Source organism: Paenirhodobacter hankyongi (assembly GCF_003664585.1).
In the GTDB taxonomy this organism is placed as follows: domain Bacteria; phylum Pseudomonadota; class Alphaproteobacteria; order Rhodobacterales; family Rhodobacteraceae; genus Rhodobacter; species Rhodobacter hankyongi.
Map to the genome: position 1 here is coordinate 1 of NZ_RCHI01000024.1, position 48264 is coordinate 48264.

Below are 48264 nucleotides of genomic sequence, written 5' to 3' on the forward strand. Positions count from 1 at the left end.
CCGATGATCTGCTCGTCCGTGAAGCTCGTTCGCTTCATTGTCCGTCCTCAAGTTGGGCCGGACTCTAATCGACGGTGGAGGAAAAATCCCGTGACAGGTCACCAGGTTCGGCACCTTGGGCAAGGTGGATCGGGAATTCCTGCTGAGGTCGGACAACGGCATTCGCCATCGGGCTCGAACCGATGGCGCCTCGCTGGCTCATTCTTCACCAGCCGCCACTTCACGGCCCTGGTTCGCAGCTATGGCCTTCGCCAAGAGTTCATCACCCCGCACTGCCCGCAGCAGAACGGCATGGTCGAGCGGGCCACCCGGTCTCGAAGTGAGCGAAGAACGCATCCACGAAACATGGGGCCATTCACCGACTGATGGCGCCGCGCATCGACCTTGCCCCGCAGCCGCCGGCAGGCCCGGTCACGTCCGCGTGACATCGGCGACCTGGTGCGGCCATTGCACGGCGCCCGGTGATCCGCGCCGCCCGCGCCCGCGTAAACCATCACAGGACGGCGAGACGATGCCTCCTGACCCAAGCTTACAGAACACAGAGGAGTTTCCTGATGCTGCGCAAACTGATGCTGACGACCACCGCCACGCTGCTGCTCGCCGGGGCTGCCCTTGCCGGAGAGCAGAAGGCCGACATCGTCGACACCGCGGTTGCCGCGGGCGGGTTCAAGACGCTGGTTGCGGCGGTCGAGGCGGCCGGGCTGGTCGATACGCTCAAGGGCAAGGGCCCGTTCACCGTCTTCGCCCCGACCGATGCCGCCTTCGCCGCGCTGCCCGCGGGCACCGTCGAGACGCTGCTCAAGCCCGAGAACAAGGATCAGCTGGTCGGGATCCTGACCTATCACGTGGTGCCCGGGGCGGTGAAATCCTCCGACCTGAGCGAGGGCATGACCGCCGCCACCGTGCAGGGCGCGCCGGTGACCTTCTCGCTCAAGGACGGGGCGATGATCAACGATGCCAAGATCACCACGGCCGATATCGAGGCCTCGAACGGTGTGATCCACGTGATCGACAAGGTGATCATGCCGCCGGCGAACTGATCGCGGTCCGGACAGACGAAAGGCCCCGGGGGTTTCCCGGGGCCTTTTTGCATGCGCAGGGGCGGGCGGTGACCGCAGCCCCGGGTCCTTGCCGCTCGGTCACGCCCGCGACCGCGCGTGACCGAGCGTGACCTGCACCACGTCGCACCGGCCCGTGGCAAAGGCCGCCGCACAGCCTTCGAGGTAGAATTGCCAGCTGCGCAGGAAGGCATCGCCATAGCCCAGCCGGTTGATCCGCGCGCGCTGATCCAGCATCCGCTGCGCCCAGATCCGGCAGGTGCGGGCATAATCCTGACCGAAGGCATGGGTGTCGCGCACCCGCAGCCCGGCTTGCTCTGCCGCATGCGAGATGCTGGCCGAACAAGGCAGCATGCCGCCGGGGAAGACATGCTGGCGGATGAAATCCGAGCGGCGCCGATAGACCGAGAATTCCGCATCGGGCACGGTGATCGCCTGCAGCACGGCCCGACCGCTCTCGGCCAGCCGCGCCCTGATCGTGGCGAAATAGGTCGGCCAGTAGCGTTCGCCCACCGCCTCGATCATCTCGATCGAGACGAGGTTGTCGAACCGGCCCGTGACCGCACGGTAATCCTGCAACCGGATCTCGGCGCGCCCGTCGAGACGGGCATCGGCATAGCCCTTCTGCGCGGGCGAGAGCGTGAGGCCGGTGACGCGATGGCCACGCTCGCTTGCGGCCTCGGCGAAACCGCCCCAGCCGCAACCGATTTCCAGCAGGCTCTCGCCCGGGGCCAGCTGCGACAGGATGCGGTCGTTCTTGCGCGCCTGCGCCCGTTCCAGATCGTCGCCCTCGACGAAGAGCGCCGAAGAATAGGTCATGCCGGGGTCCAGCCAGAGCTGATAGAACTCGTTGCCCACATCGTAATGGGCGCGGATGTTGCGCGCCGCGCCGCGCAGGCTGTTGGCGCGCACCAGCCGGTCGACCAGCCGCATCCGCCAGGACTGCAGCCGCGTCGGCTCCGACCATTGCGCGAGGCCGGCCTGATTGCGCATCGCGATCGCCAGCGCCCCCTCGAGCGTGTCGCTGTGCCACTCGCCCGAGATCCAGCCCTCGGCCAGCCCGACATCGCCGCGCAGCATCAGTCGCTGCAGCAGGCGCCAGTCGCGGATCCGGATCTCGGCCTCGGGGCCCTGCGCGCCGAAGTTCAGCCGCGCGCCATCGGGAGTGGTGACGGTCAGCCGTCCCTCGCAGATGCCCTCGAGGGCCGAGAGGAAACGGGTCTGGAGCGCGCGGGTCGCGATGGTCATCGGCTGATCTCCTCATGGGGTGGGGGCGGGCAGGGGCGATAGGCGGCCCCCTTCAGTTTCAGGCGCAGCGCGTGCCAGTAGATCTGGGCGATGACCCGCAGCGCCCCCCCGGGCCGGCGCAGCGCACCGCCTAGGATGACACGGGTCGTGAGCGGCACAAGCGGGCCGGTCATCGCGGTCTCGACCCCGGCTTCGCCGTCGATCTGCGAAATCCGGATCGACAGGCTGTCTGGGCGCAGGGCAAAACGAAAGCGGTATTCGCCGGAGATGTCCTGGAACGGCGAGACATGGAAGACCTTGCGCGCGCTCAGCCGGGTGCCGGCGGTGATCGGGGCGCCGTCGGAGGGCACCAGCAGATAGCTGTGGCGCTGCCCGAAGGTGTTGTTGACCTCGGCAATGACCGCGCGCAGGGCATCGCCCTCGATCAGCATCCAGAAGCTGACCGGATTGAACCCGTAGCCCAGAAAGCGCGGCTGCGTCAGCAGCGCCAGCACCCGAGAGGGACCGCGGTCAAGTCCCGCCCGCGCGAATTGCGCCCAGGCCCAGTCCACCCCCTGGCCCGCGCCGCGCACACCGCCATGATCGCGCCGGTGCAGTGCCAGCAGGTTGAAGCGATCCAGCGACAGCCCGCGCGGAGGGCGCGCGGTTTCCGGCGCCAGAAGAACGTGGTCGGTCCGGCTGCGAAAGCTGTGCGTCAAGGCGCCGCGGCGTGCGTGGGTGATCTCGGCGCGCAGCGCCAGCACCTCGCCCCGCAGCAGGTGCGCGGCCAGCGTCATGGCCGCACCCGGAGCCGCGGCAGGCGTCGCGCGATGCGCCAGGCGCTGGCAAAGCCGTCCTCGTGGAACCCGTTGCGCAGCCATGCCCCGGCAAACCAGGTCCTGCGCGTGCCCTGCAGGGCGGCGATCTTCGCCTGTGCGGCAAGGGCTGCGGCATCGAAGACCGGATGATGGAACGCGACCTCGTCATAGATCAGGCGCTCGTCGATCGGCTGTGTCGGGTTCAGGCTGACAAAGAGCGGGTCGTCCTCGGGGATGCTTTGCAGCCGGTTCATCCAGTAGCTGACATCGACGGCGCCGGTCCCGCTGTCGCCGCGGCTGACCCACGAGCTCCAGCATCGGCGACGGCGCGGCATCACCCGCGGATCGGCATGCAACACGGTGCGGTTGGGCTGAAAGCGGATCGCCGACAGTGCCGCCTGTTCGGCGGCATCCGCATCGGCGAGCATGCGCAGAGCCTGATCGGGGTGGGTGGCGAGGATCACGTGATCGAAGTCTTCCGCCGTGCCGCCCTCGGCGCGGATCTGCACGCCGGTGCCGTCGCGGCGGATCGACCGCACCGGTGCGCCCTTGCGCACGCGCACCCCGGCGTGCAGCAGTGCCGCCTCGAGCCGCGCGACATAGGACACCGAGCCGCCCGCGACGGTCCACCACTGGTGATGCTGCCCCTTCGACATCAGCCCGTGGTTGCGCATGAACCGCACCAGAGCCTGCGCCGGAAAATCGGCGATCCCCTGATCCGGCGTCGACCAGATCGCGCCGCAGAAGGGATAGAGATAGGCATCGCGGAATCTCGTGCCGAGGCGCATCCGGGCAACCAGCGCGCCGATCGTCAGATCCGGCGCGGCGGCAACCGCGGCCTCGGCCTCCGCGTTGAAGCGCAAGATGTCGCGGATCATCCCGTAGAAGCGCGGATCGGCCAGGTTGCGGCGCTGCCCGAACACCGCATTGGCCGAGCGCAGCGCGTATTCGATGCGCCCGCCATCAAGCGAGACGCCAAAGCTCATGTCGGAGCGGATCACCGGCACGTCGAGGTCCCGGAACAGCCCGGTGAGATGCGGATAATTGGTGTAGTTGAAGACAATGAAACCGGTGTCGACCGGCTGGTCCCCGCGCCGTCCGGCGATCACCGTGCGCGCGTGCCCTCCCAGCCTCGGTTCGGCCTCGTGAAGGGTCACGTGGTGCTCCCGGGACAGCAGCCAGGCCGCCGCGAGGCCGGAAATGCCACCACCGATGATCGCGATGCGTTGCGGGGCAGCCTGAGTCAGGTCGAATGGCATGGCACATCTTCTTGTTGATCCATCACGGTTACGCTGCCTCGGCGTGTTTGGATCACCGCGCCGGAAATTTTTCCGCGCCGACTGATCCGCGGCGGCCGGTGGCGCGTAGATCGGGCATGGAAACCGTCATTGCACCCGCAAGGTCCAGGCCTCATACCTCGACAATGCCCCTGCCCGGGCAGGGGCGGGAGTGCGCGCGCAACGCACCTATCAGGGGGGAGGCCCCGGTGACCAACGAGCTTTCCGACCTCAGCCGTGACCTGATCGCGGTGCGGGACCATCGCGATCGCGAGGCCTTCGGCCGCCTTTTCGACCACTTCGCGCCGCGCCTGAAGGCGATGATGCTGCGCGGTGGCCTGACCGGCGGCAGTGCGGAAGACCTTGTTCAGGATGTGATGCTGTCGGTCTGGCACAAGGCGGCCCAGTTCGACCCGCACCGTGCCGATGCGGCCGGCTGGATCTACGGCATCGCGCGCAACCGCCGGATCGATCTGGCGCGCCGCAAACCGCTTTCGCAACCCGAGGAAATGCCCGACATGCCCAGCCTCGAGCCGGATGCCGGTCAGGTTCTGGCGCTGCAACAGGAGGCCGGCCACCTCGCGGCGGCCCTGTCCCGCCTCGCCCCGGAACAGGCGGACGCGCTGCGTGCGGCCTATTTCGAAGATCTCCCCCACAGCCGCATCAGCGAGATGACCGGCCTGCCGCTCGGCACCATCAAATCCCGCATCCGCCTCGGTCTCGAACGCCTCAGACACGAGCTGAGGAGCATAGCCCCATGACACATATCGATCACCACATCTCCGACGACCTTATCGATGCCTATCGTGCCGGGCGTCTGCCGCATGCCTTTTCGGTCGTGGTGGCGGCGCATCTTTCGCTCTGCGATGAATGCCGCGCCCGGCACGAGGCGCGCGACATGATTGGCGGCGCGCTGCTGAACCGTGCCGAAGCGGCGACGATCAGCGCCGGGGCGCGCGACCGCATGATGGCCGCGCTCGACACTCCGCCGCCACCGCCCGCGCCGCGCGGCTCGGGCGTGTTCCCGGCCCCGGTGATGGCCGAATTGAAGGGCCGTCCGCCGCGCTGGCGCATGCTGGGCGGCGGCATCCGGCAGCAGATCCTGTCGGCCGATCGCAGCGGATCGCTGCGCCTGCTCTACATTCCGCCGGGCAAGGCGGTGCCCGAGCATGGCCATCGCGGGCTCGAACTGACGCTGGTGTTGCAGGGCAGCTTTGTCGACAGCGAAGGCGCGTTCCGCCGGGGGGACGTCGAGACGGCGCATGATGACATCGACCATCAGCCCGTCGCGGGCCCGGGGGCGCCCTGCATCTGTCTGGCTGCGACCGATGCGCCCTTGCGCTTCCACGCGATGCTGCCGCGACTGCTGCAACCGATGTTCCGGATCTGACCATGACCGCGGTTGCGCAGCGCGTGTGGATCATCGGGGCCAGCGCCGGAATCGGCGCGGCCCTGGCACGGGCCCTCGCGGCGCGCGGCGCAGAGCTTGTGCTGTCGGCCCGCGACGCGGTGGCGCTCGCCGCGCTGGCGGACGATTGCGGCGGCGCCACGATTGCGCCGCTCGATCTCGGCCAGCCGGATCAGCTGGCGGCGCATTGCGACCGGTTGCGCAGCGAGGCGCCCTTCGATGCGATCATCTGCACGGCAGCCCTCTATGATCCGGGCCGCATCGCCGATCTCGACCCGGCACGGGCCGAGGCGATGGTGCGGGTCAACCTGCTGGGCACGCTCGACGTGGCGCGGCTTTGCCCGCCGCTGCTTCGCGAGGGCGGGCAACTTGTGCTCTTCGGTTCGGTCGCGGGCTATCTCGGCCTGCCGGGCGGCCAGCCCTATTCCGCGACCAAGGCGGCGATCAACAATCTTGCGGAAAGCCTGGCCGTCGAGCTGGCGCCGCGGGTCGATGTCCGCCTTGTCTGCCCCGGTTTCGTCGCAACTCGGCTGACCGCCAAGAACCGCTTTCCGATGCCCGCGATCGTCACTCCCGAACAGGCGGCCGAGGCGGTGCTGCGCGGCATGGCGCGGCGCGGCTTCGAGATCCACTTTCCGCGTCGCTTCACCTGGCCGCTCAAGCTGCTCCGCCTGCTGCCCCATGCGGTGTCCCTGCGCCTGATGCGGCGGATCGGCTGAGCCGTGCAGGCTCAGCCAAGCTTGCCGCCGAGCACCGCGACCCCCGCCCAGGCGGCGAAGCCCGTCAGCCCCATTCCCCACAGCCCGTCGATCACCACCTGTTGCACCGACCAGTCGCGCAGGGTGGCGTAATTCGTCATCTCGTAGGTGCCGTAGCACAACAGCCCCAGCACCATGCCTCCGAGCAGCGCCTGCACCGGCGCCCCGGCCTTCAGCGCCGGGATCGAGACGAACCACAACACCCCCGCGACATAGGCCAGATAGAACGCCGCCGCCGCCCCGATCCGCATCGGGTCGGCCAGCAGGTGGCCGACATGGCGTTCGAACACCGGACGGATCAGCAACCGGATGCCGATGATGTCGGTCACGAGGAAAGCGGCGGCGGTGGTCAGATACAACAGCGCATAGTTCGCCATGGGGGAGCTCCGTCTGGTCCGGCAGGGTCAGGCGCGTTCGGCGCGGCGCAGGCTCAGGAATTCACGCCGCAGATCCGAGTTCGTCCGGAACGCGCCGCGCATCACCGAATTGGTCATCACCGACTGGTCGTCCTTCACGCCGCGCCAGTGCATGCAGAAGTGGTCGGCCTCCATCACCACGGCGAGCCCGTCGGGGCGGATGCGGCGCTCCAGCTCGTCGGCCAGCATGACGACGGCCTCTTCCTGGATCTGCGGACGCGACATGATCCAGTCGGTCAGACGCGCATATTTCGACAGCCCGATCAGTTCGGATGAGGCATTCGGCAGCACTCCGATCCAGACCCGGCCGATGATCGGGCAGAGGTGGTGCGAACAGGCGCTGCGCACCGTGATCGGGCCGACGATCATCAGCTCGTTCAGCCGCGAGACATTGGGAAAGGTGGTCAGCTCGGGCGCGGGGCGATAGCGCCCCGCAAAGACCTCGTCGACGAACATCTTCGCGACGCGCTTTGCGGTCTCGGCGGTGTTGTGGTCGGCGGCGGTGTCGATCACCAGTGCGCTCAGCACGCCCTGCATCCGCTCGGCCACCTCGCGGCGCAGCGCCTCGAGCTCGCCCTCGCGCAGGACGGCCGAGATATTGTCGTTGGCGTGAAAGCGCTGCCCGCTTTCGATCAGACGCGCGCGGATGCGCTCGGACACCGGGGCCGCCCCGGCGGCGTCTTGGGGGGTGGGGTCGGTCATGGAACGGTCCAGCATCGTGTCTCTCCATCCGTGGGGCGGGCCTTGCCTCGCCATGGTCTCGCTGTGTCCGGGCCGCAGGCCCCGTCTCGCTCCGCGCCGGTCGTGCGCGGCCAGACCGGCCCCGGCTTGCGGTGCGGGCGGTTCGCGCGCGCCCTGGAACCTCTACGCGCGACGTGCGGGATCGGATCATTCGACAGCCGGCGCAGTGTCGGCCGGCGAGGCAGGCCCGATCGCGGCGTGGTCGGCCCGCGCCGCGATCGGGGCGCGCTCAGGGGGCAATCAGCCTGGCGCCGTCGAGGATCGAGACCACCGGGCGGCCGGTCGCGGCGCGCAGCTGTGCGGCATAGGGAGGCAGGTTGCCGCATTCGAGCACGATCGCGCCGATCTCGGGGGTCCGGGCCACCAGGGCGCGGCCGGCGGCGCAGACCGCCGCGCCGATGCGCGCGGGATCGAGGCTTTCGGCCTGCGCGGATTTCGCCGCAAGGAAGGTCGCGGCAAAGACCGGGTCGGTGTCCATCCCGGCGATCCGCACCTGATCGGGCGTGCAGCCCGCCGCCGCAAGGGCCGCGGGGCCGAGGCTTGCGCGCGAGGCGGTGAGGATGCCGACCGGCCGCCCGCCGGTCAGGCTGCGCACCATCGGCACCAGCGCGAGCCCCGAGAGCAGCACCGGCACCCGCACCGCGCGGGCGATCTCGGCCTGGACCGAGATCAGGAAGCCGCAGGTCGAGGTGATCAGCACCGCGCCCTCGGCCTCGAGCGCCTGCGCCGCGGCGATGAAGCGCGCGACGATCTCGGGCGTCGGGCGGCCGTCGCGCACCACCTCGGGGCTGCTGACGCCCTCGATCACCCGCAGCCGGGCGGGCAGGTGATAGCTGCCGACATTGCCGGCATCGCCCGGAATGCGCGGGAAGCGGGTGTCGAGGCTCAGGATTCCGATGAAGGCAGGCATCTGCGGGGGACCGTGTCGAGAAGCGAAAGCAGGAAGGGCGTGGCGTAGATCGGGATCTGCGCGAGCGCGACGAAGAGGCTGATGGTCGGGTCGTGCGGCAGCGCGGCGAGCAGGACCGAGATGTTGCGATTGCCGAAGACGAGGCCGAGGCTTGCGGCCGTGGGCCGGGGCAGGGCGGTGCCGGCAAGCGCACGCGCCACGAGGTTGCCGCCGAGGTTCAGCGTGACGGCAAGGCCGGCAAGCAGCAGCGCCCGCCCCGGGGCGGCCAGCACCTGCGCGCCCACCCCGTCGAGCAGCGGGAAGAGGAAGGCGAGCATGATCAGCGTGCCGATCCCGTCGAAGGCGCGGGCCCGGGCCCCGATCCGGGCGGCGCCCAGCCCCGCGCGCAGCGCGGTGCCGATCGCGATGCCGCCCACGAGCATCGCCAGGACCTTGAGCGCGATCCGGGCAGGATCGATGCCGCCCGCCGCGACGAGCCAGAAGCTCGCCGGCACCAGCAGCGGCGAGAGCAGTGTGCCAAGCAGGGTGAAGCCAAGCGCAAGCCGCGCGTCATAGCCGAGCATCAGCGCGAGGTTCGGCGCCGAGCTGAGCGGCGGCGCCGCGGCGAAGACGAGCAGCACCAGCAGGACCGGCGCGGCGAGGCCGAGCTCCTGCCCGGCGCGGGTCAGCGCAAAGGCGAGGACCGGCTGGAACAGGACCAGCGCCGCGATCAGCGGCAGCGCCCTGCCGGGGCGGGTGAGGTCGCGCAGGGTGGCGCGCAGATCGACGCGGGCGACGGCCAGGCCGATCAGCAGCGCGACGAGCCAGGGCAGGGCGGGGGCCAGCGCGCCGCCGCTCGAGGGCAGGAAGGGCACCGCGACAAGGCCCGCGGGCAGGATCAGCCGGGCGTGCCGGCCGATCCATTCGAGAGGGGCGAGGGGGCTCAATTCCCCGCCTGCTTGATCACCTCGGGCAGCCAGGTGGCCAGCCCCGGGAACACCACCAGGACGCCCACCATCAGGATCATGATCGCGAACATCGGCAGCGCCGTGCGCGCGATATAGCCCATGTCGTGGCGCGTCATCCCCTGCAGCACGAAGAGGTTGAAGCCGACCGGCGGGGTGATCTGCGCCATCTCGACGACGACGACGATGAAGATGCCGAACCAGATCAGGTCGATCCCGGCCGCGCGGATCATCGGCTCGATGATCGCCATCGTCAGCACCACCGCCGAGATCCCGTCAAGGAACATGCCGATGATGATGTAGAAGACGGTGAGCGCCGCGATCAGCGCCACCGGCGACAGGTGCATCGTGGCGATCCAGCCCGCCAGCGCACGCGGTACGCCGGTGAAGCCCATCGACAGGGTGAGGAAGCTTGCCCCCATCAGGATCAGCGCGATCATCGCCGAGGTGCGCACCGCACCGAGCAGGCTGTCGCGGAACGAGACCCAGCTCATCGAGCCCTGCAGCCCGGCCAGCGCCAGCGCGCCGACGACGCCGAAGGCCGCGGCCTCGGTCGCGGTGGCAATCCCCACATACATCGAGCCGATCACCAGCACGATCAGCGCGATCACCGGCAGCAGCAGGACCGAGTTGCGCAGCTTCGCGGCAAGGCTCATCCGCGGCTCGGGGGCGGGGACCTGATCGCGGCGGATGACCGACCAGAGCGCGATATAGCCCATGAAGAGCCCGGCCAGCACGAGCCCCGGCAGCACGCCCGCCATGAACAGGCTGGTGACGCTTTCGCGCACGCTCACGCCATAGACGATCAGTGTCATCGAGGGCGGGATCATCAGGCCGAGGGTGGCGGCGCCGGCCAGGGTGCCGACGATCATGAACTCGGGGTAGCCGCGCCGGCGCAGCTCGGGGATCGACATCTTGCCGACCGTGGTCAGTGTCGCGGCCGAGGACCCGGAGACAGCGGCAAAGACGGTGCAGCCGACGACATTGGTGTGCAAAAGCCCGCCCGGAAAGCGCGAGAGCCAGGGCGCGAGCCCCTTGAACATGTTTTCCGACAGCTTCGTGCGATAGAGGATCTCGCCCATCCAGATGAACAGCGGCAGCGAGGTCAGCGTCCAGCTCGAGGCGCTGGTCCAGACGGTGATCGCCATCGAGCTGCCGGGATTGCGCGAGGTGAAGCCGAGCATGCCGATATAGGCCACCCCCATCAGCGCCAGCCCGACCCAGAGCCCCGAGCCGAGCAGGACGAACATCACGAAGAGGAAGACGCCGATCTTCAGCCCGGTCGCGTCGCGGTCGAAGCCGGTCATCGCGTGCAGCGCGCCCCAGACGACGAGCAGGCTCAGCCCGAACAGCACGATCCGCGCCAGACGGCCGGCGAACATGTCGCGCGGCGGCGGGATCAGCGGGCTGTCGGCGCCATAGCTGTCGGTGAACAGCACCCGCAGGAGGTTGTCGATCAGCGCAAGCGCGAAGATCACCGCGCCGACTGCCATGGCGATCTGCGGGATCCACAGCGGCGTGCCGTCCTGGCCCTGCGAGACGTCGTTGAACTTCGCACTCAGGAGCGGCGTGCGCACCGCATACCAGGCGAAGAACAGCGCGATCACCGAGCCGAGCGCATAGCACCAGATCTCGACGCCGCGGCGCCAGTGCCCGGCGCGGTCGACGAACAGGCTGACGCGGATGTGCTCGTTGCGGGTGAAGGTATAGGCGAGGCCCAGGAAGGACGCGGTGGCCATCGCATAGCCGGCATAATTCGTCCCGCCCGGCAGCAGCAGGCCGAGCCAGCGCGCGACCATCTGCGCGATAACGAGGAGCAGGATCGCGACCAGGGCGATTGCCGCCCCGGCGCCTGAAGTTTTGTAGAGCCTGTCGAGGAGGGATCTCATGGGCAATGCCTGGACCCGGCGCAGAGCCGGGCGCGAAAGGAGGGGGAGGGAGAGGGACATGGCAGCATGGCGCGCCCCCGCGGCTGCGGAGGGCGCTTCCGGCTCAGTGGGCGCTGTAGGCGTCGAGGATCGCCTTGCCGTCTGCGCCGGTCTGCGCCAGCCAGTCGGCGGTCATCGTGTCGCCGATCGTCGTCAGTCCGGCGGCGAGTTCCGGCGAGGGATCGGCGATGGTCATGCCGTTGTCTCCCAGCGTCTTGACGAAGCCGTCGGCCAGGCTCTCTGCCTCTTTCGTGCCGCGGGTCTGGGCGGTCTCGGCGGCGGAGGTGACGCAGGCCTGCACCTCGGCGGGCAGCGCCGCGAAAGCCTCGGTGTTGACGAAGACGGTGTTGCGCGGCAGCCAGGCCTTCACGTCGTAGAAGTGGCTCATGTCCTCCCAGACCTTCTCGTCGACACCGGTCGAGCCCGAGGAGATCATCGAGGCGACGACGCCGGTGGCGAGCGCCTGTTTCAGCTCCGAGGCCTCGATCTGCGTCGGGATCATCCCCGCCAGCTCGGCGACGCGGGCGGTGGTGGCGTTGTAGGCGCGGAACTTGACCCCCTTCATGTCGGCGACGGAGTTGATCTGCTTGTCGAAATACATCCCCTGCGCCGGCCACGGCACAGAGTAGAGCAGGGTCAGCCCCTGTGCCGCCAGCACCTTCGATAGCACCGGCTTCGCCGCGTCGCGCAGCTTGTCCGAAGCCTCGAAGGAGGAGGCGAGGAAGGGCACCGAGTCATAGGCGAAGATCGGGTTCTCGTTCGCATGGGCCGACAGCAGCCGCTCGCCGATCTGCGCCTCGCCCATCTGCACCGCGCGTTTGATCTCGTCGCCCTTGAACAGCGAGCCGCCCGGATGGACGGTGATCTCGAGCGCGCCGCCCGAGCAGGCCTTCACGTCCTCGGCGAAGGTCACGTCGTTCTTCGTCTGGTAGTTGTCGGCGGGGTAGGCGACCGGCATGTCCCAGCTTTCGGCATGGGCGGCGGTGATCATCGCCGAGGCCAGCAAGACGGAGGGAAGCAGGGCGGGGAGGAGGGGTTTCATCGGGGGATCTCTCTGTTGGTCATTGTTCTGTTGGGGCGTTGGCCGCCCTTCTTCTCAGTGTTGTCAGAAACGGGCGGGCGCGCCCATTTCCGAAAATTTGCGCGTGCATGACGAAAAGTCATGGGTGTGATGAGTGCGAGGCCGGGTCCGGCAGGGCGACGGGGCCCAGCTCGGGGTAAAGATCGCCGGGGCCGGGGTTGCCGGGGGCAGAGGCGCCGCCGAGATGGGTCATGATCCCCCAGACCGCGTTCAGCGCCGTCTGCACCGCGCCCTCGACCCAGGCCGGCGTCCAGCTGATGCCGTCGCCTGCCAGGAAGAGGCCACGCTGATGCGCGGGCATCCGGTCCTGCATGAAATGGCCATAGACGCGGTGGTTGTAACGGTAATGGCCGGGCAGCGCGCCCTTGAAGGCGCCGAGGAAGTTCTCGTCCGCCTCCCAGCTCACGCAGATCGGATTGCCGCGGATATGGGCGGCGATGTCGACGCCCGGATAGATCTGGCCAAGCGCCTTCAGCGCCAGATCGACCCGCTTCTCGGCCGAGAGCGGCAGCACTTTCAGCGCGTCGGTCATCCACGAATAGCTGAGGCAGATCACCCCGGGCCGGTCGTCGCCATTGTCGAAGAAATAGGTGCCGCGGGTGAGCCGGTCGGTCAGCGTCATCGACATCACCGGCCGCCCGGTCGCCGGGTCGATGTCGTTCCAGAACGGCCGGTCGGTCATCACGAAGGTCTTCGCGGCCTGCATGTAACGGGTGCGGTCGAGCGCCATCCAGACCTTCTGGTCGAACAGCCGCTCGTCGGTGTCGATCGCGGTGGTCAGCAGGTGGCTGTGGCAGGTGACCAGCACCGCGTCATAGCCCTCGGCGTTGCCCCATTGATCGGTGACGGTGATCCGCCCGGCGCCGTCGCGCGCCAGCGCCACCGCACGCGACCGCGTCGCGCCGCCGTTCAGCGCGGCAAGCGAGGTGCCCTCGGGCCAATGCGCGCAGGGCGGGCAGGCGCGCCACAGCCGGTGCAGCACCTGCTCGACTCCGCCCTCGACGAAATGCTGGTCGTCGTCGAGGCCCAGAAGGTTCACCCGCAGGATCTCGAGCATCGAGTTCGGAAAGTCGCTGTCCCAGCCGCCGGTGCCGAAGCCGACCTGGCCGAAGACCTCGCGGTGGCGGAAGTCGAGCGCGCCGAAGGCCTCGGAGCCGGCGATGAAATCGTAGAAGGTGCGCTCGTCCCAGGCGGCGACGAGCGGGTTCCACAGCGTCTTGATCCGGGCGGTGTCGCGCGCCCGGATCGCCGCCTGCAGCTCGGGGAAGGCCGCCTGATCGGCGAGCGCGCGGTCATAGGCCGCGGCGATCTCGCGATAAAGCGGCGGCAGATCGTAGAGGCTGCGGGCAAAAAGCGTTTCGCCCTCGAGGTCGATCACTGTCGAGCCGGCGGCGCGGCTGAGCGGGTTCGGGAAGGGGCGCGCACGGGCGCCGACCATGTCGAGGTAATGGAAGAAGCCGCGCGAGGAGGCGGGAAAGCGCATCCCGCCAAGCTCGGCCACGATGCCGTCGCTGCCCTCGAACAGCTCGGAGCGCAGCCGGCCGCCGAAGCGTGCGGATTCATAGAGGATCGGGCGCAGGCCAAGCTTCATCAGCTCGAAGCCGGCGATGATCCCGGCCGCGCCCGCGCCGATGATCGCGACGCGGGTGCCGGCGATGTCTGCGGGCAGCCGGCCGAGCCCTGCGGGATGGCGCAGCCAGTCGTCATAGGCGAAGGGGAAATCCGGGCCGAAGGCGGTGATCGCGGTCATGGTGGCGCTCCTGAGTTACAGTCCGAGGCGATAGGCGAGGCTGACCGTTGCCGCGCCCAGAAGCAAGAGCAGCAAGGCATAGGGCAGGTTCCAGCGATGCGCGATCCGGCGCGAGGAGGTGGCGCAGAACCGTCCGGCAATCAGCGTCATCGCGCTGATCGGCGAGACGCAGATCGCCAGGCCCCAGCCGATGCAGAGCGCGAGGCCAAGCGCAACCGGATGCTCGAGGCCGAGCGGCGTGTGCCCGAGCAGCTGTGCCCCCATCACCACGACGATCGAATTCGGCAGGTAGACCGCTGCCGCGGCGGGCACGGCGACGAGGCAGGCGAGCGCGAGCGGCAACCCGGCAAAGCGGCTTCCGGCGAGCGCTTCCCACAGCGGCGAGGCCTGCAGCGCCAGCGACAGCACCGCGCCGATCACATTGGCCGACAGGAAGATCGCGCTTTCCGAACGCAGGTCGGCCAGCGCCGCCAGTGCTTGACCAAGCCGCGTGCCGAAGCCGTCCGCGGCATGGCGGCTTTCAAGCGCCAGCCAGATCAGCGCGAAGACCGGCAGCACGGTGACCGAGGCGATGGTGAAGCCGACGCCAAGCCCGATATGGATCGCCCAGGTGGCGCCGAGCAGCCCGGCCGAGATCGCCAGCGTGACGGCAAGCGCCGCGCCCGAGCCTTGCAGATCCGCGGCGGGGGCGGCGTCACGCGGCATCCGCGCCTCGGCCGGCAGCAGCGGCCAGAGCGCGCCGATCGCCACCGCGACGGCCGAGAACAGGAAGGCTGCGCCGACAAGCCGCAGCGGCTCGAGCGCGGGCAGCCCGGCGCTGACGATGGCAAAGCCCAGCCCGATCGGCGACCAGATCGAGACCAGCGCCGCGCCGCGCATCGCCGCCATCACCATCGCGCGCCGCGCCGGGTCGCGGCTGACGTCGCGGCCGTCGCGCGGCTGGGTCAGGTCGCCGATCATCGCGATGATGCCGACGTTGAACATCAGGCTCATGAAATGCGCACCGGCAAACAGCGCGGCAAAGCGGCGCCGCGGCGGGAAGGCGAGCAGGTATTCGGTCGCGGCGAGCGTGGTCTCGGCACGCCGCACCGGCTGGCGCAGCAGGCCCAGAACCATCATCAGCGCGGCAAAGCCGGTGCCCTGCACCAGCGCCGAGGCGAGCAGCCCCGGTGCCGTGGCGGGCGCCACCGCCAACGCCAGCGCGCCAAGCGCCGTGGCGAGCGCGAAGAAGACGCGCGCGAGCGGGATCAGCCGGCGCCACTGCGTCGCGATCCATACGACGGCCAGCGCCGCCGCCGCCCGCATCGGCCCGAGGTGATGCGAGAACGCGCCGACGACCAGGCACAGCAGCATCGCGATCTGCAGCCAGACCGCGGGCGGCAGGGCGGGCAGGGCAAGGGGGCGCGCGGGGGCGGGGCGTGTCTCGGGGGGCATCGGTCAGGCCTTCCGGCTCAGGGTGGCGCAGGCGTCACGGATCCGGCGCATCGCTTCGGCGAGCTCGGCCGTTCCGGTGGCATAGGAGATCCGGAAGAACGGCGACAGGCCGAAAGCGGCGCCCGGCACCATCGCGACCTGTGCGGTCTCGAGGATCCAGGAACAGAAGTCGCGGTCGGTGGCCAGCACCTCGCCCGTGGGCGTGGTGGCGCCAAGGAGGCCCGCGCAGCTTGCGAAGGCATAGAAGGCGCCCTCGGGCCGGCGGCACGACAGCCCCGGGATCGCGTTCAGCGCCTCGACGACCAGGTCGCGGCGGGCGCGGAAGCTTTCGGCGCGGTCAGTGAGGAAGTCCTGCGGCCCGTTCAGCGCCTCGACCGCCGCCGCCTGCGCGATCGAGCAGGGGTTCGAGGTCGACTGGCTCTGCACCACCGCCATCGCTGCGATCAGCGGTGCGGGGCCGGCACCATAGCCGATCCGCCAGCCGGTCATCGCATAGGCCTTGGAAACCCCGTTCACGATCAGGATGCGGTCGCGCAGCCCGGGCGCCAGCGCTGCGGGCGAGACCGCGCGGAAGCCGTCGTAGACGATATGCTCGTAGATCTCGTCCGACATCAGCCAGACCTGCGGGTGCCGTTCGAGCACCGCCAGAAGCGCGCGCAGCGCCGCCGCGTCATAGGCTGCGCCCGTCGGGTTCGAGGGCGCGTTCAGCATCAGCCAGCGGGTGCGCGGCGTGATCGCCGCCTCGAGCTTTTCGGGCGTCAGGCGGAACCCGTCCGCCTCGCCGCAGGCGATGGTGACGGCGGTGCCGCCGGCGATCTCGACCATCGCGGAATAGGTGGTCCAGTAGGGCATCGGGATGATGACCTCGTCGCCCGGGTCAAGCGTCGCCATCAGCGCGTTGTAGATCACCTGCTTGGCGCCGGCGGCGACTGTGATCTCGTTTTGCGCGAAGTCGAGCCCGTTCTCGCGGCGGAATTTCGCCACCAGCGCCGCCTTCAGCGCCGGCGTGCCGTCGAGCGCGGTGTATTTCGTCTCGCCGGCCAGCATCGCGCGATGTGCCGCCTCGATCACGTTCGGCGGCGTGTCGAAATCGGGCTCGCCCGCGCCGAGCACGATCACGGGCAGGCCCGCGCGTTTCATCTCGGCCGCGCGCGCGCCGATGCGCAGGATCTCCGAGACCTGTTGCGTCGCCAGTCGGCGGGCGCGACGGAAGCCGGTGTTCGGGGTGTCGGGCATGGGCTGACCTCAGACGATGCGGTTGACCAGCGCCTCGTCGCCCGCCCACAGACGGTCGAGGTTGCGCTCGAGGATGCTCAGGACATTGAGCTCGTAGTTGCGGGTCTCGCCCGCCGCATGCGGGGTGAGCACGACATTCGGCAGCGACCAGAGCGGGCTGTCCGCCGGCAGGGGCTCGGTCGCCGTCACGTCAAGTCCGGCGCCGGCGATGCGACCCTCGGTCAGCGCCGCGATCAGCGCCGCCTCGTCGACGCAGCCGCCGCGGGCGACGTTGATGAACTGTGCGGCGGGTTTCATGAGGGCGATTGCCCCGGCATCGATCAGGTTCGCGGTTTCCTCGGTCAGCGGGCAGCTCAGCACGACGACGTCGGCCTCGGGCAGCACCGCCTTCAGGTCATGAAAGCTGCGGATCTCGTCGGCCGCGCCCTTGCCCTTGGCGGGATCGCGACGCAGCCCGATCACCCGCATGTCGAGGGCCTTTGCGATGCGCGCGATGCGGTCGCCGATGCCGCCGGTGCCGACGATCACCATCACCTTGCCCGGCAGTTCGTCCTCGCGCGCCATCGGGTCGGTCTGCTCGGGGCGCCAGATCCTCGCGGACTGGTTGTCGCGGGCGAGCGCAAGGCGGCGGGTGAGCGAGAGCATCAGCCCGATCGCATGTTCGGACACCGCGTTCTTGTTCACCCCCTGACCCGAGGCAAGGCGGATGCCGCGCGCGGCGAAGGCCGCCTTGTCGTACTGGTTCGTGCCCGAGCTGACCGACTGGATGTATTTCAGCTTCGGCGCATGGGCGAGCAGGTCGTTCTGCCACAGGCCGGAGACGACGAGCACATCCGCCTCGGGCAGGGCTGCGGCAAGATCGGCACGGGTCGAGACCTGCGCCGTGGTGATGCCGCTGCCGCGGGCATCGAAGATCGGCTTCATGTCATAGGCGCCGTGGGCGAAAAGGATGTGCAGCCTGTCCTTGGGCGGCAGCAGGGAGGTCATCGTGTCATGCTTGGTCATGGCAATATCCTGATCTCTGGGTGTGAGAGGCCGGGCCGCGGGGAGGGCGGCCTGAGGCGGGGGAAGGGGCGCGGAAGAAACGGGGCTCAGCCGAAGCGGCTGGCCGCGAAGGGGGCGATGTCGATCGGCGGTTCGCGGCCGTCGATCAGCGCAGCGACGATCTCGGCGGTCATCGGCGCGGAGGAAAGGCCGATATGGCCGTGGCCGAAGGCATGGAGGACCTGCGGGCAGCCGCGCGCCGCGCAGATCACCGGCTTGCCGTCCGGGGTGGAGGGGCGGTTGCCCTGCCAGCGCCGCGCGCTGCGGTCGGTCTCGGGCCGGTCAAGCCCGGGCCAGGTGCGCTTGAGGTGGCCAAGCAGGATGTCGGCGCGGCGCCAGTCGGGGGCGGCATCGTCCGAGGCAAGCTCGACCTGACCCGAGGCGCGCAACCCGCCGGTGGTCATCACATTCGCCATCTTGCCGTCCTGCGGCATCACCGGGACCGCAAGATCGACGGCGGGATCGGCGATCTCGACGTAATAGCCGCGCTCGCTTTCCATCGGGATGCGCTCGCCCGCCGCCCGGGCGAGCCGCTTCGAGCGTACGCCCGAGGCGATCACCGCCATGTCGCAGGGGATCTCTCCTGCGGCGGTGCGCACCGCGCGCAGCCGGCCGTTCTCGATCGCAAGGCCGGTGGCCGCGGTGGCGCGCAGGGTCGCGCCGCCGCGCAGGGCCGCGTCGACGAGCGCCGCGACATAGCCGCCCGGATCGGTGCAATGCCCGCCCTCGGTCAGCTCGATCGCGAAGTGATAGGTGGGGGCGAGCGCCGGCAGGCGCCGGTGCAGCTCGGCCGCGTCAAGCGCGCGCATCTGCACGCCGAACTTGCGCCGCAGGCCCCAGCTGAGGGCCTCGGTCTCGAAGGCGGCGCGGTCGGCAAAGGCATAGATCAGCCCGTCGCGGCGGATCAGGTCGGGCCGGCCGATCGCCTCGGCCTGCGCGGCATGGCGGGCGGGGGCGTCGCGCAGAAGCTGCGACAGGGCGGCGGCGGTGCGCTCGACCCGGGCCGCGGTGACGCCCGAGAGCAGGAAGCGCCACAGCCAGGGCAGCAGCCGCGGCAGGTGACGCCAGCGGATCGTCAGCGCGCCGGTCGGGTCGAGCAGATAGCCCGGCACCTGCTTCCACAGCCCCGGGCCCGACATCGGGATGATCGAGGCGGGGCTGAGGAAGGCGCCGTTGCCGTGGCTGGCGGCCTGGGACCCGCCGGGCGTGCCCGGCTCGATCAGGGTGACGCGGTGCCCCTCCTGCACGAGGCGGAGCGCGGTCGTGGCGCCGATGATGCCCGCGCCGATGACGACGACGTGTTTCGAGTTTGCAGCCATGGCGCAAACCTCTCCGTGCTGGAATGATTTTCCCGCATGGCGGGCTGCGGCGCGCCGGGGCCGTCGGGGCCCGGAACGCAGCGCCATGCCGGAAGATCATCGTGTATTTCTTGCGCCGTGCCCATCTCTTGGGCGTTGGCGAGCGGTGTTTTCCTGCCTCAGTCATGGCAGTGCGCCGCCCTGCTGAAAACTCTTGAAATCGTCACTCTGTCATGAGTTTTTGTCATGAGGAGGCCGTGATGCGCAGATTCCTTCCGTCCCTTTCCGCCCTGCTGGCCTTCGAGTCGGCCGGCCGCCATGGCAGCTTCACCAAGGCCGCCGAGGATCTGGCGATCACCCAGAGCGGGGTCAGCCGGCAGATCGGCAATCTCGAGACCTTCCTCGGCGTGCGGCTGTTCGAGCGGATCGGCTCGCGCATCGTGCTGACCAATGCCGGCGGCGCCTATCTGAAAGAGATCTCGCGGCTTCTCGACGAGATCGAGCGCGCCTCGATCGACACGGTGCGCGGCCGCAAGCTTGATGACCGGCTGCTGATCTGCGCCCATCCGACGCTGTCCTCGCGCTGGCTGACGCCGCGGCTGCAGGGCTTTCTCACCGCCCACCCGGCGGTGATGATCGAGATCACCACCGCGACGCAGGGGCTCGACTTCGAGGCGACCGAGGTCGACATCGCGATCCTGCGCGGGCGCGGCTCGTGGCGCGGCGCGATCTCCTATGAGCTCTTCAAGGAAGAGATCGCCGTCGTCGCCTCGCCCCGGCTGATCCCGCGCGGCGAGACCCCGGCGACGCTTGATTTCGGCGCGACCCCGACATTGCAGAACGCCAGCCGCTCGGACCTGTGGCTGACCTGGCTGCGGCAGTCGCGGGTGCCGCATTCGGGCGCGATCCAGGGGCCGCGCCTGCCGCACAGCGAGCTGCTGATCTCGGCCGCGGTGAACGGGCTTGGCCTTGCCGTGGTGCCGGTGCCCTATGTCGAGGCCGAGCTTGCCCGCGGCGAGCTGTGGATGCCCTTCGGCCCGCCGGTGCCGACCGAGGACAGCTATTGGGTCGTCTATCCCGAGCATCGCAGCGACAATGCCGCGGCGATGCAGTTCCGCAGCTGGCTGCAGCGCCACGCTCGCCGCCCGGCCGGGGGCGAGCGTGGTTGAGCGTGGACGCGAAAGTGATCTGACAGCGGCGGCGCGATCGGCTAAGCTTGCGGCATGTCGTTCGTGTCCGCCCTTCTGCGCCTCGTGATCGTCGCGGTTTTCGCGGCGGGGCTTGGCCTGCCCGCGGCACCTGCGACGGCAGCCCCGATGCCGATGCCGATGCCGGCGATGGCGCAGATGCACGCGGCCCATCATGCTCTGCCCGATGCGGCGCCGATGCCGGCCGACGAAAGCTGCCGGGCGCATTGCCTGGGCGTCAGCGTGCTGGTGGTGCCGGCGATGCCCATCCCGCATGCCGTGCGCGTCGTGCCGCTGCATGTGGTGGCGCTGGTCGAGACCGCGCCCTCGCTCTGGCCCCTGCCCGAGGGGCATCCGCCCCGCGTCTGATCCTCCGTCCCGACCCTCGTCGACACTTTTCCCGGAGATCATCATGACCCGACTTTCCCGCCGCGGCTTTCTGGCCGCTTCTGCGGCTGCGTCCGCATCGTTTGTGCTGCCCGCGCGCGTGCGCGCCGCCACCGACAGTTTCGCCCTGACCGCCACCACCCGGGTGATCGAGGTGCAGGGCCGCGCCGCCACCGTGATGGGGCTGGTGAACGCGCAAGGCGGCCTTGGCCTGACGCTCGACCCCGGCCAACGCTTCCGCACCGATCTGACGAACGCACTCGAGATCGAGACGATCGTGCACTGGCATGGGCAGATCCCGCCCAATGCCCAGGACGGTGTGCCGAACACCAACCCGATGCTGAAACCGGGCGAAACCCGCGCCTATGATTTCGCGCCGCGCCCCGGCACCTTCTGGATGCACAGCCACATCCCCGAGCAGGAGATCGGCCTGCTGGCCGCGCCGCTGATCGTGCGCCGGCCCGAGGAGGTCGCGGCCGACCGGCAGGAGGTGGTGATGTTCCTGCACGATTTCGCCTTCCGCACGCCGCAGGAGGTGCTGGCCGAGGTGACCGGCGGCACAGCGATCGATCACACCGCCATGGACCATTCGGCGATGCCGATGGGCGGCGGCATGGCGGGGAAGCAGGGCATGGGGGGAATGTCCGGCATGGGCGCAATGTCCGGTATGCAGGGCATGGGTGACATGTCCGCGATGATGCCCGGTGCTGGCGGCATGTCCGGCATGTCCGGCATGGGCGGCATGATGGGCGGCATGGCGATGGACCTGAACGACTTCGACTTCGACGCCTATCTCGCCAATGACCGCACCCTCGACGACCCGGAGGTGATCGCGGTCGAGCGTGGCGGCCGGGTGCGGCTGCGGGTGGTGAACGGCGCCGCAATGACGGCGTTCTGGATCGACCTCGGCGCGGTGACCGGGCGGCTGGTGGCGGTCGATGGCGAGCCGGTGGTGCCGCTCTCGGGCACGCGCTTTGCGGCCGCGCCGGCGCAGCGACTCGACATCGAGCTCGAGCTGCCCGCGGATGGCACGGCGCTGCCGGTCCTTGCCCTGCGCGAGGGCGCGCGCGAGCGCACCGGCATCGTGCTGGCCCCGAAGGGCGCTGCGGTGCCGAAGCTCGCGGGGCTGTCCGAGGCCGATCACCCGCCGGTTTCGGGCGACATGACGCAGGAGCTTGCACTGCGCGCCGCCGCGCCGCTGGCCGCGCGCCCGGTGCAGAACGGGCAGATGGTGATGCTGACGGGATCGATGCAGCCCTATCTGTGGACGATCAACGGCCGGACTTGGGAGAATCGCATTCCGGTCGCGGCGAAGAGCGGCGAGCGGGTCGAGCTAATGTTCCACAACATGTCGATGATGGCGCATCCGATGCACCTGCACGGTCATGTCTTCCAGGTGGTCGAGGTGAACGGCACCCGCTTCGCGGGGGCGCTGCGCGACACCGTGCATGTGCCGGCGATGGGCAGCGTGACGATTGCCTTCGATGCCGGCGAGGCCGCGCCCTGGATGCTGCATTGCCATCACATGGGGCATCTGGCGAGCGGGATGATGACGGAACTCGCCGTCTCGGCCTGACACGAAAGGGGCCGTCCCGGCGACGGGGCGGCCCTTTTTCTTTGCACGGCTCAGGCGGCGCGGGCAAGCGGCGCGGGTTCGAGCGTCACGCGGTTGCCCCAGGGGTCGGCAAAGGCCGCGCCCGCGGGCCCCGCGCCGGGCGCGACGCTCAGCACCAGTTCCGCCAGCCCCGCCGTGCCCTCGGCCCGTGCGCCCGCCCCGGCGCTGCGCCAGGTGTTGGTCGCGAGGTGGTGGTGATAGCCGCCCGTGGCATAGAAGGTGGCGCCCGGGCTGCGTTCGGTCACGTCGAAGCCGAGGGTGCCGGCATAGAAGGCCTCGGCCGCGGCCAGATCGCCGACCTGAAGATGCACATGGCCGATCACCGTGCCTTCGGGCGCGTCCCGCCAGTCGCCGGGCGCGGCCTGCATCAGCCCCTGCACGTCGAGCGGGAGGGAGGTCATCTTCACCCGCGTGCCGTCGGTCTGCCACTCGGCCCGCGGCCGGTCGGCATAGATCTCGATGCCGTTGCCCTCGGGGTCGCGCAGATAGGCGGCCTCGCTCACGAGGTGGTTCGAGGCGCCGTCGATCCGCAGCCCGCGCCCGATCGCAGCCCGCATCCAGCGGCCGAGGTCGGCGCGCTCGGGCAGCAGGAAGGCGGTGTGAAAGAGGCCCGCCCCGCGCGGGGCAGAGATGGCAGCCGGGTCGTGGCGCAGCTCGAGAAGTGGCGTCGATCCGATCCCGAGCACCAGGCTCTCGCCGTCGCGGCGCAGCGCCGCAAGGCCGATCGCGGTCTGGTAGAAATCGCCGACCCGGTCGAGGTCGCGCACCGTCAGCGCCACGCGGTTGACGGTCATCGGGGCATCATTGCTGGCCATGGTCCTGTCTCCTGTGTCGGGATGGAAGAAGGGGCCGGGCGTGTCGCCCGGCCGGGCATCAGAGGGTTCGGGCGGTCAGGCCAGGGTGAAGGCGAGGAAGCCGCCACCGATCAGCGCCTGAACGAAGAGGGCGAGCCCCCAGAAGGCCGGGTATTCCCAACCGCCGTTGGGGTTGGTGAACCAGAAGCCGTTCTTGCGGTGGCCGAACCAGGCGGCGCCCAGGATCACCGGGATCATCACCAGCGCCACGAGGCTGGTCTCGAAGCCGACGATCAGCGCGATGCCACCCAGCACCTCGGCCGCCATCGTCGCATAGGCGAACCAGCCGGGCAGGCCGAGCGAGCGGAAATAGCCTGCGGCGCCCGCGGGGGTGAAGACGAAGATCTTCAGCCAGGCATGCGCCAGGAAGAGCCCGCCGAGGCTGACGCGCAGCACCAGCGCGGCGAGAGCGATGGCCTCGGCCGAGCCGAAACCGAAAGTCGAGAGAAGCGAAGTCATGATCCGTATCCTTGTCCGTGTCGGCGGCCGCCGTGGCCGTCCCTGTGATGGGGAAGAGATAGCGCCTTGCATCACGGCACAGAATGGGCATTATCATTCAATCAATTTCGCCATTTTAGAGATAATCTGAATGGATCTGCTCGACGGCATCCGCACCTTCGTCGCCGTGGCCGAGAGCGGCTCGTTCACCGCCGCGGCGGCGCGGCTGGGCATCACCAACAAGGTGGCGAGCAAATACGTCGCGGCGCTCGAGGAGCGGCTGGGCCACACGTTGCTCTACCGCACCACGCGGGCGGTCTCGCTGACCGATGACGGGGCGCGCTGGCTGCCCTTTGCGCGGGCCGCGATCGATGCGGTCGAGGCGGCGCAGGGCGCCTTGCAGGAGCCGGGCGAGGGGCTGACCGGGCGGCTGCGGCTGGCCTGCGGCACGACGCTGGGGGAACTCGTGGTGGCCGACACGGTGCGCGCCTTCCTGGCCGAGCATCCGGGGATGCGGGTCGAGATGGTGATGTCGGACGGGCTGACCGACCTTGCCGCGGGCGGTTTCGACATGGCGGTGCGCATCGGCATCCCGCTCGATTCCAGCCTGCGGATGCAGAAGGTGGGCGAGACCGTGCTGCGTGTCGCGGCGAGCCCCGCCTATCTCGCGCAGGCGGGCGTGCCGCTGCATCCGGCCGACCTCGCCCAGGGCCATCGCGCGCTTCTCGACCTGAACGAGGCGCGCCCGGGCCGGTGGGGCTTCGAGACGCCCGAGGGGCCGGTGACGATGACCCTGCCGGGCAGCCTTGCGGTGAACAGCGCGGCGATCACCATCCGCATGGCCCTGGCGGGCGACGGGCTGGTGCATGCGCCCGACATCTTCCTGGCGCCGCATCTGGCGGCCGGAACGCTGGTCGAGGTGCTGGGGGATTTCGCCGGGCCGGCGCATCCCATTCACCTGCTGACCCTGCCCACGGCCTTTCGTCAGCACAAGACCACCGCCTTCGCCGCGGTGTTGCGCCGCCGGCTTGCCGCGCTCTAGCGGCCGCGCAGGCGGTCGCGCAGCAGGAAGGCGGCGGTGGCGATCTCGGCCCCCGCCCGCCAGAAGCGCTGAAGCGGCATCGGCGTGATCCGCGGCCGCACCGGCAGGTCGATCCGGGCGTGGCCGCCGCTGGCGATGCGGGTGGCGATCGCCGCGCCCGCCACCGTCGCCATCGCCACGCCGCGGCCGTTATAGCCCAGCATCAGGTGCACGCCCGGCTCGGGCGCGATCAGATGCGGGAAATGGTCGGCGGTGACGGCCACCTGGCCATGCCAGCGGAAGGGCCAGTCGAGCCCCTTCAGCGCCGGCCAGCGCGCCTCGGCATGGCGGGCGAGGTGGCGATAGTCGGCGGCGCTGCGGGCGTCGCGCTGCGGCCCGCGGCCGCCGATCAGCAGCCGCCCGGCCTCGTCGAGCCGGTAATAGACCCCCTCCCAGTCGGCCTCGTACAGCGCCGATCCCGCCGGCATCACGGCGCGCCGCAGCGCCTCGGGCAGCGGGTCGGTGGCGGCGATATAGGTGTAGACCGGCGCGATCACCCGCTTCAGCCCGGGCCAGAGATCGCCGGTATAGCCGTTGGTGGCAATCACCAGCTCGGGCGCCAGCACCGCGCCCTGTGCCGTGCGCACCCGCCACAGCCCGCCTTCGCGGGCGACGGCAAGGGCGGGGCTCTCGCCATGCAGCCGGGCGCCGGCGCGCTGCGCGGCAAGGGCAAGGCCGCGGGTATAGGCGAGCGGGTTCAGATGCCCGCCGCGCGGATCAAGCGCCCCGGCGCGGTAGAAGTCGCTGCCGGTCGCGGCCCGCATCTGCGCACCATCAAGCAGCCGCACCGCCCCGCCGCGCGCCGCGCTTTGCCGGACAAGTTCACGCAGCTCGGCCACCCCCGCGGCATCGACCGCGGCGCGGATCGTGCCGGTGCGGGCGGGGGCGCAGTCGATGCCGTGCTTGTCGATCAGGTCAAAGACCACCCCGGGCGCGCGATGCGCCAGCGCCACCATGCGCCCGCCCAGATCCTTGCCCCACCGCGCCTCGACCGCGTCGGGCAGCAGTTTCAGCCCCGGGTTCACCTGCCCGCCATTGCGCCCCGAACAGCCATTGCCGATCGCCCGGGCCTCGAGCAGCGTGGCGGACAGTCCCGCCTCGGCCAGATGCAGCGCGCTCGACAGCCCGGTCAGGCCGCCGCCGACGATCGCCACATCGGCGCGGGTCTCGCCGGCAAGCGGCGGGGCGTTGACCTGTGGCTTGGCGGTGGTGGTGTAGAGGGGGCGGAAAGCGTCGGGCATCGGCGGGCTCCGGGGCAGGGGAGCCCCAGATCTGCCCCGGCGCGGCGTCGCCGTCCAGCCCGATCGGGGCTCAGCCGCGGGCGCTGAACTCGAAGGAGAAGCGCGCGGGCGTCTCGGGCGGCGGCGGGAAGGGCGCGGCGCGGCGGATATGGTCGAGTGCTGCGGCATCAAGCGGTGCCGAGCCCGAGCTGCGCAGGATCGTGACCCGCGCCAGTCCGCCGCCCGGAGCGATCTCGAAGCCGACCAGCGCCGTGCCGCGGCCCGAGCCGCGATGCTGCGGCACGGCGCGGATCTTGCGGATCACCGCGGCGGCATAGCGCGCGGGCGAGGCGGCGGTGCCAGAACCGCCGCCCCCCGCCGTGCTCTGCGCCTGCGTGCCGTGGCCGGCCTCGCTGCCCTGTGCGGCGCCGCGGCGCGCGTCGTGATCGGCATTGCCGCGGGCCTGCGCCTTTTGCGGCGCGGCGGCGGCCTTGGCGGGGGCTTTCGGGGCGGGCTTCGGCTTTGCGGCGGGGGTCGGCTGCGGCCGGGGCGCGGGATCGGGCAGGGCGGTCAGGGGCTCGGGCGCGGGCACCGGGGCCTGTGCGGCCGGCACCACGGGATCGAGCGCCTCGGCCACGGGAGAAAGCGCCGTGACGGGCGCGACCGGCTGCGCGCCCTCGGCCGTCTCGGCCGGCGCCACCGGGGCAAGGGTGCCCTGCGCGAGATCGGCAAAGCCGTTGCCGAGAAGCGCGATCTCGGTGCCACCACCGCCGCCGGGCGGCGCCTCGCTCAGGCCCGGGGCCGAGCCTGCCAGCACCAGCGCGTGGACCGCGCCCGACAGCAGCAGCGCCGCAACCGCCACCGTGCGGCCAAGGATGAATCTGCGGGTCATTCCTTCCCCTCCCGTTCGGCGAGAATGCGCACTTCCTGCGCCCCTGCGGCGCGCAGCGCGCGGGCGAGCGCCACCAGTGCCGCGGCGGGGGCGGCGCGGTCGGGCAGGATCCGCGCGGTGCCGGCACTTTCGGCGGGCAGGGTGGCGACGAAGCCTGCCGCATCTGCCACCCCCTCGGGCCAGAGGGGTGTGCCCTCGGCATCGAGCGCGACGGTGCCGCGCATCGGGGCCGGGTCGCCGCCCGTCAGATGCGCCAGCTGCAGCCCGGCGGGCGGGCGCGCGCCGATCGCGCCGGCGACCAGGAAGAAGGTCAGCAGCAGGAAGACCACGTTGATCAGCGCGATCGTCGGTTCCGAGCGGCGGCGGGCGAAGCGGCGCATCGGCTTACCCCAGCACCTGCACCCGGGCGCCGGGCACGCGGCGCAGGGTGGCGAGAAGATCGGCAAGGCGCTGACTGCTGACGCCGGGGGCCAGTGCGACGAGCAGGCGGGGGGAGGTCTGGCCGGCCAGCGCCTCGGGCAGGGCCTCGGTGTCAAGGGCGCGGCCGTTCAGGCTCAGCCCGTCCTCGCTCAGCCGCACCAGCATCGGCCGCTCGCCCGTCGTGGCCGCCCCCGCGCCGCCGGTCGCCAGCGGCAGCTCGGTGGTGCGGGTGAAGGTGGTGGCGAGCATGAAGAACATCAGCAGAAGGAAGATGACGTCGATCAGCGAGGTCATCGACAGCGGGCGGCGGAGGCGGGGACGGGTGGCCATGGCTCAGCCCTGCACGGCAACCAGCGGGCGGGATGCGGTTTCGGGCGTCTCGGGCAGGGCCGGGCCGCACAGCACCTCGACCATCAGCGCCGCGCCCTGCGCCTCGCGCGCGATGCGGCTTTCGGTCCAGCTGAGAAACAGCGACACCGGCATCGCGATGCCGAGCCCCATCGCCGTGGTCAGCAGCGCGACCCAGATCCCGCCGGCAAGCTGCGACGGGTCGACCGAGGACCCGCCCGCCTGCAGCGTCTGGAACGCCTCGATCATCCCCAGAACCGTGCCGAACAGGCCCAGAAGCGGCGCCGTCTGCACGATCGCGTCAAGAAGGCGCAGCCCGGCCTCGGCGCGCGCGGCATGGGCCTCGGTCTCGGCCTGAAGGCGGGGGCGGAGCGTTTCGGGCGCGCCCGCGGCCATCGCCCGCGCAGCGAGCCGGTCAAGCGCACTGCGCCCCGAGGCGAGGCGGGCCGCCGCGGCGGTGCGCTGGCCTGCCTGCCAGTCGGCGAGCGCCGCGGCAAGCGCCGGATGCGGGCCGACTCGCAGCATGGCCAGATCCCACAGTTTCCACAGCACCGCCGCGCCGGCGATCACCGAGATCGCGAGCAGCAGCGCCACCACCCAGCCCCCGAGGGCCACGAAATCGACGAGCGCCGCATGCGCCGCCGCGAACCATCCGCTCATCCCGTCACCTCCATGCCCGCAACGCGCGAGGCAGGGGCGAGGGCGCCGATGCAGGCCCCCTCCGCCACGCCCTCGCAGCGCGTCGCGCCGTTGATCAGAACCTGCCCGATCGTGCCGCAGTCGGTGCCGGCCAGATCGAACTGCCGCAGCCGCGGCTTGCCCGCCGGCAGATCGCGGAAATCGAGCAGCATCAGCCGCTCGACCTCGCCCGCCTTGGTGAACACCACCGCTTCCAGCACCAGCGCCGAAAGATCGGCGCCAAGCCGGTTCTCGGCCAGGAAGCTCAGCCGGCAGGCCGCGCCCTCGGGCGCGGCACCGGCGAGCGTCAGCCCGAGCCGGGGGGCGTCTTGCGCGGCAACCGGGGTCGCCGCCGCGCAACAGGCCGCAAGGAACGCTGCCCTTACCACGTGATCGCCTTCGCCAGCGACAGCTTGACGTTGCGCCCGGGCGCGTTGTCGAGCGACAGGTTGTTGCGATAGTCGCGGTCGAAGACGTTCTCGACCGCGAGGTTGACCTCGACCCCCGCAAGCGCGCCATCCTGCGGTGCCCAGGTGACGAAGAGGTCATGCACCGCAAAGCCGGTGCCCGAGGTCGTGCTCGAGGCGGTGGTGATCCCCGAGAAGCCCTGCACCCGCCAGCCGGCGCGGATGCCCTGATTCTGGAACTTGGCGCCCAGCGTCAGCGCGATGTTCTCGGCCGGCGTGTCGGTCAGGGTCTTGCCCGTCGCGTCATCCTTCGACTTCACCTTGGAATAGGCGAGCTGGCTGAACCAGCGCTCGGCCTCATAGGCGGCCTCGATCTCGCCGCCCCAGATCTTCGCCGAGTCGATGTTGTGGAAATAGGGCACATTGACCGAGCCCGAGGGGTTCGCCGCGATCAGGTCGGTGAGGTCGTTGTGGAAGAGCGTCGCCTTCGCGGTCAGGCTGTCGCCTTCGCTGAGCAGGCCCTGGGTCTGATAGGTCAGGCCCGCCTCGATCGTGGTCGCCTTTTCCTTGTCGAGGTTGAGGCTCGGGGTGCGGCCGGCGCTGCCGCGGCCATCGCTCTGGTAGAGCTCGTCAAGCGTCGGCATCCGCTCGGTACGGGCGAGCGAGCCGAAGACGCCCCAGCTGTCGTTCAGCTCGTAAAGTGCGGCGATCTTCGGCGAGACGGCGGTGCCGCTCTGATCGGTGCCGCCGGCGGCCGCGGCCGCGCTGTCGGGGCTCAGCCAGCTGCGGTCGGCGCGCAGGCCCGGGGTGATCGTCAGCCGGTCGTTCCAGACGAATTCGCCCTGCACATAGAGGCCGAGCTTGTCCTCGGTGCCGCCCGGGTGGAAGGCCAGCGCGCCGAGCGAGGAGGTGGCGAAGCGGTTCTGATGCGAGAGCTGCGCGCCGAGGGTGACATAGTTCTCCCAGGCGCCGCGGCTCATCTCGATGGTGTTCTCGACCTTGAGCGCCGTCGTCTCGTAGCTTGCGGTGTTCGGACAGAGCACCTGATAGCTGCCGGGCGAGCAATAGGCGCCGAGCGAGAAGTTGTCGCGCTCGGTCGAGGTCTTCGAATAGCTGAGCGTGGCGTTCAGGTTCAGCCAGGGATTGCCCGCGCCCTCGTGCGCATAGGTCAGCGCCACGGTGTCGTCGATCGCGTGCAGGTCCGAGGTGCCGAAATAGCTGGCCACCGCGCCGCCGGTCTGCGCCACCGCGGCCTTGTCGAGGTCGCTGTCGGTGCGCGACAGGCTGAAGGTCAGGCGCTGGTCCCCCGCCTCGCCGAAGTGGTAGTTGCCCTTGATCAGCCCCGACCAGCGCTCGCCCGCCGTCGCCTGGATGGTGTCGCCGGCGCCGTCCTTCATGTCGCCCGAGTTGCCGGTCGAGAAGCTGGCGAGCAGGTCGGCGTTCGCACCGAGCTTCTGCGCCAGCGTCACGGTGCCGACGGTGCCGTCGCCGTTGCTGTCATAGCTGCCCTTGAAGCGCACCGCGCCGGTCTGGCCCTCGGGGATGAAATCGGTGGCGTCCTTGGTGGTGAAGTTCACCACGCCGCCGATCGCGCCCGAGCCGTAGAGGGTCGAGGACGCCGGTCCGCGCAGCACCTCGACGCGCTTGTAGAGCTCGGGGTCGCCGAAGAACGAGCCGGTGCGATACTGTTCGAAGAACTTCACCGCGCCGTCGACGGTGACGATGATCCGGTTCTGGCTCGAGGTCTGCTCGGCATTGCCGATGCCGCGGATGTTGAAGGCCTGACCAAGGGCGCGCGCCGAGGCGCCCGCCGCCTGCACGCCCGGCACATTGGCGAAGAGGTCGCCGATGCTGCGCGGCTGTTCGCGGTCGAGGTCCTGCTGATCGAGCACGGTCACCGCCTGCGGCGTGTCGATCGCCACTTTCGGCGTGCCCCAGCCGAAGACCAGCCGGCCGAGCAGGGTGAAGGCGCTTTCCGCCTCCTGCGCGGCCAGTGCTCCGGGCTGCGCCGCGATCAGCGCGGCGGTGGTGACGGTGAGCAGAAGGTGCCCGCGACGGGCGGAAGGCAAGCGTGCCATGGTGTCCCCTTTGTGTCTCTGCGGGGGGGCTGGCACGAAGCTGGCGGTGCAGAATCTGGCTTGATCTCTCTGGCGACGGGCCTTAAGGAATCTGAGTTAATTAGTCAAGTATGTCTTCAGACATCTCATCGCGCCCAGCCGAGGCCCTGCCTCCCGCCAGATCCGCGCCTTCCATCGACAAGAGGAACGCCATGGCCGCTGACGGCACCCTGACCCATCCCCTGACGAGCGACCGCATCCGCGCCCTGCGCGCGGAGGAGCCGAAACTGCGGGCGCGCGACTTCGCAGCCCGCCACGGCCTTGCCGAGGCCGAGCTGGTGGCGGCGCAGGTCGGCCACGGGGCAACCCGTATCGCCGCCCATCCCGATCAGCTGATCCCGCTGGTGTGCACGCTTGGCGACGTGATGGCGCTGACCCGCAACGAGAGCTGCGTGATCGAGCGGCGCGGCACCTACGAGAAATACCACTCGGGCGCGCATGCGCAGATGGTTCTGGGCGACGAGATCGACATGCGATTCTTCGGCAGGCACTGGCTCCATGCCTTCGCGCTGGAAGACGGCGACAGCCGCTCGATCCAGGTCTTCGATGCGGCGGGCGATGCGGTGCACAAGGTCCATCTCAAGCCGGAATCCGACGTCGCGGCCTTTGCCCGGCTGGTCGAGGCGCTGCGGCTTGACGATCAGTCCGACAGCCTTGCGCTCGAGCCCCGCGCGCTGACCGAGGCACCGAAGGGCGATGCCGAGCGGGTCGAGGTGCTGCGCGCCGAATGGGCGAAGATGACCGACACGCATCAGTTCCTGCGCCTCGTCTCGAAGCTCAAGTTCAACCGGCTGGGCGCCTATCGCCATGCGGGCGCGCCCTATGCCGTGGCGATGGCGCCCGAGTCGGTGGGGCTGCTGCTCGACCGCGTCGCGGCATCGCAGACGCCGCTGATGATCTTCGTCGGCAATCAGGGCTGCATCGAGATCCACAGTGGCACGATCGAGACCGTCACCCCGATGGGGCCCTGGATCAACGTGCTCGACCCGCGCTTCAACCTGCACCTGCGCGGCGACCACATCGCCGAGGTCTGGCTGGTCGACAAGCCGACGAACAACGGCCCGGCGCTGAGCCTCGAGGCCTTCGACGCCGATGGCGGGCTGATCCTGCAGATCTTCGGCTCGCGCAAGCATGGCGGCATCGACGCCTTCAACGCGACGCTTGCGGGGCTGCCGCGCAAGGAGGCGGCGCAATGATCGGCGCGCGCCTTGCCGCGCCGCTGCTGGCGGCGCTGCTGGCCGCGCCGGCACTGGCCGCGCCGCCCGAGCGGGTGGTCAGCCTTGGCGGCGCGGTGACCGAGATCGTCGTGGCGCTTGGCGCGCAAGACCGGCTGGTGGCGCGCGACAGCACCTCGGAATTTCCGCCTTCGGTCACGGCGCTGCCCGATGTGGGCTATGTCCGCGCGCTGTCCCCCGAAGGGGTGCTGGCGCTTGGCCCCGACCTGATCCTCGCCGAGGCGACGGCGGGCCCGCCCGAGGCGATCGAGGTGCTGCGCGCGGCGGGGGTCCAGTTCATCACCCTGCCGGGCGCGGCCTCGCCCGAGGGCGTTCTCGAGAAGATCGAGGTCGTGGGCCATGCCCTTGGCCGCGAGGCGGCGGCGGCCGAGCTGGCCAGCAGTTTCCGCGCCCGGATGGCGGCGGCCGAGCGCGCCGCGGCCGAGGTCGCGCAGCGCAAGCGCGTGCTCTTCGTGCTGGCGATCCAGGGCGGGCGGGTGATGGCGGGGGGCGAGGGCTCCTCGGCCGATGCGATCCTGCGCCTCGCCGGGGCCGAGAACGCCGCGACCGGGTTCACCGGCTACAAGCAGATGACCGACGAGGCGGTGCTTGAGGCTGCGCCCGATGTGATCGTGATGATGGACCGCGAGGGCGATCTGGCGGTCACCGATGCCGATGTGCAGGCGCATCCGGCGCTTGGCGCGACGCCCGCGGCGCGGGCGGGCGCGGTGATCCGGATGGACGGGATGCTGCTTCTGGGCTTTGGCCCGCGCACCCCCGAGGCGGTCGAGGCCCTGCACGCGGCGCTTTATGCCCCGGCGGAGGGGGGCTGAGATGGCGATGGCGCTCGACCTGCCGCGGCCGGGGCAGCCGCGGGCGGCGCGGCTGCGGCCCTGGCTGGTGGCGCTGCTGCTGGCGGCGGCGCTCCTGTCGGTGGGCAGCGGCGCCGCCGGCGTCTCGCTGCACGGCGTGCTGGGCGATCTGCTCTCGGGGCAGGGGATCGCGGCGCGCGACAAGGTGGTTCTGCTCGACATCCGCCTGCCGCGGCTGGCGATGGGGATCCTCGTCGGCGCCGGGCTTGCGGTGGCGGGCGCGGTGATGCAGGGGCTCTTCCGCAACCCGCTTGCCGATCCGGGCATCGTCGGTGTCGGGGCTGGTGCCGGGCTTGGCGCGGTGGGCGCGATCGTGCTGGGCGGGCTTCTGCCCGGGGCGCTGGTCGCGACCTTGGGGCAATACCTTGTGCCGATCGCGGCCTTTCTGGGCGCCTGGGGCGCGACGCTGCTGCTCTATCGCGTCGCCAGCCGCGGCGGGCGGACCTCGGTCGCGGTGCTGCTGCTCGCGGGCATTGCACTTGCCGCGATGGCCGGGGCGCTGACCGGGGTGCTGACCTATCTCGCCGATGACCGGCAGCTGCGCGACCTGACCTTCTGGGGCATGGGATCGCTTGCCGGGGCAAGCTGGCTGCGGCTGATCGCGGGGGCGGCGCTGATCGTGCCGGCACTGCTGCTTGCGCCGCGGCTTGCGCGCGGGCTTGATGCGCTGGCGCTTGGTGAGGCGGCGGCCGCGCATATGGGCACGGATATCGAGCGGCTGAAGCGGCACAGTGTCCTTGTCGTCGCGGCGCTTGCGGGCGCCGCGGTCGCGCTTGCGGGCGGCATCGGTTTCGTCGGCATCGTCGTGCCGCATCTGCTGCGGCTGCTGGCCGGGCCCGGCCATCGCCGGTTGCTGGTCGATGCGGCACTGCTGGGGGCGGCGCTGCTGGTGCTCGCCGATCTCGTCGCGCGCCGCGTCGTGGTGCCGGCCGAACTGCCGATCGGCATCGTCACCGCGGTCCTGGGCGCGCCGGTCTTCCTGTGGATCCTGCTGCGCCGGCGCGGCTTCGGAGGGCTGTGACATGCTGCGCATCGCCGATCTGCATGTGCGTCTTGGCCGGGCCGAGGTGCTGACCGGCATCGACCTCGATGCCGCGCCGGGCGAGGTCACGGTGATCCTCGGCCCGAACGGCTCGGGCAAGTCGACGCTTCTGCGCGCGGTTTCGGGCGAGATCCCCTATGCCGGCTCGGTGCGGCTTGCCGGCCACGAGGTGGCGCGAACCGCGCCCTGGCGGCTTGCCGCGCTGCGCGGCGTGATGGAACAGGCGAGCACCGTCGCCTTCCCCTTCACCGTGGCCGAGGTCGTGCGCCTTGGTCTGCAATCGGGGATCGAGGCGGGCGAGGAGATCGTCGCGGCGGCGCTGGCCGAGGTCGGGCTCTCGGCCTTTGCCCATCGGCCGATCCAGGAGCTGTCGGGCGGGCAGCAGGCGCGGGCGCATCTGGCGCGGGTGCGGGCGCAGGTCTGGCACCCCTCGGGCCATGCCGGGCCGCGCTGGCTCTTGCTCGACGAGCCGGTGGCGAGCCTCGACATCGGTCATCAGGTCGAGGTGATGGCGATCCTGCGCCGCTTTGCGCAAGGCGGTGGCGGCGTCGTCGCGGTGCTGCACGACCTGAACCTGGCGGCGAGCGTTGCCGACCGGATCGTGCTGATGGCCGCGGGCCGGATCGAGGCGGCGGGCCCGCCCGAGGCGGTGCTGCGCGACGATCTGCTGTCGCGGGTCTACGGCTGCCCGCTGCGGGTCGGCGTGGCGCCGGTGCGCGGGCCCTGGGTGCTGCCGCCGCCGATCGAGGCGCTGTCGGCCTGATCCGGCCGGAACACATGAAAAGGGGGCGGCCGGGCCGCCCCCTTCGTCGTTTCAAGGGCCGGCGATCAGTTCGCCGCGCCCTCGGCCGCGATCTGCGCCCGCGCGACGTCGGTCAGCTTCGGCGAGACGCTCTCGGCCGCGCTCAGCCCCGCGGGTTTCGGCAGCGGCGCGCCGATGTCGCCCATCTTGCCCGCCGGCGTCGTCAGCCCGTAGGTGTTCGAGCCGCGCTGGAAGAAGCGGCGCGTGTCCTCGACCGAGCCGAGCCAGCGCGGGTCCTGCGGCCGCTGGTGGCTGTCGATGTAGAGCGCCACGTCCCAGGCATCGGCATCGCTGAGATCGGCATTGCCGAGCGGCATGTTGTGCTTGATGAAGCCCGCGGCCTTCTCGAGGTCGTGCATCCCCGCGCCCCAGTTGAACGAGTTCTCGCCCCACAGCGGCGGGAAGGCGACGTGATCGCCGTTCTTCACCCCGGCGCCGTCGCTGCCGTGGCAGGCGGCGCAGCGCGCCTCGTAGACGGCCTCGCCACGGGCGTAATCGGGCTTCTGCTCGGGCACCGGCAGGTAGATATAACCGCGCGGCTCGATGATCGCGTCCGAGGGGATGCCGGTCGCCAGCCACTTCATGTAGCTTTCGAGCGCGACCATCACCTTGCTGTTGGGCGCCGGCGGGGTGCCGTTCATCGAATAGGTGAAGCAGCCCGCAAGCCGCTCGTAGAGCGTGTTCACATGCAGGTTCTTCGAACGATACTGCGGGAAGTCGACGGTGGTCGCCCAGATCGGCGCGGCATCGGCCTTGGCGCCGGCGTTCAGGTGGCAGTTGGTGCAGGCGAGGTCGTTGCCGACATAGGTGCCGCGCAGCTGCTGGGTGTTGATGAAGATGTCGCGGCCGAAGCGGATCATCTCGCCCTCGGGCCCTTCGGGGATCTGGTCGGGCGTGGGCGGGGTGTGGGTATAGACCTTCGGGTTGTTGATCCGCTTTTGCTGCTTCTCATAGGCGGTCTGCGCGGCGGTCCAGTCGATGGCGTCCGCGAGCGGCGAGGCCTTCATCTTCGGCACGTCCCAGGCGAGGTTCGCCGCGGTGTAGCCGGTGACATGGCCCGCGGTCGGGTCGAGCGTGGCGACGAAGGCCGCGAGCGCCGCACGGTCCTCGGGCGAGAGCTTGCGCGCGACCGCGGCCATCAGCGCCACGGTGCTGTCGTCCGAGGGCTGATCGCCTTCGGCCAGCTGCTCGAGCCGGGTCATCACATAGGCGGGCTCCTGCCCGGCGATGCGCGGGAAGGTGGCGCTCTGGCCCTCGCCGTTCTGGCCGTGGCAGCTGGCGCAGGCCGGCACGCCCGCATCCCAGGCGCCATTGCGGAAGATCGCCTCGCCGCGGGCGACATCGGCGGGGGTGTCGGTCTCGGGCAGCGGCCAGTCCTGCTTCTCGGGCGCAAGCGCGGCGAAATGCGCGGCAAGCGCATCGATCTGCGCCTCGCTCAGCTCGGGGGCGATGCCCGACATCGTGTCGCCGCGCCGGGTGCCGGCGGCAAAGCCGCGCAGCGCGCCGGCAAGGAAGCCCGCGTCCATGCCCGCGATCATCGGCGCGCCCACGTCGGCACTGCCGAGCCCGGTCTCGCCGTGGCAGGTGGCGCAGGCGGGAACGGTGTCGGTGCCCTCGGTGATCAAGGGGGTGATGTCGTCTCCGGCCTGGGCTGCGCTTGCGGCGAGCAGCAGCGTCAGACCGGCAAGCGTCTGGCGACGGGCGTGCATGGCTGGACCTCCCTGTCCTGTCCCTGAAATGCGTGGTGCGATGTTTTGTCCTATTGGATCGTGCCGTGTCGGGATATCGGGGTTTACCCCTAGGGTGCCGCAAAAGCGGGCGATCCGCACGGAAACCCGTCAATCCGCGGTTGCGCCGGGCCCCGCGGCGGCGCGCAGCGCCTCGAGCCGGGCGCTCAGCTCGGCATGGAGCGCACGGCGCTCGGCCGGGGTCAGGAAGGCGCCGAGCTCGACCTCGCGCGGGCCGCCCGTCAGGGTCAGGTAATCGGCGACCGGGCCGCCGGTGGGGTGCAGGCAGGGGCGCACCCACCACGGGTTCGCCTGCCACTCGCGCGGCGCGGTGCCGCGCGCCTGCCGGGTCAGGGTGATGCGCCCGGGGCTCAGATCGAGCCGCTCGACGATCTCGCCCGCCCGCCAGGACCGCCCAAGCGCGACCCAGAGCGCCCAGAGCGTGGCGCCGATGAAGGGCAGCAGCCCCCAGAGCACCGGCGAGCCGAGCGCGGCGAGCAGCGGCAGGCTGAGCAATGCGGCGGTGATCGAGATGAAGGTGACGAAGCCCGCGGGCGGCAGCGAGCGATGGGGCCAGAGCAGGAGCCTGACCTCGGGCACAGAGCCTGACCAGCGGTAGGGCATGGGGATGCCTCGCAACATCGCGCCCCCCAGCCTAGGCGGGAGGGCGCGACGCGGCAAGCCTGCAGGCGGGCCTTCGGGGGAGGATCAGGCCGGCTGCAGGCTGCGCCGGGCGGCGAGGCGGGCGTGCACGATCATGCCGCCCGCCATCGCGAGGGTGAAGGAGAGGCCGGTGACCCCGCTCCAGCCGAGCGAGGCAAGCGCCGGGCCGGGGCAGAAGCCGGCGAGCGCCCAGCCCGCGCCGAAGAGAACCGAGCCCGCGACAAGCCGCGCGTCGATGCGCGGGGCGGGGGCGGGCGGGAAGGGGGCGCCGGTCAGCGCGCGGCGGGTGCGCGCGGCGATGCGCCAGGCGACGATCATCGGCGCCACCGCGCCGCCCAGCACGAAGATCAGCGTCGGGTCCCAGGCGCCGGCGAGGTCGAGAAAGCCCCGCACCTTCGCCGGATCGGTCATCCCCGAGACCAGCAGGCCAAGGCCGAAGAGCGCGCCCGAAAGGGCGGAAATCACAAGACGCATCAGATCGCTCCGAGCAGGTGGCGGACAAGGAACAGGGTGACGAAGCCGGCGCCCAGATAGACGAGCGTGGCGACGATCGAGCGCGGCGCAAAGCGCGCCATGCCGACGACGCCATGGCCCGAGGTGCAGCCATTCGCCATCCGCGTGCCGATGCCCACGAGAAGCCCCGCCAGCACCACGAGCGGCAGCTCGCGCGCCTGAGCGAAGGCCGGCGCGCCGAAGGCGAGGGCGGCGAGTGCCGGGGCCGCGATCAGCGCCGCGACGAAGGCAAGCCGCTCGCGCGCCGGATCCTCTCCCGCCAGCAGCGTGCCGAGGATGCCGCTTGCGCCGAGGATGCGGCCGTTGCCGAGCAGCAAGAGCGCCGCCGAGGCGCCGATCATCAGCCCTCCGGCAAGGCCGGCGATCCAGTCATGGGGAATCATCGCGAACATGGCGGTCCTTTCGTTCCTGCCCGGGAATCTGGGGCGGGGCAGGGGCCAAGTCCACCGGTCACGGGAAATAAGGACCGCGGCGCGTCGGGGCTGCCCGGCGTCGGAACCCGGGTTCGGTGCGGGGAGGAGGGGCGGAACGCATGTGCGGAATCTGGCACCTGCGCAGATCAACGTTCTGTCTGTGCCGCGTGGATTTCCCTCTGCCAGCACGTTTTCCCTGCGGAACGGCAAAAGGCCCCGGGGCTGCCGGGGCCTTTCGGTGCGATTGCTCCGCGCCCGTCAGTGGCTGTGGGCGTGGTCCCAGTCCTCGCGCTTCGGCAGCTGCTCGAAGGTATGCTCGGGCGGCGGGCTCGGCAGCGTCCATTCCAGCGTGTCGGCGTATTCGTTCCAGTAATTCGCCTTGGCCACGCGGCGCCCGGCGAGCAGCGTATAGGCCATGATCCCGAAGAACAGCAGGAAGGAGGCGAAGCTGATGAAGGCGCCGATCGAGGAGACCTTGTTCCAGGTCGCGAAGGCCTCGGGATAGTCGATGTAGCGCCGCGGCATGCCCTGCCGGCCAAGGAAGTGCTGCGGGAAGAAGATCAGGTTCGAGCCGATGAACATCATCCAGAAATGCAGCTTGCCCGCCCATTCGGGGTATTGCCGGCCCGACATCTTGCCGATCCAGAAATAGATGCCGGCAAAGATCGCGAAGACGGCGCCAAGGCTCATCACATAGTGGAAATGCGCCACGACGTAATAGGTGTCGTGATAGACCCGGTCGAGCGGCGCCTGGCTCAGCACCACGCCGGTCACGCCGCCGATGGTGAACAGGAACAGGAACCCGAAGGCCCAGAGCATCGGCGTCTTGAACTCGATCGAGCCGCCCCACATCGTGGCGATCCAGCTGAACACCTTCACGCCGGTCGGCACCGCGATCACCATTGTGGCCAGCATGAAATAGCTCTGCTGCGTCAGGCTGAGGCCCACGGTGTACATGTGATGCGCCCAGACGACGAAGCCCAGCACCCCGATCGCCACCATCGCATAGACCATCGGCAGATAGCCGAAGATCGGCTTGCGGGCGAAGGTGGCGATGACGTGGCTGATGATGCCGAAGCCCGGCAGGATGATGATGTAGACCTCGGGGTGGCCGAAGAACCACAGGATGTGCTGGTAAAGGATCGGGTCGCCGCCGCCTGCCGGGTTGAAGAAGGTGGTGCCGAAGTTGCGGTCCATCAGCAGCATGGTGATGGCGCCCGCAAGCACCGGCAGCGACAGCAGGATCAGCCAGGCGGTGACGAAGACCGACCAGGCGAAAAGCGGCACCTTGTGCAGCGTCATGCCCGGGGCGCGCATGTTCAGAAAGGTGGTGATGATGTTGATCGCGCCGAGGATCGAGCTGGCGCCCGAGACGTGCACGGCAAAGATCGCCAGATCCATCGCATAGCCGCCTTCCGAGGTCGACAGCGGCGGATAGAGCACCCAGCCCACCCCCGCGCCATGCCCGCCGCCGCCGCCGGGCGCGAAGAGCGAGGCGATGCCGAGCGCGACGCCCGCGACATAGAGCCAGTAGCTGAGGTTGTTCAGCCGCGGGAAGGCCATGTCCGGCGCGCCGATATGCAGCGGCATGAAGTAGTTGCCGAAACCGCCGAAGAGCGCCGGGATCACCACGAAGAACATCATCAGCACGCCGTGATAGGTGATCATCACGTTCCACAGATGGCCGTTCGGCGTGCAGGGCTGGCTCGCATCGGCAATCAGCCGCGCGCCTTCCTCGCACATGTATTGCACGCCGGGGTTCATCAGCTCGAGCCGCATGTAGACCGTGAAGCCGACCGAGATCAGCCCGACGAAGGCTGCGGTGATCAGGTAGAGAACCCCGATGTCCTTGTGATTGGTGGACATGAACCAGCGCGTGAAGAAGCCGCGGCTGTCATGCGCACCGCCGTGAAGGGCTGCGTCCGCCATGTATTTCCTCCCTGTGTGCGGCCGGGTCTCCCCTCCCGTGTGCGCCGCATTGGGGAAGCCTAGGGTGCAATTCCGCGCCGGGCAACGATTTCGAGAGAGGGGATGCGAAAAAATGTCGCAGGGCCGCGCGGATGCCGGGGGGCAGGGGCGCGGACATGGAAAGGCCCGGGCGGATTGCGCCGCCCGGGCCCGGTCGGGAAGATCCCGATCTTACTTCTTGACCGAAGCCAGGTAGGCCGCGACGTCCTCGCCGCCCTTCGGCAGCTTGAAGGTCATCTTCGAGGCGCCGGTGCCGCCGTGGCTGTCGATGAACTTGGTCGGGTCGACGACATATTCGGCGATCAGCGCTTCGTCCCAGACGAGGCCGGCGGCCGCGGCGCCCTTGATGCCGTCACCATAGTTGAAGTCGGGATAGCTCGCGGCGGGGCGGCCCACGACGCCGTAGAGGTTCGGGCCGACCTTGCCGCCCTTGACGATCGCGGTGCCGTCATCGGCGACGATCGAGTGGCAGGCCTTGCACTTGGTGAAGAGCTTGGCGCCGGCTTCGGCATCGCCCGCATAGGACGGGGCAGCGAAGGCGACGGCGGCGAGAGTGACGTAGAGGCTGAGCTTCATCGCGGGTTCCTTGGTTCTTGTCTCGGCCCGGGGTCCGGCCGGGCTGGCTGCTCTTGGCAGCCGGTCCCCCTCAATACCACGGGTCAAATGGTCGCGTTATTCAATTCTGCACAGGACCCCGCCGGGGTATCGAAAATTGCGACGAAAGTCTTGTGCAGCGCGGCATCGAGATCGGCCATCGCCACCGGCAGGCCGAGATCCACGAGCGAGGTCACGCCGTGATCGCGAATCCCGCAGGGCACGATTCCCCCGAAATGGTTCAGGTCCGGCTCGACGTTGATCGAGATGCCGTGGAAGCTGACCCAGCGGCGCAGCTTCACCCCGATCGCGGCGATCTTGTCCTCGGCGATGGCGCCGTCGGGCCCGCGCGGCCGGTCGGGGCGGCTGACCCAGACCCCGACGCGGCCCGGCCGGATCTCGCCCGTCACGTTGAACTCGGCGAGCGCCGCGATCACCCAGCGTTCGAGGTCGCGCACGAAGCAGCGCACGTCGCGGCCGCGCCGGTTCAGGTCGAGCATGACATAGACCACCCGCTGACCGGGGCCGTGATAGGTATATTGCCCGCCGCGGCCCGCGTCATAGACCGGGAAGCGGTCGGGATCGACCAGATCCTCGCGCCTGGCCGAGGTGCCCGCGGTATAGAGCGGCGGGTGCTCGAGCAGCCAGATCGCCTCGTCGGCCTCGCCGCGGGCGATCTTCGCCACGCGCTCCTCCATGAAGGCGAGCGCCTCCTCATAGGGAACAAGACGGTCGGACTGGATCCATTCGGGCATCGGCACCTCCTGCGGCTGTGCCGGAGGTAGGGGAAGATGCCTCGTGTCTCAAGAGTGATTCACGGCAGGGAGGTGGTGGCTCCGGGCGGAAGGTCCCGGCAGGCCGGCATCGGGCACGAATTGCTTCTGGCGGGGAGGGGCGGGCCGTGGCGGGGGGGAGCGCGCGGAATTGCGGCTTCGCCGTTCCGGGGCAGGGATTTCCCAACGAACATTGAGGGCTTGCGTCATGGCTTCACCGTGCCGCCGATTTTTTCGCAAAGAAATGCGAGGAAACGGAATTTTCCGCTTTTCATTCCCGATAGGCTCCGCTAAATGCCTCTCCACCAAGCCAGAACGTGCGGTTGTGGCGGAATTGGTAGACGCGCAGCGTTGAGGTCGCTGTGGGGTAACTCCCGTGAAAGTTCGAGTCTTTTCAACCGCACCATTCTAAACCCCCGGGGGCGCAAGCTCCCGGGGGTTTGGTTTTTCGGACGGGCGGTTGCTGAAGGCTTGACGCAAGGCGCCGATCGCCGGGCAGGGCTTGCGTGCCGCCGCGCCGTCGTTCTAAGAACGGCGCAGCCGGGTGATTAGCTCAGTTGGTAGAGCGCCTCGTTTACACCGAGGATGTCGGGGGTTCGAGTCCCTCATCACCCACCATCTCCTCCAGATCACGAACCGTGGAATTTCCGTGGCGCGGTTCCTGCCGTGCAGGGGCGGGGAGTGCTGTTTTCAGGCGCGAGCTTCGTTCGGGCGCAGGCCCGGGAGGGCGGCCGCCGCACGCTGTCGCGCCGGCGGCCGCCAGTCGTCAGTTCGCCTCGAACTGGTAAAGCCAGGTCTCGGTCAGCGGCTTGCCGTCCAGTTCGAGATACATCCGCAGATCGACCACCGTGCCCGGCGACACCTCGAGGTCGAAGTTGCCGCGCCAGACGTTGCCGTTCGGCACGGGTTCCGAGAAGGTGCGGCTGATCGCGCCGGCGCTGGCGCTTGCCACCACCTTCGGGAAGACGCCATAGGGGATCTGCGTCATCACCGAGGGGCGGTCGAACTCGACCGCGAAATGGTGCACGTTCGGCGGCCGCACATGGCCCGGCTGGCCGCCGCGGCCGATCCGGGTGGCGACGGTGCGCGCGATGTTGGTCGCCGGGAAGGGTTCGTCGCTCAGCCAGTAGAGCCGATAGTGCAGGTCGTAGCTCGCCCCCTTCAGCGCCGGCCCCTCGGGCACCCAGAAGGCGCCGATGTTGTCGTTGATCTCGTCGTCGGTCGGGATCTCCATCAGCTCGATCGCGCCCTTGCCGAGCGGCTTGATCGGCTCGACCCACAGGCTCGGGCGGCGGTCGTAGAAGACGCCGTCGAGGAAGTGGTCGAAGTTGCGGTCGCGCTGCAGCAGGCCGAAGCCGCGCGGGTTCTCGTCGGCGAAGGCCGAGATCCGGGTCTCGTCGGGGTTGTTGAGCGGGCGCCAGATCCGTTCGCCGGCGCCGGTCCACATCGCAAGCCCGTCCGAATCGTGCACCTCGGGGCGCCAGTCCTGCATCCGGCCCTTGCCGTATTCGCCGAACCAGAACATCGAGGTCAGCGGCACCAGGCCGAGCCGCTCGACATCGGCGCGCAGGAAGACCTTGGCCTCGATCTCCATGACCACGCCCTTCGAGCGGTCAAGCCCGCGGGTCATGCGGAAGCGATAGGCGCCGGTGACGCTCGGCCCGTCGAGCAGCGCGCAGACGGTGACCGGGGTGTCGGGGGTCGAGTCCCGTTCCTGCGCGATGTAGAACTCGCGAAAGTCGGGGAATTCCTCGGGCATCGCGGCGGCGGCGTTCAGCACGATGCCGCGGGCCGAAAGCCCGTATTGGCCGTCCGCACCGATCGCGCGGAAGTACGATGCGCCCTGGAAGGCGACCCAGTCCTGCCGCACCCAGTCGTCGGCCTGATACCATTCCTGCAGCCGGAAGCCCGCGAAACCCGCATCCGAGGGCAGCTGCCGCGCCGGGTTGTCGGCCGGCATGTCGAACAGGTCGGGGTTATAGCGGATCTCGGTCGCGAGCCCGTCCTCGACCAGGAACATCTGCACCCGCTTCGGCGCATACATGCCAAGCGGGAAGAACTCGAGCGGATAGCCCTGTTCCTTGCCAGTGTCGGGCTGGCCCGAGAACAGCGCCTTCTGCGTGCGGAAGACCAGCTCGCCGTGGCGGGCATAGTCGATCTGCTGCACCACCGCGGGGTTTGGCATCAGCGGCGGAACATAGGCGGCGCCGGCCATTTTCTGCGCCCGCGCGATCAGCGCGTCATAGGAGAAGGGCTGCGCGTCGGGGGCGGCGAAGGCCTCGGCCGAGGGCAGGATCAGGGCGCCGGTGAGAAAGGTCGCGCCCTGCAGGAAAGTTCGTCTGTTCATGTCTGTGATCTGCGTTGAGATGCTTCGCGCGCACCATATTTCCGGGCGGCGATCTTGTGCAGATGAAAGCGTGCGGACGGCGATCGCGAGGCCGTCATTGTGGCTTTCGCGCCCGGGCGTCAGGCGGTGGGCAGGGTCGCGAAGGCTGTCACCGCGGGGGAGCACTCTGGGCGCGCGTCGAACTGCATTGATTTCAGGCAGTCGTGGGGCGGTTTCGCCCCCCGGGGGGCTCGAAAACCGACTCGGGGGGGCGCGCAAGGAGAAAGGCGCCGCGCGGGGCGGCGCCTTTCGGTGGGTCTTACCGGGCGAGGTCGAAGCGGTCGGCCTCCATCACCTTGGTCCAGGCGGCGGCGAAGTCGCGCACCACCTTTCCGGCGTTGTCGTCCTGGGCGTAAAGCTCGGCATAGGCGCGCAGGATCGAGTTCGAGCCGAAGACGAGGTCGAGCCGCGTCGCCGTCCATTTCACTGCGCCGCTCTTGCGGTCGCGGATCTCGTAGTGATCGCCCGCCTTCACCCAGGTGTTCGCCATGTCGGTCAGGTTGACGAAGAAGTCGGGCGTCAGCGCGCCGACCCGGTCGGTGAGCACGCCATGCGCCGATCCCCCGTGGTTCGCGCCGATGACCCGCAGCCCGCCGAGCAGCACCACCATCTCGGGCGCGGTCAGCCCCATCAGCTGGGCGCGGTCGAGCAGCAGCTCCTCGGGGGCGACGACATAGTCCTTCTTCAGCCAGTTGCGGAAGCCGTCATGGATCGGTTCGAGCGGGGCAAAGCTCTCGGCGTCGGTCATCGCCTCGGTCGCGTCGCCCCGGCCGGGCGAGAACGGCAGCTCGAGCGCCACGCCCGCGGCCGCGGCCGCCGTCTCGACGCCGAGATTGCCGGCAAGCACGATGGTGTCGGCGAGGCTCGCGCCGGCTTCCGCCGCGAGCGGTTCGAGCACCGCCAGCACCTTCGCCAGACGCGCGGGTTCGTTGCCTTCCCAGTCCTTCTGCGGCGCCAGCCGGATCCGCGCGCCATTCGCGCCGCCGCGATAGTCGGACTGGCGGAAGGTGCGGGCGCTGTCCCAGGCGGTGGCCACAAGCTCGGCCGTGCTCAGCCCCGAGGCCGCGATCTTCGCCTTCAGCGCGGCGACGTCATAGCCCGTCGGGCCCTGCGGCACCGGGTCTTGCCAGATCAGATCCTCGGCCGGCACCTCGGGCCCGATGTAGCGCGCCTTCGGCCCCATGTCGCGATGCGTCAGCTTGAACCAGGCGCGCGCGAAGGTGTCGTTGAAATAGGCCGGATCGGCCATGAACTTCTCGCAGATCGCGCGATAGACCGGGTCGACCTTCATCGCCATGTCGGCGTCGGTCATCATCGGGTTGTGGCGCTTGCCGGGATCGGAGGCATCAAGCGGCTTGTCCTCTTCCGCGATCTCGACCGGCTCCCATTGCCAGGCACCGGCGGGCGACTTGCGCAGCTCCCACTCATGGCCGAAGAGCATGTCGAAGAAGCCCATGTCGAAGACCGTGGGATGCGTCGTCCAGGCGCCCTCGAGCCCCGAGGTCACCGCATTCGCCGCCTTGCCGTGCTGGTTCGGATTCGCCCAGCCCAGGCCCTGCATCTCGGGGCCGGCGCTTTCCGGATCGGGGCCAAGCGCCGTGGCCGAGCCGTTGCCATGGGTCTTGCCCACGGTATGCCCGCCCGCGGTCAGCGCCGCCGTCTCCTCGTCGTTCATCCCCATGCGGGCGAAGGTCTCGCGCACCTGGGCCGCGGTTTTCAGCGGGTCGGGCTTGCCGTTCACCCCCTCGGGGTTGACGTAGATCAGCCCCATCTGCACCGCGGCGAGCGGATTCTCCATGGTTTCGGGCTTGTCGACGTCGCCATAGCGCTCGTCCGACGGCGCCAGCCATTCCTTCTCGGCGCCCCAATAGGTGTCGATCTCGGGCGCCCAGATATCGGCGCGGCCAAAGCCGAAGCCGAAGGTCTTCAGCCCCATCGTCTCATAAGCGACAGTGCCGGCCAGGATGATCAGGTCGGCCCAGCTGACGGCATTGCCGTATTTGCGCTTGATCGGCCAGAGCAACCGGCGTGCCTTGTCGAGCGAGACGTTGTCGGGCCAGGAGTTGAGCGGGGCAAAGCGCTGGTTGCCGGTGCCGCCACCGCCGCGCCCGTCCGCCGCGCGATAGCTGCCCGCCGCGTGCCAGGCCATGCGGATCATCAGCCCGCCGTAATGGCCCCAGTCGGCCGGCCACCAGTCCTGGCTGTCGGTCATCAGCGCCGCGAGGTCGCGCTTCAGCGCGGCGACGTCGAGCCCCTTCACCGCCTCGCGATAGTCGAAGCCCGCAAGCGGGTTCGTCTTGGTGTCGTGCTGGTGCAGGATCTCGAGTTTGAGGGCATTCGGCCACCACTCCATCACCGAGCGCGCCTCGCTGGTGATCGCGCCGTGCATCACCGGGCATTTGCCGGCGGTTTTCATCTCGTTGCCGTCCATGGTCTCCTCCAGGGCTTGGGTCATGATCTGAAAGGGGCCGGCGCTGCGTCCGGTTCCCCGATGGATGCAGGCTAGCGGAGGGGCGCGATAAAGGATAATTGCATTTCCTTACGGCGTTGATAAGTTCGCCTGATGAATCCGCTGACGATGAAACATCTGCGCTATTTCGAGGCGCTGGCGCGACTTGGCCATTTCGGCCGGGCGGCCGAGGATTGCGCGATCACCCAGCCGGCGCTGTCGATGCAGATCCGCGAGCTCGAGGAGATCGTCGGCGCGCCGCTGGTCGAGCGCGCGGCGCGGCAGATCCGGCTCACCGCCCTTGGCGAGGATTTCGCCACCCGCGCGCGCGAGATCCTGCGCGCGGTCGACGAGCTGGGCGATCTGGCGCGCGCGGCGCGGGGCAGTCTGGCCGGCCGTTTCCGGCTGGGGGTGATCCCGACCGTCGCGCCCTATCTGCTGCCGCGCATCATCCACGCCTTGGCCGAGACCCACCCGGGGCTCGATCCGCGCCCGCGCGAGGCGGTGACCGGCAAGCTGATCGCCGATCTGCTGGCGGCGCGGCTCGATGCGGCGATCGTCGCCTTGCCGGTTTCCGAGCCCGCGCTCGACGAGGTCGCGCTGTTCGACGAGGAATTCGTTCTGGTCCGGCCCCCCGCCGATGCCGGCAAGCCGGTGCCAAGCGCCGAGAAACTGCGCGAGATGCGGCTTCTGCTGCTGGAAGAGGGGCATTGCTTCCGCGATCAGGCGCTCTCCTTCTGCAAGATCCCGCCCTCGGCGCCGCGCGCGCTGATGGAGGGCAGTTCGCTTGCCACGCTGGTGCAGATGGTGGGGGCGGGGATCGGGGTGACGCTGATCCCCGAGATGGCGGTGCCGGTCGAGACCCGCTCGGCCGAGGTTTCGATCGCGCGCCTGCCCGAGCCGCGGCCGCGGCGCACCATCGGCATGGTCTGGCGCCGGTCGAGCCCGCTCGCCGATCAGCTGGCCGGCATCGCGGCGATCGTGCGCGGCGTCGGGTGCGGTGACGTGGCGCACTGAGCGCGCGCTCTTGCGGTCGGGCATGGACAGCGGCCCGCGAAACCGCGACAAGCAGAAGGATTTGCCGCGGGCCCTGGCCCGGGCGCGCAGGGATTGCGGAAGGAATTTGGGCATGGCCGGAAAGAGCGCTGCAACGGAAGAGCGTCTGTCGCAGAACCCGCACGCGGTGCGCGAGACGCGCGAGAAGAACCTCGAGGTGGCGATCGGCCGCCAGGTGCGCGAGCTGCGCAAGCGGCAGCGGATGACGGGTTCCGATCTGGCCGCGCAGACCGGGCTGTCGGTCGGCATGCTCTCGAAGATCGAGAACGGGGTGATCTCGCCCTCGCTGACCACGATCCAGTCGCTCGCCCATGCGCTGCGGGTGCCGCTGGTGCAGCTCTTTTCGGGCTATGAGGAGCCGCGCGGCTGCATGCATGTGAAGGCGGGCGAGGGGGTCGAGATCGAACGTGCCGGCACCCGCGCCGGGCATCAGTATCACCTGCTCGGCCATATCGGCTCGAACAATTCGGGCGTGGTGGTCGAACCCTATCTGATCGTGCTGACCACCGAGAGCGACCGCTTCCAGACCTTCCAGCACGAGGGGATCGAGATGCTCTACATGCTCGAGGGCGTGGTCGACTACCGCCACGGCGAGCAGGTCTATCGCCTCGAACCCGGCGACACGCTGCTCTTCGATTCGGATGCGCCGCATGGGCCCGAGGAGCTGATCGAGCTTCCGGCGCGCTATCTGTCGATCATCACCTATCCGCAGGTTGCGTGAGGGCTGGCGTGAGGGGTGATCTGCCCGGAATTGCGGCTTGGGCGGGGTGAGGTGCGGGGAAAACTGCCCGGAAAAGCGGCACGATTTGCATCGTGAGAA

The 48264-nt window shown here is 69.9% G+C and carries 46 protein-coding genes, 2 tRNA genes and 1 pseudogene; 16 read left to right on the top strand and 33 right to left on the bottom strand.

Translation table 11 applies throughout. The features are described from left to right. The first annotated feature begins 554 nt into the window (after positions 1-554). A complete protein-coding gene (locus tag DYS74_RS17095; protein WP_121534876.1) occupies positions 555-1040 on the top strand; it encodes a fasciclin domain-containing protein in 486 nt (161 codons plus the stop codon). Positions 1041-1139: 99 nt separating this feature from the next. On the opposite strand, the gene DYS74_RS17100 is transcribed toward DYS74_RS17095, so the two are convergent. From DYS74_RS17100 to DYS74_RS17110, 3 genes are read right to left on the bottom strand one after another with little or no spacing between them, the layout of a single operon-like run. After that, the gene (locus tag DYS74_RS17100; protein ID WP_121534877.1) at positions 1140-2306 is read right to left on the bottom strand and encodes an SAM-dependent methyltransferase; all 1167 of its coding nucleotides are present in this window, start codon (positions 2304-2306) and stop codon (positions 1140-1142) included. Continuing rightward, positions 2303-3082, bottom strand: coding sequence for a DUF1365 domain-containing protein (locus DYS74_RS17105; RefSeq protein WP_121534878.1), 780 nt, complete (start codon positions 3080-3082; stop codon positions 2303-2305). Before DYS74_RS17105 ends, DYS74_RS17100 begins: the two co-directional genes overlap by 4 nt. Further along, positions 3079-4362, bottom strand: coding sequence for an NAD(P)/FAD-dependent oxidoreductase (locus DYS74_RS17110; protein WP_121534879.1), 1284 nt, complete (start codon positions 4360-4362; stop codon positions 3079-3081). Before DYS74_RS17110 ends, DYS74_RS17105 begins: the two co-directional genes overlap by 4 nt. Positions 4363-4589: 227 nt before the next feature. Between DYS74_RS17110 and DYS74_RS17115 the strand changes: the two genes are divergently transcribed. From DYS74_RS17115 to DYS74_RS17125, 3 genes are read left to right on the top strand one after another with little or no spacing between them, the layout of a single operon-like run. Further along, positions 4590-5141: a sigma-70 family RNA polymerase sigma factor gene (locus DYS74_RS17115; RefSeq protein ID WP_245965323.1), complete on the top strand. Its 552-nt coding sequence runs from the start codon at positions 4590-4592 to the stop codon at positions 5139-5141. After that, positions 5138-5770 (top strand): ChrR family anti-sigma-E factor, encoded by a 633-nt coding sequence (locus DYS74_RS17120; RefSeq protein ID WP_121534881.1) that lies wholly within the window; start codon positions 5138-5140, stop codon positions 5768-5770. Before DYS74_RS17115 ends, DYS74_RS17120 begins: the two co-directional genes overlap by 4 nt. Positions 5771-5772: 2 nt before the next feature. Next, a complete protein-coding gene (locus tag DYS74_RS17125; protein WP_121534882.1) occupies positions 5773-6507 on the top strand; it encodes an SDR family NAD(P)-dependent oxidoreductase in 735 nt (244 codons plus the stop codon). 11 nt (positions 6508-6518) lie between these two features. On the opposite strand, the gene DYS74_RS17130 is transcribed toward DYS74_RS17125, so the two are convergent. From DYS74_RS17130 to DYS74_RS17180, 12 genes and pseudogenes are all read right to left on the bottom strand, one after another. Beyond that, entirely contained in the window at positions 6519-6923 is a 405-nt protein-coding gene (locus tag DYS74_RS17130; RefSeq protein ID WP_121534883.1) for a DUF2177 family protein, read from the bottom strand. Positions 6924-6950: 27 nt separating this feature from the next. Further along, the gene (gene folE, locus DYS74_RS17135) at positions 6951-7679 is read right to left on the bottom strand and encodes a GTP cyclohydrolase I (protein ID WP_121534884.1); all 729 of its coding nucleotides are present in this window, start codon (positions 7677-7679) and stop codon (positions 6951-6953) included. Between the two features lie 253 nt (positions 7680-7932). Further along, positions 7933-8613, bottom strand: a complete 681-nt coding sequence (locus DYS74_RS17140; protein WP_121534885.1) for an aspartate/glutamate racemase family protein — start codon at positions 8611-8613, stop codon at positions 7933-7935. Next, complete coding sequence (locus DYS74_RS17145) at positions 8589-9539, bottom strand: hypothetical protein (RefSeq protein WP_121534886.1); 951 nt, start codon at positions 9537-9539, stop codon at positions 8589-8591. The genes DYS74_RS17140 and DYS74_RS17145 overlap by 25 nt, the downstream gene beginning before the upstream one ends. Continuing rightward, complete coding sequence (locus DYS74_RS17150; RefSeq protein ID WP_245965325.1) at positions 9536-10864, bottom strand: TRAP transporter large permease; 1329 nt, start codon at positions 10862-10864, stop codon at positions 9536-9538. Before DYS74_RS17150 ends, DYS74_RS17145 begins: the two co-directional genes overlap by 4 nt. Before the next feature lie 138 nt (positions 10865-11002). Further along, a pseudogene (locus tag DYS74_RS18990) lies at positions 11003-11506 on the bottom strand (TRAP transporter small permease); the annotation flags it as partial. Between the two features lie 43 nt (positions 11507-11549). Continuing rightward, entirely contained in the window at positions 11550-12527 is a 978-nt protein-coding gene (locus DYS74_RS17155) for a TRAP transporter substrate-binding protein (RefSeq protein WP_121534888.1), read from the bottom strand. Positions 12528-12645: 118 nt separating this feature from the next. Beyond that, positions 12646-14316, bottom strand: coding sequence for a flavin monoamine oxidase family protein (locus DYS74_RS17160; RefSeq protein ID WP_121534889.1), 1671 nt, complete (start codon positions 14314-14316; stop codon positions 12646-12648). Positions 14317-14331: 15 nt separating this feature from the next. Continuing rightward, the gene (locus DYS74_RS17165) at positions 14332-15750 is read right to left on the bottom strand and encodes a hypothetical protein (protein ID WP_121534890.1); all 1419 of its coding nucleotides are present in this window, start codon (positions 15748-15750) and stop codon (positions 14332-14334) included. 3 nt (positions 15751-15753) lie between these two features. After that, positions 15754-16986, bottom strand: a complete 1233-nt coding sequence (locus DYS74_RS17170; protein WP_121534891.1) for a pyridoxal phosphate-dependent aminotransferase — start codon at positions 16984-16986, stop codon at positions 15754-15756. Positions 16987-16995: 9 nt separating this feature from the next. Continuing rightward, complete coding sequence (locus DYS74_RS17175) at positions 16996-17991, bottom strand: D-2-hydroxyacid dehydrogenase (RefSeq protein WP_220668872.1); 996 nt, start codon at positions 17989-17991, stop codon at positions 16996-16998. An 86-nt stretch (positions 17992-18077) separates the two neighbouring features. Then, positions 18078-19349 carry an NAD(P)/FAD-dependent oxidoreductase gene (locus tag DYS74_RS17180; protein ID WP_121534892.1) on the bottom strand — a complete coding sequence of 424 codons (1272 nt, stop codon included), beginning with the start codon at positions 19347-19349 and terminating at the stop codon, positions 18078-18080. Positions 19350-19588: 239 nt separating this feature from the next. Here DYS74_RS17180 and DYS74_RS17185 point away from each other — a divergent pair, with 239 nt between their 5' ends. Genes DYS74_RS17185 through DYS74_RS17195 form a run of 3 tightly spaced genes read left to right on the top strand, consistent with a single transcriptional unit; the run spans position 19589 to position 22478 of the window. After that, positions 19589-20497 carry a LysR substrate-binding domain-containing protein gene (locus DYS74_RS17185; RefSeq protein WP_121534893.1) on the top strand — a complete coding sequence of 303 codons (909 nt, stop codon included), beginning with the start codon at positions 19589-19591 and terminating at the stop codon, positions 20495-20497. Positions 20498-20551: 54 nt separating this feature from the next. Further along, complete coding sequence (locus tag DYS74_RS17190; protein ID WP_121534894.1) at positions 20552-20884, top strand: hypothetical protein; 333 nt, start codon at positions 20552-20554, stop codon at positions 20882-20884. Positions 20885-20927: 43 nt separating this feature from the next. Next, the gene (locus DYS74_RS17195; RefSeq protein ID WP_121534895.1) at positions 20928-22478 is read left to right on the top strand and encodes a multicopper oxidase family protein; all 1551 of its coding nucleotides are present in this window, start codon (positions 20928-20930) and stop codon (positions 22476-22478) included. Between the two features lie 50 nt (positions 22479-22528). Here DYS74_RS17195 and DYS74_RS17200 read toward each other — a convergent pair whose 3' ends face one another. Both DYS74_RS17200 and DYS74_RS17205 read right to left on the bottom strand, forming a co-directional pair. Next, positions 22529-23332: a VOC family protein gene (locus DYS74_RS17200; RefSeq protein WP_121534896.1), complete on the bottom strand. Its 804-nt coding sequence runs from the start codon at positions 23330-23332 to the stop codon at positions 22529-22531. A 75-nt stretch (positions 23333-23407) separates the two neighbouring features. Further along, positions 23408-23830 (bottom strand): DoxX family protein, encoded by a 423-nt coding sequence (locus DYS74_RS17205; RefSeq protein ID WP_121534897.1) that lies wholly within the window; start codon positions 23828-23830, stop codon positions 23408-23410. 130 nt (positions 23831-23960) lie between these two features. Between DYS74_RS17205 and DYS74_RS17210 the strand changes: the two genes are divergently transcribed. Beyond that, positions 23961-24851 (top strand): LysR family transcriptional regulator, encoded by an 891-nt coding sequence (locus DYS74_RS17210; RefSeq protein WP_121534898.1) that lies wholly within the window; start codon positions 23961-23963, stop codon positions 24849-24851. On the opposite strand, the gene DYS74_RS17215 is transcribed toward DYS74_RS17210, so the two are convergent. The 7 genes from DYS74_RS17215 to DYS74_RS17245 all read right to left on the bottom strand — a co-directional run bounded on the left by DYS74_RS17215 (position 24848) and on the right by DYS74_RS17245 (position 30933). Beyond that, positions 24848-26131: an NAD(P)/FAD-dependent oxidoreductase gene (locus DYS74_RS17215; RefSeq protein WP_121534899.1), complete on the bottom strand. Its 1284-nt coding sequence runs from the start codon at positions 26129-26131 to the stop codon at positions 24848-24850. The genes DYS74_RS17210 and DYS74_RS17215 overlap by 4 nt on opposite strands. A 70-nt stretch (positions 26132-26201) precedes the next feature. Next, positions 26202-27002, bottom strand: a complete 801-nt coding sequence (locus DYS74_RS17220) for an energy transducer TonB family protein (protein WP_121534900.1) — start codon at positions 27000-27002, stop codon at positions 26202-26204. After that, positions 26999-27382: an ExbD/TolR family protein gene (locus DYS74_RS17225; RefSeq protein WP_121534901.1), complete on the bottom strand. Its 384-nt coding sequence runs from the start codon at positions 27380-27382 to the stop codon at positions 26999-27001. The genes DYS74_RS17220 and DYS74_RS17225 overlap by 4 nt, the downstream gene beginning before the upstream one ends. Positions 27383-27386: 4 nt before the next feature. Beyond that, the gene (locus tag DYS74_RS17230) at positions 27387-27752 is read right to left on the bottom strand and encodes an ExbD/TolR family protein (RefSeq protein ID WP_245965324.1); all 366 of its coding nucleotides are present in this window, start codon (positions 27750-27752) and stop codon (positions 27387-27389) included. A gap of 3 nt (positions 27753-27755) precedes the next feature. After that, positions 27756-28430: a MotA/TolQ/ExbB proton channel family protein gene (locus tag DYS74_RS17235; RefSeq protein ID WP_121534902.1), complete on the bottom strand. Its 675-nt coding sequence runs from the start codon at positions 28428-28430 to the stop codon at positions 27756-27758. Then, the gene (locus DYS74_RS17240) at positions 28427-28837 is read right to left on the bottom strand and encodes a hypothetical protein (protein WP_121534903.1); all 411 of its coding nucleotides are present in this window, start codon (positions 28835-28837) and stop codon (positions 28427-28429) included. The genes DYS74_RS17235 and DYS74_RS17240 overlap by 4 nt, the downstream gene beginning before the upstream one ends. Beyond that, positions 28831-30933: a TonB-dependent receptor domain-containing protein gene (locus tag DYS74_RS17245; protein WP_121534904.1), complete on the bottom strand. Its 2103-nt coding sequence runs from the start codon at positions 30931-30933 to the stop codon at positions 28831-28833. The genes DYS74_RS17240 and DYS74_RS17245 overlap by 7 nt, the downstream gene beginning before the upstream one ends. 191 nt (positions 30934-31124) lie before the next feature. On the opposite strand from DYS74_RS17245, the gene DYS74_RS17250 reads away from it, so the two are divergent. Genes DYS74_RS17250 through DYS74_RS17265 form a run of 4 tightly spaced genes read left to right on the top strand, consistent with a single transcriptional unit; the run spans position 31125 to position 34863 of the window. Continuing rightward, positions 31125-32168 (top strand): hemin-degrading factor, encoded by a 1044-nt coding sequence (locus DYS74_RS17250; RefSeq protein ID WP_121534905.1) that lies wholly within the window; start codon positions 31125-31127, stop codon positions 32166-32168. After that, entirely contained in the window at positions 32165-33019 is an 855-nt protein-coding gene (locus DYS74_RS17255) for a heme/hemin ABC transporter substrate-binding protein (protein WP_121534906.1), read from the top strand. Before DYS74_RS17250 ends, DYS74_RS17255 begins: the two co-directional genes overlap by 4 nt. Position 33020: 1 nt before the next feature. Next, positions 33021-34079 carry a FecCD family ABC transporter permease gene (locus DYS74_RS17260; RefSeq protein WP_121534907.1) on the top strand — a complete coding sequence of 353 codons (1059 nt, stop codon included), beginning with the start codon at positions 33021-33023 and terminating at the stop codon, positions 34077-34079. A 1-nt stretch (position 34080) separates the two neighbouring features. Beyond that, positions 34081-34863 carry a heme ABC transporter ATP-binding protein gene (locus DYS74_RS17265; protein ID WP_121534908.1) on the top strand — a complete coding sequence of 261 codons (783 nt, stop codon included), beginning with the start codon at positions 34081-34083 and terminating at the stop codon, positions 34861-34863. 65 nt (positions 34864-34928) lie between these two features. On the opposite strand, the gene DYS74_RS17270 is transcribed toward DYS74_RS17265, so the two are convergent. From DYS74_RS17270 to lipB, 7 genes are all read right to left on the bottom strand, one after another. After that, complete coding sequence (locus DYS74_RS17270) at positions 34929-36611, bottom strand: c-type cytochrome (protein ID WP_121534909.1); 1683 nt, start codon at positions 36609-36611, stop codon at positions 34929-34931. A gap of 129 nt (positions 36612-36740) precedes the next feature. After that, on the bottom strand, positions 36741-37253 hold the full coding sequence (locus DYS74_RS17275; protein ID WP_121534910.1) for a DUF2244 domain-containing protein: 513 nt from the start codon (positions 37251-37253) through the stop codon (positions 36741-36743). Between the two features lie 84 nt (positions 37254-37337). Further along, positions 37338-37766, bottom strand: coding sequence for a DUF6691 family protein (locus tag DYS74_RS17280; protein ID WP_121534911.1), 429 nt, complete (start codon positions 37764-37766; stop codon positions 37338-37340). Continuing rightward, positions 37766-38197: a YeeE/YedE family protein gene (locus DYS74_RS17285; RefSeq protein ID WP_342769183.1), complete on the bottom strand. Its 432-nt coding sequence runs from the start codon at positions 38195-38197 to the stop codon at positions 37766-37768. Before DYS74_RS17285 ends, DYS74_RS17280 begins: the two co-directional genes overlap by 1 nt. A gap of 279 nt (positions 38198-38476) precedes the next feature. After that, the gene (ctaD, locus tag DYS74_RS17290) at positions 38477-40147 is read right to left on the bottom strand and encodes a cytochrome c oxidase subunit I (protein WP_121534912.1); all 1671 of its coding nucleotides are present in this window, start codon (positions 40145-40147) and stop codon (positions 38477-38479) included. A 210-nt stretch (positions 40148-40357) separates the two neighbouring features. Continuing rightward, positions 40358-40762: a c-type cytochrome gene (locus tag DYS74_RS17295; protein ID WP_121534913.1), complete on the bottom strand. Its 405-nt coding sequence runs from the start codon at positions 40760-40762 to the stop codon at positions 40358-40360. An 83-nt stretch (positions 40763-40845) separates the two neighbouring features. Further along, positions 40846-41535 carry a lipoyl(octanoyl) transferase LipB gene (lipB, locus tag DYS74_RS17300; protein WP_121534914.1) on the bottom strand — a complete coding sequence of 230 codons (690 nt, stop codon included), beginning with the start codon at positions 41533-41535 and terminating at the stop codon, positions 40846-40848. A gap of 337 nt (positions 41536-41872) precedes the next feature. Between lipB and DYS74_RS17305 the strand changes: the two genes are divergently transcribed. Together DYS74_RS17305 and DYS74_RS17310 are read left to right on the top strand one after the other, a co-directional pair. Beyond that, a tRNA-Leu gene (locus tag DYS74_RS17305) sits at positions 41873-41959 on the top strand. Between the two features lie 136 nt (positions 41960-42095). After that, a tRNA-Val gene (locus DYS74_RS17310) sits at positions 42096-42171 on the top strand. A gap of 148 nt (positions 42172-42319) precedes the next feature. On the opposite strand, the gene DYS74_RS17315 is transcribed toward DYS74_RS17310, so the two are convergent. Both DYS74_RS17315 and katG read right to left on the bottom strand, forming a co-directional pair. Continuing rightward, positions 42320-43900 (bottom strand): glucan biosynthesis protein, encoded by a 1581-nt coding sequence (locus DYS74_RS17315; protein WP_121534915.1) that lies wholly within the window; start codon positions 43898-43900, stop codon positions 42320-42322. A gap of 298 nt (positions 43901-44198) precedes the next feature. Next, the gene (katG, locus tag DYS74_RS17320) at positions 44199-46370 is read right to left on the bottom strand and encodes a catalase/peroxidase HPI (protein WP_121534916.1); all 2172 of its coding nucleotides are present in this window, start codon (positions 46368-46370) and stop codon (positions 44199-44201) included. Between the two features lie 132 nt (positions 46371-46502). Here katG and DYS74_RS17325 point away from each other — a divergent pair, with 132 nt between their 5' ends. Both DYS74_RS17325 and DYS74_RS17330 read left to right on the top strand, forming a co-directional pair. Further along, positions 46503-47405 carry a hydrogen peroxide-inducible genes activator gene (locus DYS74_RS17325; RefSeq protein WP_121534917.1) on the top strand — a complete coding sequence of 301 codons (903 nt, stop codon included), beginning with the start codon at positions 46503-46505 and terminating at the stop codon, positions 47403-47405. Positions 47406-47517: 112 nt separating this feature from the next. Next, a complete protein-coding gene (locus tag DYS74_RS17330; protein ID WP_121534918.1) occupies positions 47518-48165 on the top strand; it encodes a helix-turn-helix domain-containing protein in 648 nt (215 codons plus the stop codon). Positions 48166-48264 lie beyond the last annotated feature (99 nt).

What these genes read in the sequence shown, in the direction of transcription:
- DYS74_RS17130 (WP_121534883.1), bottom strand. Translation starts at nt 6,923, where the DNA reads ATGGCGAACTATGCGCTGTTGTATCTGACCACCGCCGCCGCTTTCCTC.
- DYS74_RS17280 (WP_121534911.1), bottom strand. Translation starts at nt 37,766, where the DNA reads ATGCGTCTTGTGATTTCCGCCCTTTCGGGCGCGCTCTTCGGCCTTGGC.
- DYS74_RS17180 (WP_121534892.1), bottom strand. Translation starts at nt 19,349, where the DNA reads ATGGCTGCAAACTCGAAACACGTCGTCGTCATCGGCGCGGGCATCATC.
- DYS74_RS17245 (WP_121534904.1), bottom strand. Translation starts at nt 30,933, where the DNA reads ATGGCACGCTTGCCTTCCGCCCGTCGCGGGCACCTTCTGCTCACCGTC.
- DYS74_RS17235 (WP_121534902.1), bottom strand. Translation starts at nt 28,430, where the DNA reads ATGAGCGGATGGTTCGCGGCGGCGCATGCGGCGCTCGTCGATTTCGTG.
- DYS74_RS17270 (WP_121534909.1), bottom strand. Translation starts at nt 36,611, where the DNA reads ATGCACGCCCGTCGCCAGACGCTTGCCGGTCTGACGCTGCTGCTCGCC.
- DYS74_RS17165 (WP_121534890.1), bottom strand. Translation starts at nt 15,750, where the DNA reads ATGCCCCCCGAGACACGCCCCGCCCCCGCGCGCCCCCTTGCCCTGCCC.
- DYS74_RS17150 (WP_245965325.1), bottom strand. Translation starts at nt 10,864, where the DNA reads ATGACCGGCTTCGACCGCGACGCGACCGGGCTGAAGATCGGCGTCTTC.
- DYS74_RS17230 (WP_245965324.1), bottom strand. Translation starts at nt 27,752, where the DNA reads ATGGCCACCCGTCCCCGCCTCCGCCGCCCGCTGTCGATGACCTCGCTG.
- DYS74_RS17285 (WP_342769183.1), bottom strand. Translation starts at nt 38,197, where the DNA reads ATGTTCGCGATGATTCCCCATGACTGGATCGCCGGCCTTGCCGGAGGG.
- lipB (WP_121534914.1), bottom strand. Translation starts at nt 41,535, where the DNA reads ATGCCCGAATGGATCCAGTCCGACCGTCTTGTTCCCTATGAGGAGGCG.
- DYS74_RS17120 (WP_121534881.1), top strand. Translation starts at nt 5,138, where the DNA reads ATGACACATATCGATCACCACATCTCCGACGACCTTATCGATGCCTAT.
- DYS74_RS17295 (WP_121534913.1), bottom strand. Translation starts at nt 40,762, where the DNA reads ATGAAGCTCAGCCTCTACGTCACTCTCGCCGCCGTCGCCTTCGCTGCC.
- DYS74_RS17190 (WP_121534894.1), top strand. Translation starts at nt 20,552, where the DNA reads ATGTCGTTCGTGTCCGCCCTTCTGCGCCTCGTGATCGTCGCGGTTTTC.
- DYS74_RS17275 (WP_121534910.1), bottom strand. Translation starts at nt 37,253, where the DNA reads ATGCCCTACCGCTGGTCAGGCTCTGTGCCCGAGGTCAGGCTCCTGCTC.
- DYS74_RS17315 (WP_121534915.1), bottom strand. Translation starts at nt 43,900, where the DNA reads ATGAACAGACGAACTTTCCTGCAGGGCGCGACCTTTCTCACCGGCGCC.
- DYS74_RS17325 (WP_121534917.1), top strand. Translation starts at nt 46,503, where the DNA reads ATGAATCCGCTGACGATGAAACATCTGCGCTATTTCGAGGCGCTGGCG.
- DYS74_RS17170 (WP_121534891.1), bottom strand. Translation starts at nt 16,986, where the DNA reads ATGCCCGACACCCCGAACACCGGCTTCCGTCGCGCCCGCCGACTGGCG.
- DYS74_RS17175 (WP_220668872.1), bottom strand. Translation starts at nt 17,991, where the DNA reads ATGACCAAGCATGACACGATGACCTCCCTGCTGCCGCCCAAGGACAGG.
- DYS74_RS17255 (WP_121534906.1), top strand. Translation starts at nt 32,165, where the DNA reads ATGATCGGCGCGCGCCTTGCCGCGCCGCTGCTGGCGGCGCTGCTGGCC.
- DYS74_RS17210 (WP_121534898.1), top strand. Translation starts at nt 23,961, where the DNA reads ATGGATCTGCTCGACGGCATCCGCACCTTCGTCGCCGTGGCCGAGAGC.
- DYS74_RS17265 (WP_121534908.1), top strand. Translation starts at nt 34,081, where the DNA reads ATGCTGCGCATCGCCGATCTGCATGTGCGTCTTGGCCGGGCCGAGGTG.
- DYS74_RS17185 (WP_121534893.1), top strand. Translation starts at nt 19,589, where the DNA reads ATGCGCAGATTCCTTCCGTCCCTTTCCGCCCTGCTGGCCTTCGAGTCG.
- DYS74_RS17160 (WP_121534889.1), bottom strand. Translation starts at nt 14,316, where the DNA reads ATGACCGCGATCACCGCCTTCGGCCCGGATTTCCCCTTCGCCTATGAC.
- DYS74_RS17220 (WP_121534900.1), bottom strand. Translation starts at nt 27,002, where the DNA reads ATGACCCGCAGATTCATCCTTGGCCGCACGGTGGCGGTTGCGGCGCTG.
- DYS74_RS17250 (WP_121534905.1), top strand. Translation starts at nt 31,125, where the DNA reads ATGGCCGCTGACGGCACCCTGACCCATCCCCTGACGAGCGACCGCATC.
- DYS74_RS17330 (WP_121534918.1), top strand. Translation starts at nt 47,518, where the DNA reads ATGGCCGGAAAGAGCGCTGCAACGGAAGAGCGTCTGTCGCAGAACCCG.
- DYS74_RS17195 (WP_121534895.1), top strand. Translation starts at nt 20,928, where the DNA reads ATGACCCGACTTTCCCGCCGCGGCTTTCTGGCCGCTTCTGCGGCTGCG.
- ctaD (WP_121534912.1), bottom strand. Translation starts at nt 40,147, where the DNA reads ATGGCGGACGCAGCCCTTCACGGCGGTGCGCATGACAGCCGCGGCTTC.
- DYS74_RS17110 (WP_121534879.1), bottom strand. Translation starts at nt 4,362, where the DNA reads ATGCCATTCGACCTGACTCAGGCTGCCCCGCAACGCATCGCGATCATC.
- DYS74_RS17215 (WP_121534899.1), bottom strand. Translation starts at nt 26,131, where the DNA reads ATGCCCGACGCTTTCCGCCCCCTCTACACCACCACCGCCAAGCCACAG.
- DYS74_RS17225 (WP_121534901.1), bottom strand. Translation starts at nt 27,382, where the DNA reads ATGCGCCGCTTCGCCCGCCGCCGCTCGGAACCGACGATCGCGCTGATC.
- DYS74_RS17095 (WP_121534876.1), top strand. Translation starts at nt 555, where the DNA reads ATGCTGCGCAAACTGATGCTGACGACCACCGCCACGCTGCTGCTCGCC.
- DYS74_RS17100 (WP_121534877.1), bottom strand. Translation starts at nt 2,306, where the DNA reads ATGACCATCGCGACCCGCGCGCTCCAGACCCGTTTCCTCTCGGCCCTC.
- DYS74_RS17205 (WP_121534897.1), bottom strand. Translation starts at nt 23,830, where the DNA reads ATGACTTCGCTTCTCTCGACTTTCGGTTTCGGCTCGGCCGAGGCCATC.
- DYS74_RS17125 (WP_121534882.1), top strand. Translation starts at nt 5,773, where the DNA reads ATGACCGCGGTTGCGCAGCGCGTGTGGATCATCGGGGCCAGCGCCGGA.
- DYS74_RS17105 (WP_121534878.1), bottom strand. Translation starts at nt 3,082, where the DNA reads ATGACGCTGGCCGCGCACCTGCTGCGGGGCGAGGTGCTGGCGCTGCGC.
- DYS74_RS17155 (WP_121534888.1), bottom strand. Translation starts at nt 12,527, where the DNA reads ATGAAACCCCTCCTCCCCGCCCTGCTTCCCTCCGTCTTGCTGGCCTCG.
- DYS74_RS17260 (WP_121534907.1), top strand. Translation starts at nt 33,021, where the DNA reads ATGGCGATGGCGCTCGACCTGCCGCGGCCGGGGCAGCCGCGGGCGGCG.
- katG (WP_121534916.1), bottom strand. Translation starts at nt 46,370, where the DNA reads ATGGACGGCAACGAGATGAAAACCGCCGGCAAATGCCCGGTGATGCAC.
- folE (WP_121534884.1), bottom strand. Translation starts at nt 7,679, where the DNA reads ATGCTGGACCGTTCCATGACCGACCCCACCCCCCAAGACGCCGCCGGG.
- DYS74_RS17200 (WP_121534896.1), bottom strand. Translation starts at nt 23,332, where the DNA reads ATGGCCAGCAATGATGCCCCGATGACCGTCAACCGCGTGGCGCTGACG.
- DYS74_RS17140 (WP_121534885.1), bottom strand. Translation starts at nt 8,613, where the DNA reads ATGCCTGCCTTCATCGGAATCCTGAGCCTCGACACCCGCTTCCCGCGC.